Genomic DNA, 57,671 nt, shown 5'->3' with positions numbered 1-57,671 from the left:
ACTAAACACCGGCTAAACGCCGCGCTACCGCTAACAGCACTCAAAACTCAGCACTCAGCACTACTAAAAGACTTAATTAAAAAATATATGATGCAACCTCTTGCTGATAACTCCAATCCTACGCCCAATCTACAAAAATTTTTAGATTTAATTGATCGCGTCACCGCCACCGCAGGGAAAGATGTCCCAGCAATTGTCAATATAGAACAATTGCGATCGCTCCCTCCAGATACTTTTGGCAGAAGTTGGGCTGATTTTCTCGACACTCATCAAATCCCACCCTTCACCACTGGCCCCCGACGCAAACAACTTCATGACGGCGTTCATGTCCTTACAGGCTACGGTACAGACCCCATTAATGAAGCGGAAGTACAAGCATTTCTGTTGGGAGCTAAGTTACAACTAGCCAATATGTTGTTAGGACTAGGACTATTACGCGTCATTCACCGCAATCTCAACTATCGTCAACAATTTAGCTGGGATAGACTATGGCGAGCTTACCAACGTGGCTGTCAGTCCAAATTTGACCCCGATACCTGGCAACCCGAACTGCTTTGGCATTTACCTTTAGCTGAAGTCCAAAAAATATTTGTCATAACTCCCAATTAACACCAATTCTTCAAAATTAGGCAACAGATGCAAAGCCTGAAACTCAGATGGTATCTGACTTTCTGAATTGCGAATTGCGAATTGCGAATTGGTATAACAGACTTCTTGCAGAAGAACGGGAAAGGGGAAATGTTCCCTCCCCTTTCCCATTACCTAATTCCCAACATCACAAAATCTTCCGTCACACCTCTAGTAAAGTTGAAAGTAATGAGCTATGAGTGGATTAAAACTCCTAGCTCTTTTTGTATGTCTGAAGAATTTATCATTGGTAGTAAAGTCCGAGTCGTAGCATTACCCCCTTATGTCAAAACCGCCGACCCCATGCCCATGCTGCGTCCCCCTGATGTTGTTCATATAGGTGAAGAGGGTATAGTTCTTGACCGTCGCCCCGGCGGCTATTGGGGTATTCGCTTTGCTAAGGGAGCTTTTCTTTTAGACAGTCAATACATTGAAAGTATAGACAAGCCGCCAGCCAGCAATGACGCTGAAAGCTGAAACTGATTGAGGACGCGAACAATCGCGTCTCTAAAAAACTAAAAGTAAGAAGCATTTTATATACCTCTATTCTTGAGCAAGAATGTAAACTTATGTAAAGTTGTCATTCTTATCTGCATTTATGATTTCCCGACGCAATTTTTTGAATATATTTTTGGTTTGCTGTTTTACGGTGATCAGTTGGTTAAATTTCGCGCCTGTTACTTATGCACTGGGGGGGAAACTACCTGCAATTAATCAACCTGCACCGGAGTTTACTTTGCCAACTAATACAGGAGATGGCCAATTAGGGTTATCTGATTTGCGTGGTAAGTGGGTAGTTCTGTATTTTTATCCCAAAGATTTTACATCTGGTTGCACCATTGAAGCCCGTCGTTTCCAGCAGGATTTACCCAAATATGTGGCGAAAAATGTTGAGATTGTCGGTGTTAGTGCTGACGATATAGATTCCCACGCTGAGTTTTGTGATTCTGAGGGGTTAAAATTCCCGCTTTTGGCTGATACTACCGGTGCTGTGAGTAAGGCTTATGGTTCTTGGTTGGGTTATTTATCTATGCGTCACAGTTTTATCATCGACCCACAAGGCACTCTCCGCGCCACTTTTGTTAAGGTTAATCCATCTGTTCACAGTGCGGAAGTTTTGGCGACACTGGAAAAGCTGCAATCGGAAGCATCTTAGAATTTTGGATTTTGGATTTTAAATTAAAGACTTAACAGCCGTACCCCGATTTTTTCTAGAAATCGGGGTTTTTTATATAAGTAGATTTTATAGATAGTATCAAGTTTTATATGTCAAGCCCTCTTGATGTTTTGTAACAATATTGTTATATTTATTTACATAAGTTAACAAGCTAAGGAAAACGAGATGTACACCACCATTAACGAAAACGGTCAACTCAATAACTACCCCACCGAACCTGAAATGTACTATGCGGCTTACCCTAATCAGGAACAGCAAAGCCGCTATGCACTCCAAGGAGCGATCGCCACTTTATTTATGACTGCAATCATCTTGATCGCTTGCGGTGTCAGCTAATAACGACCGCACATATACCAAAGAATTTAAGAAAATCTAGTAGCTGTGAGGAATTAACAATGTTTGCACCTTTAGTAGTCTTAATTCGCAACTTGATGGGCAAGGTACAATTTAATCAATTGCGTGGTAAAGCGATCGCTTTACATTCGCAAGCGATCACTAATTTCTGTAATCGAATTGGTGTAGAGTCCAAAGAAAGACAAAAGTTGATTCGTCTTGCCAAGGATAATGGCAAGAAGTTGGGTTTATTAGCTTAATTAACGTAAACCGTCATTATCTATTGCGCTGTATGCGTCATTGGGAGCAAGTCCCAACCAAGGATCAGAACTGGGAGTGAGAAATAATTGTGCGTAGACTTTTTCATTAAGTAACGCCACATTATCAGTCTGATTACCTTCTACAAACCATTGATGTATTTGACTGTGCAGCATATATTCGTTTCTGACTGTATCTACAGCCATTGCTGCTTCAAAATTCTGTACCAATCTGGATAAATTATTCTGTTTAGTTTTAGCTTTGATTAAAGCAACACTATTATCATCTAATTGCGCCTCAACATTATAAAGTTGAGCAATTCTATTCCAAGCATCTTCGTTGGTAATTCTGACTAGATTATCGCGATCGCTGCTAGGTTGAATACTTCTAAGTAATGGACGTTCTACCGCCATTTTAGATACTGCTATTGGTGCAGCAATTTCTGCTGTAGCTGGCTGACTCGGATTAACTGAAGCTGTACGTCTAGGGGGAGATTGTATCCCTAACTTGGATAAATCAGCTCGCCATTGAGTTTCAATCGCTTGCAGGCGATCGCTATGGTATTTTTGTAAAAAACCATTACGGTTTGCACTCGCAAGTCTGCTATACTCCCTAGCTGCAATTTCAGCTTGTTGGAGTTGTTTGAAAAAAGCTTTCGGGCCATACAATCCAGGAATAGCATCAATTGGACGACCAGAACTATCTAAAATGTAGTGAATACTATTACCTGTAATTGTCCGTTCTAACTTGCGACCATCGCCAAAATCAATTGTGACTTTAGGCGCAGGACGCACTGATTCCCAGTGGAGAATAAAACGGTCTTGCAGAATTTTGGATATTTCTGCATTGGGGTAAAGTGCGACTCTAAAAAAGCGACTATTCGCACAGCTTAAATCTTGGTCGAGTTTACCCAACAACCGCAGAGATAAAATCGGTTTACCACTAGCTTGAGCTGCTGCTTTAGCCTGTGCTAAATCTGTATACCAATATAAGCGAGAGGCGTAACAGTCTCGTTGTTGACAAAGTGCATCTAACGCTGTCCTCACTTGAGGATCATTGAGTTGGTTAGCATGAGTCTTCAGAAATCTTTGTAAGCCTTTCGATCCCTGTTTTCGCAATGTAGCGACTTCTTGAGATAGTTGAGATGGGGAATTTACCGGAGTGATAGCATCAGCAGCTTGGATGCAACTCAAGCTGAAGAATGCTAATACAAATAAATTTTTATAGCTGCTGATTTTCATATTATTTTCTCAAGTGCAAGGAGCATTACATAAGTTAGGTGTAATATGCCAATTATATGCACACCGTCTAACTAATAATGAAGTAACAAGCATTACCAAAGTTTCCAGCTACCAATGAGAACAGGGTAAATAATTAAAGGTTTGTAGTAAGGACTTTAGTCCTCTCTTCGGAAACACCAAAAAATAAATCATCCCAAATAAACAGCTTAGTAGGGTGCGTCAGTGCGAGAAAACGTAACTATACCAAGAGATTATTCATACTGACGCACCCTACAGTTTGGATATTTTTTTATCTGGAAGTCCCTGCGAGACGATCCGCGAACAATAAAGGACTAAAGTCCTTACTACGAACGCTATCTGATTATTTTTTTAAATAGTATATTCTCATTTTCATTGGTAATGTTTTTTGCCATTCCCTAAACAAACTTGCTCATAACGTTGTCCGGCGATTTCCCAGGTAAATTGTGTTTCGACTAATTGTCTACCGTTATGAGATAGTTCTGCCCTGAGTGATGGATGATCAAATAATTCACTAATCGCGTCAACGTATTCTGCGGGGTGATTGGCTCTCAATGCTGCTAATGGTATACTTTCACCATCGACATCGAGTCCTTCTAAACCGCGATCGCTTGCTACTGTGGGTACACCTGCGGCCATAGCTTCCAAAGTTTTATTTTTAATGCCGAAACCTGTGCGTAATGGCACAACACATACAGTAGATTTATGTAGATAATCTGCCATCACAGGGACGCGTCCTAAGACCTTGACACCAGGAATTTTTTCTAGACTTAAAACCTCTGGTGTGGGTCTAGCACCTACAATACTAAAAGTTGCGTCAGGATAACGGTTTTGCAGTTCTGGGAAGACAGCGAACGCAAAAAATCTAGCTGCGTCGATGTTGTGGGAAGCATCCATCGCGCCGACAAAGATTAAACTGTGTCCCCCTGGATCTTGGTGACGGTAAGGAAATAAGTCTAAATCTACACCGTTGGGAATTACTTGAATATCGATGTCAGGACGCAGTTTGAGGAATTCTTGGCGGTCATCTTCCGTGGTGACGACAATATTAGAAAATTTGCTACAGTATCGCTGCTCGTAACGTTTCAAAACCAAGGTAAGATAGAGGCGATCGCGCAAAGCATTAGCAGCTGCGCCCATTTCTAAATGATCCCGAATCCAACCGTACACTGAACTATGCACATCAATCACTGTATTTACTTGATAGCGAAATTCAGGACGGATATAAATTTCATTGACACTGTGTTCACAGGTAATCACATCATATTTTTGTTCACGCACACAATTATCGACAAAAGCCTGAATTTCCGGTGAATAGCGATGGAGAACATTCGGTGGTGTCGCCTTAGTGACTGATTCTAGGAAGCGTCCCGTTTTCGCCAACAACCCAGCCACAGGATTTTTAGATTGGGGATCTGGCGGTAAGGGAAAAATCAGTAATTCACTCACATACTTGCGTAACTCTTCTACTTCCACATCAGACACACTCTTGTTGTACTGAGTTACCAGCGTTACATCATGGTTTTGTTGGAGGTATTTCAGTAAATTAAAAGTTCTAATTTCCGTACCACCACGACTTGGCGGATAAGGAAAAGTCGATGAAAGCATGAGAATACGCATAGACGAGCCTTAGTTGGGTTAGTATTTTTTATAACTTTTATACTTTACTTGTAAAATATAGCGGCAAATTATCCCAATATTCAAATGAGCTATTGACTCATCAGCAAACCTCACCACTCATCACCAGCTAACCGCCGCGCTACCGCTAACAGCACCGGCTAATCGCCGCGCTACCGCTAACACTACTCATCATTTTCACGTTAAGATTGCTGTAGGCAAAATCTAGATACTCTTGATATACTGACCGATTGACAAGTGTATAAATATTTTTATCTATGTAAAAAATAGCGGTAATCAAAATCAGCTACAAGCTACATATTATATAGTATTCCTACTTGATTTTTGAACAGATACGTAGATAAGTAGGGTGTGTTAGCGACAGCGTAACGCACCTACCACTGAGGTATTCGGTGCGTTACGGTTTACGCCTAACACACCCTACATATACTAAGATTTTTCTCTAAATCAAATCGGATTCCTATAAATAGATTTAAGCCAGGAATTTTTATTGAGTATTTTGCTAAAAAAACTATGAATAATCAACCTTTACTCTCGATAATTACACCAACATTGGGGAAATTTTCTGATTACTGGTTAGAAAATCTGCTGAAAATAGAAGGTTCTGTGCAGTTTGTTTTAGTTTATCCGCCAAACATAAAAATAAAAGCAATTGATGATCCTAGAGTCACAGCTATAGTTAGTCCCTATAAAGGAGAAATGCCACAGAGGTTTGTGGGTTTACTTAATGCTCAAGGCAAATATATTTTAGCCTTAGATGATGATGATTATGTACATCCGCAAGTTTGTACAGCAGTAGATAAATACTTTCAAAGATTTCCTGAAAGTTGGGTTTTGAGATTGCAAAAACTCAATATTGATATGAAAGATGAAGCGCGGATTAAACAAGCTTGGGAAGAAATTCCTGATGTTGACCAATTAGAAATTTGCAAAAAAACACCGGAAAACCCCTATCCTTATAATCAGGGTAACTTTCAAGGTTTATTAGAAGTTCCCATTGCACCTTTAGATAAAAACTTTGATTGGCGTTATTTATTCTGGCCTTTTATTAATAGGACTGATAATAATGGCTATCATTTTGAGAACTTTAATAATATTGTTTGGCGTAACGATATAATTCAGCAAGCATTACCGGAACTTTCCCAAGCCACCAAGGTTTTAGGTGCAGTGACTTGGATACCATCAAGCGGATTTGATAGATTATCTGGTTTATTTGTGCAAGCGAATTTATTTGAAAAAGATGCGATTATCGGTCACTGGATGCCAAAACCAGAACAAATTAGGTATATAGATAAAGACCCTGCTTTAAAACCACCGAGATTTCATGTAATTTCTGATGTATTGCTAGTGAAGCATTTCCCGAAATACGGCTATTTATGGAATTTGGTATTTAGTAAGCTTTATGGCGTTCCGAGAACAGTCGGAAAAGTAATGAAGTTGAAGTTAGGGAAGAAACCACAGAAGTAATTGTGTATTTCTCTGGGAATAAATTTGCGATCGCTCGATATTAACTCACCACTGGTAACAATTAGAGCTACTATATAAGAGAGTGTGTAAATTATTGCTTATTGGGCTAGAGTAGTTAGGTTGTAGATGCTCTAAATTACCAGTATGGACACAAATGAATTAAAGTTTCTCTTAAAGCTATTGGGATGTCCCAACTATCGTGCTGGACTGAGTACAAATACTTTTAATAGTTTCAAAACTGAGAAAAATAAAATTTGTCGAGCATTGGGCGATCGCGAACTGGTAGACTATTCCCGTGAGATTGCCACAGTTAAAATTTTATCTGCTGGTCAAGCCTTGCTGAAACTCCCAGCAGGACAGTTACCCATCACCGACAAAGAACGGAAGGTGCTGGAGAAAATCAGTAGTGCTGGTAAAATCGCACCCAGCAAAATTACCTCCGTCAAAGCTGCTGAACGAGACGCGATATTAAAAACCCTCAGTGAACGGGGATTGATTGAAACTGAATTACAACTCAAAAAGTCAAAAGCTGAGGTGTGGCTAACTGAAAGAGGAGTTGAATGTTTGCGGGATGACTACACACCCAACAAAAGTTCTAATCCCGTTATCAGTCAAGAACTGCTAGGAAACTATCTCCGATTTTTACGCAAGACTTTGCGTGTTAAGCCAGAAACAGAATCTATTTTGTCTACTCCCAGTGTTGAGTCATCAGTTGAAACGATTATCAATATCACTGATGAGGAAATTTTACAAACTATTGATAAATTAGACAAAGAATTGGGTACACAAAATTATTTACCAATCTTTCATCTGCGCCAAAAATTGCAACCACCTTTGTCACGAGATGAATTAGATCAGGCTCTATACCGATTACAAGCTCAAGACAAAATTGATTTTAGCACTTTACAAGAAGCTAGCATTTACACACCAGAACAAATAGATGCCGGAATACCTCAAAATATTGGTGGTTCATTGTTTTTCATTGCTGTCAATTAGAAACGAGCCTTCTGTATAACCGCAATCCCATTCATTGAGCAAGGTTAATTATGTCAAATATTGATGATGTTATCATTCGTGAAGTTAATCCTTTTAATAGAATCAACTCAAAACCGATGAACTTTTGGGAGGAACCACAAAAAGCATCTCTAAATGTTGATTCCATACACCAAGAAGTAATTAATGATGTTCAAGAATTTCTTGATTTAGTAGTGACAGATCATCGCAGTCGTTCAGTCATGATTGTTGGTGATCCAGGTTCTGGTAAAAGCCATTTGTTAGGTCGTCTTAAACGTACTCTCAATTCTCAAGCATTTTTTGTCTACATACTATGTGATTGGGCTGACAGCAATAATATCTGGCGGCATATTTTACGCTATACAGTTGATAGTCTGATTCAAATTCCAGATGAACAGAAAGAATCTCAATTAATATTGTGGCTCAAAAGTTTGTCCGCGTTTACTAAACGTAGTCTCAAACAAAGAATTTTTAATGATAATATTTGGGAATTTCTACTAAATGATAGACAAAAATTCATCAAACATCTCAAGGATACTTATAAAACAGCGCGCATATACAATCCTGATATCTTTTTCGGACTATTACACGATTTGACTAATCCTGAACTTTACACATTAGCGTGCGAGTGGTTGCGTGGTGATTCTTTAAGTGAAGAGTCTATGCAATCACTTAGGGTTAAACAATGTATTGAAACAGAGGACGAAGCTAAAAATATTTTAGCTAATTTTGGTAGAATTTCTAAGGAGACTAAGCCTATTGTATTATGTTTTGATAATTTAGATACTATGCCTAAATTGTCTGATACCTTTTTAGATATCCAACCATTCTTTGATGTAAATACCACAATTCATGGAGAGTCTTTAAAGAATTTTTTAGTGATTATTAGTATCATTACTAATACATTAAATATTCATCAAAGCCGTATTCAACAAGCAGATAAAGCAGGTATTCACAAAACTATCAAGCTGAAAGCTATAAATTTGGAGCAAGCAGAAGCCATTTGGGCTTATCTTCTTAGTGACCTACATCAACAAGCTTCTAAGTCACCTGAATCACCAATCTTTCCTTTGTCTAAACAGCTTCTAGAAAATAGTTTTCCAGGTAAAAGAACATACCCTAGAAATGTAATTAACTTAGGAATGATAGAGTATAAAAAATATAAGGACGATATTCGCAATAACAATCAATCGGATACTACGGCTAATAATGATGGTGCAGAACAACGTTATGGAGACTCAGGTTCAGAGGATAAAACTAAACAGAAAAAAGATAATTCCGAAGAACTAATTAAGGCAGAATTGCAAATTTTATGGGAAAGAGAGTACAAAAAAAATCAGGAAAAAATTAAAAAAATAAATTTAATAGGCTCATCAGATTTAATTCGGATGTTGCAAGAAGCTGTAGAGATGTTACAGGAACAGCAACTTAAATCAAGACTTTTAACTGGTAGATTTGCAAGTTACTCTTTAATATATCAGAAACTTCCTCAAAAGAACAAAATAGGAATAGTTTGGACAGAAGATGCAAACATGAACGGTTTTTTTCATGTCATGAGTGCTTGTCAAAGGGCTATTCAGCAGAATAATTGTCACACTTTATATCTGATTCGTTTAGGTAGTGTTGGTCAAGCAAGACTAGTAGGAAATCAAATATATCAACAAATATTTACTGGAACTAACCATATTCATATAAAACCGTCACTAACTTCTGTTCACTATCTAGCTACATATCATAGCTTAGTAAACTCTGCACTTTCTCAGGAATTAGTAATTCAAGGCAAAGTTGTGAATTTACAATATTTACAATCATTAATGCGGTCATTAAAGATTTTAAATAAATGTATTTTACTGCAAGATTTAGGCATTGTTGATAAACAACAAGATTATCAAAATAATGAAAAGAGAAAAACACAGGATTTACGACCAGTTAAGGATTTTCTATTAAATTTGGTGAAAACTCAAAACTTTATGGGTGTACCTACTTTAATTAAAAATGCAGTTGATCAGTTTCCTAGTGTCAAAGAAAATGATGTTCAGCTACTAATTGATATGTTATGCCAGGAGAAGAGAGTAGAAATTATTAATCCAAAAGCTAAGTTTCAAGATAAATTAATCTGTCTGATTGCAAAATAGTCTGTTTGTATTATGTGACCTTAATCAATGCACTACCTGAAAGAAGCAACGGAAATAATAGATGTTATATCCCAACTAGCGACGGCTAAAACACTGTGGCTAGACACAGAAATTGCTCATTGTTATACATCTAATCCTCAACTATCGCTGATTCAGGTATTAGCTGAACCTACAGACAGAACAGGTGCATCAGCTTACATTCTAGATGTACTGAATAAACATGATTTGGTGGAATATTTTATTAACCAAATCATGGTGCAACCCAACATCCAAAAAGTGTTTCACAATGCTGGTTTTGATTTAAAGTATTTAGGAAAAAAGCTGGCTAATAATATAACCTGTACTTACGAATTAGCTAGGAAAATAACACATAAACGCCTGCAAACAACAAATTTAAAATTAAAAACTTTAGCCGCAGAACTTTGTCATTTTTCTGATGTAGATGCAACAGAACAAGCGAGTGATTGGGGGAAACGTCCCCTCAGCCAAAAGCAGCTAAAATACGCAGCGATGGATACGGTTTATTTAGCGGCTGTTCATCGTCGCTTGTTGGAAATATCTAATCCTGGTGCTGTCAGTCAAATTTTTATAATTAATAACTTTTCAAAGCAGTTAACAGAAGATATGGAAAACCCATCTTTAAGCGTGACTAAAGTCCGCATTGCTTTTGAATGTCCTCGGCTATTTTATTTAAACCATAAGTTTGGTGATAAGGCTATATTTCTACCACCAGATACAGCAATTGGTATTGGCAACCCTTTTCATCAATTAGCAGATAAATTTATTAAATTAGCTTTGATTGAGCCGCAATTTACAGATTTATTCAAACCAGCCGCAGCACAGCTAAATATAGAATCAATTACTAGTGCAGTTCAACAACTGTTCTATCAGCTAGAGTTTTTTCCCTATCTACAACAAGCTATACAAAAAGATGGTGAACAGGGTAAGACACTTTTACAGGTATGGAATGGATTACAAGGATTGATTAAACGCTTTGTTGAGCTATTAGTCATCAATAGACGCTATTGTAGTGCAGATAAATTGATTAGTAATACTTTCTTATCTACAGAACGTAATATTGAAAATTACTTTACTTTACCTGATGGCACAAAGCAATTAGTTAGAGGTGAATTTGATTGTTTAGTTTTTAACTTTGAAATAAATCGTCTATGTGTAGTGGAATTTAAAACCTATCAACCTGTAGATCCTGCTGCACAATTAGCTCAGGTTTCACTTTATAGTTATATGCTGCATCATCACAAAAAAGTCCCTGTTGATTCAGCAGTTTACTGTGTATTACCTGAATTTAAAGAATATCGTTATTCTTGGGAACAGCTAGAAAATACGGTAAATCAGCTAATTCCCCACAAGTTGCTACAAATGCAGCAATGGTTAACTTGGGAATCACCCCATCCTAACCCACCACCACGCACAACTCAGCCTCATCTGTGTGAAATTTGTCCCCAAAAGCAAAAGTGCGGGACTTTTTTTGGTGATGCGATATTTGATCCCCCCCAACCCCCCTTAAAAAAGGGGGAGAAAGAATCTGTTGATACCAAAATTGCGGAACCAACAACCAATGCTGATGACATGGGACAGGCTTTGGTAAATACGCTGCAATCTTTTAATGTTGGTGTGGAATATTTAGGTGCGGCTGTGGGGCCTGCTTTTATTAGGGTAAAATTAAAACCCAATTTAGGGGTAAAAGTTAGCGCACTGCTGAGACTTTCAAATGATTTACAGGTGCAATTAGGATTAGCAGATAAACCATTAATTGCGCCACAGGCTGGGTATGTCAGTATTGATTTACCACGTTCAGATAGACAGGTTGCTAATTTTACAGATTATATTCAAAAACAAAATTTAAGTCCGACTGCACCAATGAAAATTGCTATTGGTGTAAGTCTAGAGGGAAAATTGCTAGAGGCTGATTTATCTGATCCTAATTCTTGTCACTTTTTAATTGGGGGGACGACTGGTAGCGGTAAAAGTGAGTTTTTGCGATCGCTCCTCCTCAGCTTACTATATCGTCATACCCCGCAAAATCTCAAAGTTGCCCTAGTTGACCCCAAGCGAGTCACCTTTCCAGAGTTTGAACGCATGGCTTGGTTACATTCGCCAGTTGTGAAAGATAGCGATCGCGCTACCGAACTTATGGAAGAATTAGTCTTAGAAATGGAATCTCGTTATCAGCAGTTTGAAAAAGCTGGCTGTGCTGATTTAACTACCTATAATCAGCGTTCTCATCAACCCTTACCGCGCATAGTTTGCATTTTTGATGAATACGCCGATTTCATGGCGGAAAAAGAAATCCGTAAAACCTTAGAACAAAGTATTAAACGTTTAGGCGCAATGGCAAGAGCGGCGGGAATTCATCTTATTATCGCCACCCAACGTCCCGAAGCAGGTATTGTCACCCCCATTATCCGTTCCAATTTACCTGGAAGAGTCGCCTTGAGAACTGCTAGTGAAGGCGACTCGAAAATTGTTCTGGGAGGTACAGAAACATCCGCCGCTTATCTATTAGGAAAAGGTGACTTACTCTACCAAATCGGCCCCCAATTACATCGCTTACAAAGTTTATTTGCTCAACAAATTCAGATATAGGAATCCTATTTGATTTTTGAATAAGTTCCGTACATCTGTAGAGTGTCAAAATCAAAGGTAGTGTGTCTAATAAACCACTCAAACATCCACTTTAAATGTGAAAATGAAGGAATTAAAGCACAAAAACGTCGAACCCATGTTTTGGCTTGTAACCAAATATCTTCTATCGGATTTTGTACTGGGCAATTAGGCGCAAAACGGACACAGCGTATTTTCCATTGCTCGCTCGGTAAGCTTTGATTAACAGAGTCTAAGAAACCTCTAATTTCCTTGGAACGATGATAGCTAGACCCATCCCAAAAAATTAGCAATCGCTGGTCAGGAGAGTCTGCTAGTAAGTATTCTAAGTAGTTGATAGTATTTTTTGAGTTTCCAGCATCATAAGCTTTGAGAACTAATTCTCCAAGGAGATAGTCAACTGCCCCATAGTATGTCTGCTTATCTCGCTCGTTGACAACTGGGACTGCGATTTCTTGGTCACTTTTTCCCCATACATAACCACTTAAATCTCCCCACATTAAATGACACTCATCAATTAACAATACTCTTAACTTTCCTGTTTCGATTTCTTCTCGGTTATTTGCCAGCAATGTTTCAATCTCTTTTTTTTTTCTGCAACAGCATTCTCATCGGCTTTCGGATTTACCTTTGTCGTTTTCTTCCAACTGATTCCTGCTTCGGAGAACAAGTCGTAGTAGCTTTGCTTTGACTCATAAACTACGTCATACTCAAAAGCTAGTTGATACTCTAGTTCCCCAAGCTCCCAACAATCTTTTGTTTGTAGCCAGCTCAACACCTCTTGGAGTTGTTTAGCATTCAGATAGCTCTTTCTCCCTTTGTAGTTTAGTCGCAGTCCGTCAATTCCAGTTTCTTCATAGGCTTGCTTCCAACCTGTGATTGACCCTCGCGATACGTCTAAAATTTTTTGGATTTCATCATACAAGTAACCTTGATAAACCAGCTTGACTGCCAATGCTTTCCTTACTTCACGCGCATCTGGACGCATATCTATAAAATCTTGTAATTCAGCAATCGCATTCAGTGCAGTTTCCTCTTTTAAATATTGCCGCGATACTTCCCCCGCAAGTGTAGTAGCTTGTAAATGCTGACTTTTCATTGTTTACTATTAGACTTTTATCCCTCTCCGTATTATCTCTTAGTCTTGTTCACAAATCAAATAGGAGTCCTATATAAGACTGATATCAAATTAAGAAAATACACTTAAGAGTTTTTACTGAATTGCCATCATTGACTATTTCAGATTACTGATAATTTGAAATATCCCTAACTTATCCGATAAATATTACTGTATTAACGAATAAATTCCCGAAAAATCGAAAAGAAGTAATTCATACATTTTAGAGACTTAAAACCAAGCAATACTTGTAAACCCAGGACGAACGGTGTATTTAGTACATATTTTCATCACCATAGATTCTGGAATAAACTGCACAAAATATAAGTATTTCTCATGGTTTTCTGGCAATTATCCAGGCTGAATAAAGATTGCGATCGCTGAAAAACCCTTTGCCTCACAGCAATCTAGCCCCTGAAAACTCACAAATAATTGAGGACAGATAAATATTTCTCCAAAACTTATCTAACTTCATCCTGTAGGACTAATAAGAAACTGAAAAATAAATATATATAAACCTCTCACACCCAAATGGGATGTACAACAATGACTACTAAATTGCTGTCCATGATTGCCGTTAATCAACTAACACTAGTTGTTTATATTGATCAATATGGCTATTATCATTATGAAATAATTCACGGTAAAGGTGTTTTACAAAACACTGAGATATTCTATAATCAAAACGCTGCTGAATTAACAGGAATGTTATGTATAAATTCTATATTAAATTACTATAGATAGGATTTATCTATATTCCAGATTAAGTAAAATTGCAGGATGATTAATATCACTTCAAGGCGACAAAGATTAAATTTTAGGGTTAACAACTACAGCAATTGAGTGCATTTGTGAATATTGTGAAATTTTAGAACCCCGGTTTCTTCAAGAAGGCGGGGTTCTCGCTTCACACAAACAGAGGCGACAGAGTACAGGGAAACCATCTTTGTGACTAATACTGTTTAAGAGGCAATTACGAATTACAAATTACGAATTATCATGATGACGTGTTGCTATATACTCTATCGAGGTCATATTGTTGGCACAACTCTTTTAATTTACCTGTAAATATTAAATTTACCGGAATGTTCAATTAACTGGGAACGCGTCATCAGAGGAATCAAGCAATGGGATATGTAATTGCAACTGCAAATATGAAAGGTGGTGTAGGGAAAACAACCCTCACCGTGAATTTAGCTACTTGTTTAGCAAAAAATTACGGTAAAAAGGTACTAGTTCTGGATTTAGATACCCAAATCAGTGCTACGCTCAGTCTGATGTCACCTTTAGATTTTGCCAAACGTCGCAAACAAAGATTGACATTTAGATATCTGATTGACGAAGTGATCAACCCAGATCCTAAGTCTGAGCTAAACATCAACGATATCATCCAAACTCAGGTCTGTAATCTCCCAGAACTACATTTATTACCAGGAGATATAGACTTATATGATGAGTTTGTGGTGTCAGAAATGCTGCACAGACAAACAGTAGCTTTGGGTGAACAAGACTTTGAAAATGTGTGGAATCGGTTTGAACGTGTCTTGATTAATAACATTTTAAAACCAGTGCGTGATCAGTATGATTTTATTCTTCTAGATTGCGCTCCTGGATACAATTTAATGACTCGCAGTGCTTTAGCTGCAAGTGATTTTTATTTACTTCCCGCCAAACCAGAACCTTTATCTGTGGTGGGAATTCAACTGTTAGAAAGACGCATTGGCCAGCTAAAAGATAGTCATGAACAGGAAGCCAAGATAAATATTAAAATGCTGGGAATTGTTTTCAGTATGTGCAACACCAATTTACTCACGGGTAGATATTACAAACAAGTCATGCACCGAGTTGTAGAAGATTTTGGTGTTGAACAAATTTGTAAAGCCCAAATTCCAGTAGATATGAATGTAGCAAAAGCGGTTGATAGTTTTATGCCGGTTGTATTAAATTCACCCCAGTCAGCAGGTTCTAAAGCGTTTATGCAGTTAACTCAAGAGTTGTTGCAGAAGTTGTAGGGGACTGGGGATTGGGGACTGGGGATTGGGGACTGGGAACTGGGAAGAAAATCTAATTTAGAATATTATTTGCCTACCAAATTTGACTTAAATCTAAAACAAATCCTGGTAATATATCTTCACCGCTTAATGTCGAAGGGTTATCTAATTCTTCTACGGCTTTTTCAGGACGATAAATAAATACTTTTTGTTGTTTTCTATCGATTAACCAACCTAATTCTGTACCATTAGCTATATATTCTGCCATTTTTTCTTGTAATGTCTTCAAATTATCTGTCTCTGAACGCAATTCCACTACAAATTCAGGACAAATAGGGGCAAACCTCTTTCTTTGCTCTACAGGTATTGTTTCCCATCTGGCTTTTTTTATCCAGGCTGCATCAGGAGAACGCACTGCACCGTTAGGTAAGGTAAAACCACCGCTAGAACCAAAACCTACACCTGTACCATCTTGCTTTGTCCATATCCATAATTGGCCAGTTAAATTAAAATTGCGTTCATCTGTTTCTGAGCCTGTGGGGGGCATAATCAATAATTCTCCCTGGTGATTACGTTCAATGCGAAAATCACGGTTTACTTGACAGAAATCAAAAAGTTGCTCGTCACTTACGATGATGTTTGGTTGCATTTTCAACACCATTCCTAAGAAATCTGTGGTTACAGGTGATTGGATGTTCATCATCTTGGAAAATATAAATTCCTAAATAAATGTAGAGACGTTTGATCAAACGTCTCTACATTTATGTTAAACCTGTTTTAAAACTCACCAACTAAGGCGGGAATACACCTTTCACATAACAGGGGATGCTCTTGTGATTCTCCCACATGGGTTGAGTAGTTCCAGCAGCGATCGCATTTTTCGCCGTCTGCATTCACTACGCCAATTCCCCAATTATCAGATTGCAAGTTATATTTCACAGTTGGCAATTTTTCCGGTGAATCTAATAACTCAACCTGGGAAGTGAGGAATAAATAGCGCAACTCATCCACATGATTTAAAGGTGAACAAGTAGATTCAGCTATCTCTTGAAGGTTTGAAATTGCATGATTAGCTTGTTTTTGGGCTTGCAAAATCCCTGTAGAAGCTTTCTCTTGAATTTCTAACTCAGTATTTTGAGCATCTTTTTGAGCTTTGAGAAGATCATCTCTAATTGCTTGTTGAGTAATAGCGTTAGTTGTGATTTCATGAACTTTCAATAAATGACAATAAACTGATGATTCTTCATCATTTTGAGTGTTCAACTGGTTAGCTGGTTGTGTTGACTGTATATTTGCTTGTATTGCTTGCAGAATTTTCAGATTTGCTTCACTTGATGATTGTTTCAGCTTCAAAAGAAACTCATCTGTTGTTTGAAGACTTTGAGAAATTGCTTCACAACTGTCTAAATCTGAAGGAGTATTAAGTACATGGCTTCCTGTATTCATTTGTTGCATCTGTTCGCGTAATTTTTCATCTGCGACATACAACAAAACTTTTGCTTCCAAGGAAGAACCAATCATTTTTTCTATCCGCGCCTGTTCCATCACCTTATTAACATCGGTGCGGAGTGAACGCAGAGTTTCCCAAGATTCTGCCAATTCTGGATTATGCCATTTATCTTCTAGTTTCACCCAACCAGCTTGAAACACTGATTTATAGGGTGTTTTGTAGGGGAGATATTGCCAGATATCTTCAGCAGTGTGACATAAAACAGGTGCGATCGCTCGTGCTAAATTTTCTAAAGCGATGTGTATCACTGTCTGACAACTGCGACGACGGAAAGAATTCGGCGCACTGATATACAGCCTATCTTTCGCTACATCTAAATAGAAGTTAGATAAATCCACCACACAGAAATTCTGCACAGTTTGGAAGAACCGGAAGAATTGGAAACTGTCAAAAGCTTCTGTTACTTCTTGAAACACCTCACGGATGCGGTGCAACATATATTTATCTAACTGCGGTAACTCCTCAAAGGGTACAGCATCTTTTTCGGGGTCAAAATCATGCAAACTACCCAACAAGAACCGCGCCGTATTGCGAATCTTACCGCGCACATCGTTCAGTTGCTTGATAATATTTTTCCCAATGCGGACATCACCGGAGTAGTCTACCGAAGATACCCACAATCTCAGTACATCTGCACCATAAGCTGGGTCTACTTTTTGATTTTTCCCGCCTTCAATGATGGCATTGGGATCAACCACATTTCCTTCTGATTTACTCATTTTCCGACCTTGCTCATCCAAAGCAAAGCCATGAGTTAACACAGTTTTGTAAGGTGCAATGCCATTTACCGCTACACTAGTCAGCAAACTCGACTGAAACCAACCGCGATGTTGATCAGAACCTTCTAAATATATATCAGCTGGGTAGCGTAACTCTGGACGCTGCTTGACTACAGCAGCCCAAGACGAACCAGAATCAAACCACACATCCATTGTGTCAGTCCCGCGACGGTAAGACCGACCATTATTTCTGTAGGACTCTGGTAATAATTCCTCTACCGACAGTTCCCACCAAGCATCAGAACCTTTTTCGGCAATGATAGCTTGCACATGGTTGATAGTTTCCTCATTGAGTAAAGGTTCGCCGGTTTCCTCATCGTAGAATACCGGAATTGGCACACCCCAAGAACGCTGACGAGAGATACACCAATCAGAACGTTCCGCCACCATTGGCGTGATGCGATTTTCACCTTGGGCTGGTATCCATTTTACAGAAGCGATCGCCTTTAATGCGTCTTCCCGAAATCCAGCCACCGAAGCAAACCACTGTTCAGTTGCGCGGAAAATCGTCGGCTTTTTCGTCCGCCAGTCATAAGGATACTTATGCGCGTAAGCCTCCTCCTTCAACAACGAACCCGCAGCCGTCAGCGCATCAATTACCGCCTGATTCCCATCACCCAAGACATTCAACCCAGCAAACTGTCCCGCTTCCTCAGTAAAATTGCCATTATCATCCACAGGCGCAAGAATCGGCAGACCATAACGCAAGCCCACAATGTAATCTTCTTGACCATGACCAGGCGCAGTATGCACCAACCCAGTACCCGATTCCGTAGTGATATAATCACCACCCACCACCACCGGACTTTCACGGTCAAATAAAGGATGCCGATAAGTAGTATGTTCTAAATCTTGCCCTTTGAATGTGGCTTTCACCGTCAACTCAGCCGAGATAGTAGCAGCCAACCGTTCCACCAACTCCGCCGCCACAATCAGATACTTAAATCCTCTCTGCGCCTCTGCGCCTTTGCGCGAAACTTCCACCAAAGCATAATTCAACTCACCATTAACCGCCACCGCCAAATTCCCCGGAATAGTCCAAGGAGTAGTAGTCCATACAGCCACACCCAAATCCGGCAAATACTCACCCAAAACCGGCTTAACCGCCTCAGCCAACCCCGTCACCGGAAAAGCCGCATAAATACTCCGCGAAGTATGACCTTCAGGATATTCCAACTCCGCCTCAGCCAAAGCCGTCTTAGAACTAGGACTCCAGTGAACCGGCTTCAAACCCCTGTAGATGTAACCTTTCAAGTACATCTCACCAAACACCCCAATTTGCGCCGCCTCATATTCCGGCTTCAGCGTCAAATAAGGATGATCCCAGTCACCCCAAACACCATAGCGTTTAAAACTCTTGCGCTGGTCATCAACGGTCGCCAAAGCAAATTCCTTCGCTTTTTGCCGCAATTGCAGAGGTGTTAAATTTTGCCGTTCTGCCGACTTGAGATTTTGTAAAACCTTCAACTCAATTGGTAAGCCGTGACAGTCCCAACCAGCCACATAACGCACCTTTCGCCCTTGTAGCAGTTGGTAGCGATTAATAATATCTTTGAGAATTTTATTTAAGGCATGACCAATATGAAGTGAGCCGTTTGCGTAGGGAGGCCCATCGTGCAGTATAAATAATTCGCCTGGGTTATTTTGCGACAGGCTCTCAAAAATTTGATTTTCTTCCCAGAACTTCTGTATCTCAGGCTCACGCTTGATAGCATTTGCCCGCATATCAAAACTAGTCTTGGGTAAATTTACGGTATCTTTGTAGCTTCCAGGTTCTGTCACAGCTTCATGCCTAAGTTTTATGTGTACAGGTTCTATCAATTATAGAAGATGGTAGGAAGTCACAGATTAGGGATTTCCATCCGATATGGCTTTCCTGAGTTCTTTCCTGGGAACAGGCTAGCGCAAGAGTAGTGACAATCTCTTCGATTAATGAAGTCATTACAGCCATCACAATAATGCCAATCAAACTATATTGTCGTATAACTGACATCATCTCCTTGCGCCGATACATCATAATTCTCATAGAGAACTTTCATATGTCGGCTAAATTGTTCTTCTACAAAATAGCTATTTGAGAATTCGCTGGAAAAAGAAACCTGATGGAAATGATAATCTAAATTCAGTAAATTATAGACAAGCCGCAAAAAATAATCGTCGATCCAAAAATCTACATCAAATAGTGAAATGCCGTATTTTCCTTCCAATCTCCGATTTAAAGTTTTGAGCAACCAAGACCACTGAGGTTTGAGTGTCGGATCAATACGATTACCAAATACAGGATTAAAAAACTGATTTACCTGGCTTGGCCTGACGTTAACTGCTTTACTTAATAAGTCTGTTGCCTGATGGGGAGAAGCATTAAACCAATAGTTAGTAACTAGTAAATCATGTAAATAAGCAATAACAAGTTTAGGATTTTCTTTAATAAACTGCGAACGACAAACAATTCCTCTGATAGATGGAATATTTAAACTCGCTGTTTGAGATAAAGAGAGCTTTTTAACAAAAGCATATCCTTCTAAAATTGAGGCAAACGTATAACAACATACGTAAGCATCTATGCTTTTGTCTGCTAGACTCTTGCTAGCTTCGCGAGGGTCTTCATCCACTAATCTACAATCTTTATTGACATCCATATTATAGAGGTCAAAAAGAGTAATGATAAATCTGTGAGCATGAGTTCCGAATAATGTAGCAATCCTTTTTCCTTTGAGGTCATAAATAATATTTATGGGCGAATCTTTATGGATAATAATATTGATATCCTGTCCCAAAAGATTATAAGAAGCAATTCCAATTAATTTCGAGCCAAAACTCAAGTCATCAAAGAATTGACTACCATTATTTAAGAGAGAAATATCGTCTAAAATACAAATATCTAGTTCTCTGCGTTTCATCTGTAAGTTCATTTCTTTACCAGATGTAAACGGGAGAATTTGTAAATCAAAATCACGATTAATTTCAATATTTTTGAGTAGAGGTTGTTCTAGCAATGATGATGACTTTTGTAAATCAAAAATATGCTTAGTCAGATATCCAGCGACAAACTGTCCGATTGAATCACTTTGAATACCCAGCCTCAGCACATTTTCCTCTTTAGCATCGCAGCTAGCTATGATTATATTTACATGAGGTAGACTTTCTAAGTTGTCTTGATCCAGTCTGAAACTTCTGACTAACCCTTCAGCAGATATTAACAACTCACTAAAACGAGGTACATGGATATAAATACCATAGTCATGAATATCTTCAATGGAAATCACTACTACTTGATATTTAGATATAAGATCAGTTCGACAGAAGTCAGGTAAAATTGTTAATTTTTGATTACTTACAGCATAGTTAAGCAATTCCTCATAATTTTTGACAATCTTGACACTACTTAATTTTTCCCTCAAAAAGCTATTTTTAGATAGCTCCTTATGAACTTCCTCTAAAAGTAAAATATCATCTAGCTCAATATCATCTATGTTAATCAATTGATGATTATCTAAGTATTTATGACCTCCAAATGAGAATAAAAGCATTTTATGAGTTGTTAATCTCGTGCAGTGGTGTTCCTCCTTATATCCAGAGCAACTGTTGAGCAAGACATCTATTTTTACAAGTTGAGAATTAGCAAAAAATCTGTTATTTTGCACTGCGATCGCTTTGATGTTTCGTCCTGGGAAACAAAGCTGAAATCGCTGTAAATGCTGTTTTAGCCATACCTCCAGAATTAAACTTGTAGCCCCTAAAATCAAGTCTTCACCTTCAGCACTAAATGTTGCTTGAAATTCCTCTCGTAGATTTTCTACAGTTTTGACAACATTAAGTGTTTGGGAAATCAATTTCTTACCTTTATTAGTCAAGCATACAGAGCCAGGAGAACGATTCAGGAGAGTCACCCCAAAATAATCCTCTGTTTGCTTTACCTTTTTGCTAATTAATCCTTGACTATACCCCAGTTTTTGGGCTGCTTTGGAAAAGCTACCACATTCATCTACTGCTTTTAAAATTTTGATGTGATTGAGGGTAATATCTTCAATTTTACTCTTATTCATAATTAGCTCAGGTTAGGTAAAGTAAGATTATGAATTATGATGAAATTAAGACTTTCTGCTGTAAATATTCGGCAATAACTAATTTGTGGAAGCGAATAGTATCTTCCAACATGGATTCAAATTTCAGGATGATTAAGTCAATACCAATGGCTTCGTATTCTTGCAGACGTTGAATAATAGTGGCGCGATCGCCAACAAGTTGAGCCGATAAACCGAGGTTAGCCTCAATGGTTTGACTGATATCGAGTTTGTTATGAGCAACTACGTTAGGATCAATTTGCTCTTGAAAGTATTGAATCTGCTGCTGATCCGCAGCACGATAAATAGACTCTAATCTAGCCTCAGCTTTAGCGGTGTCTTCACCAACAATCGCAAAAGCACTCATAGCTACTTTAATCTGACGTTGATAGCGATCGCTAGCCAATCGTTTCACTTTCTCCACCAATGCAGCTGTTTTTTCCGGCGCATCCGCATTGATAAACAAATAATCTCCCTTGCTAGCTGCTAAATTAATTGCACGTTCTGATTCCCCAGCAATGAAAATTGCTGGTGTTGGCGTTGGCTTATCTGTGAGAATACCACCATTGATAGTGTAATATTTGCCATCATAATTAAAATCTTCAACTGTCCATAGCCCCTTGATGACATCAATATATTCTTCTAATCTGGCATATCGCTCACTGTGAGGTAGCCAGATATCTCCATAGCTTTCTACTTCTAATTTCCACCAACCGGCAATCCCACTCAGTGCAAATCTGCCTTGACTCAGTTGATTTTGGATGTTTGCACTCAGTTTGGCAATCACTGCTGGCAGTTTAAAACCAGGTTGTACAGCTGCTACAATCTTTATCCTCTTAGTGTTTAAACTGGCTAAAGCTGATGTAATCCAAGCGTCAGCAACATCATAGCTAGGCCCGTGAACAGCATTTAAATAATGTTCTGGGATGTAATAAAAGTCATAACCTAACGCGTCTGCTTCAACTGCCAACTTGACCAAATCTGGGGTAGATAAATTCGCCTCATGGTCGATAACTCGCAACCATCCCCCACAGACAGGAGACCAAATTCCAAACTGAAGTGGCATAAATTCCTTTTCCAGTACCTTTTTTTAGGAAACCGCGATCACAATACGGTAATCACACGTACTTACCGTATTTTATTATTTCACACTACCACATTTATTTCGGTGATAGAGAGTAGTCGCTTATTACTAGGTGGAATAGTAGCGATAATATTTAAATTTCTTAATTTTTGCTGCCTCTGACTACATGAAACCAATTGGGGATTTTAGATAAAAAACCTGGAAAATCAGGCTATTTCAAGATTACTCATACTACCCATCCCCATTTTGTCTCAGGATGATTCATCACATCCAGGAACATTCAGAAGTATTCCAAAATGGAATATGGAAATGAAATTTAAGTATATCGAGTCACAGCATCTGAGAAGGTGTCGTGATAAAGTCGGACTTATTCATAAATACGGTAATTTGGTCGGATTATAGTATAATCTCAGCATAAACTCTGAGAATCTCTATTTGAGGCATTCAGACTAGTTTCTAGGCACTACCAAGCCTTAATTCTGATTAGGATTTTGCCGTATGCAGTTTTGGCTGCGTTGTGAGTGATGAAAATCACAAGCAACAATCAAAACCCATAGCCAAAAAGTTTCCCTTACAAATACACAATTATGGCTGATATTAAGTTCGCATACTGGATTCCCAACGTTAGTGGTGGATTAGTGGTAAGTAAAATCCCCCAACGCACAAACTGGACTTACGATTACAACGCTCAACTAGCGCAAACAGCCGAAGAAGTTGGGTTTGAATATGCTCTAGCCCAAGCTCGATTTATTGCTAGTTATGGTGCTGAGTACCAACTAGAGGCATTGACAACTGTATCAGCCCTAGCTCCAGTTACCGAGAAAATAAAGTTAATAGCAGCAGTTCACCCTGGATTATGGCATCCAGGAGTAGTGGCAAAAATCGGTTCAAGTATTGATTATCTTTCCAACGGTCGGTTTGCGCTGAATATAGTTAGCGGCTGGTTCAAAGATGAATTCACTATTTATGGTGAACCTTGGTTAGACCACGACGAACGCTATCGGCGTTCAGAAGAATTTATCCGTGTTCTCAAAGGTTTGTGGACAGAAGACGAGTTCCATTTTAAAGGTGACTTTTATCGCATTAACGGTGGTTGGGTGAAGCCTAGACCAATTAGTCAACCACATCCAGAAATCTTCCAAGGTGGTAATTCTAAAGCCGCCCGACGCATGGCTGGGCGTGTATCTGATTGGTATTTTATGAATGGTAATACTATAGAGGGTGTGCGCGAGCAGATTGCAGAAGTATCTGCATTAGCGCGTGAAGCAGGACGCACCATCAAGTTTGGTTTAAATGCCTTCATCATCGTCAGAGATACAGAAGCCGAAGCCCATGAAGTCTTGCGCGAAATCATTGCTCAAGCAGATGTAGAAGCAGTCAAAGGATTTGGCGAAGCGGTGAAACAAGCCGGAGCCGCAACCCGTGAACGTCAGGGAATGTGGGCGAATTCCAATTTTGAAGACTTAGTACAGTATAACGACGGCTTCCGTTCCGCCTTGATTGGTACACCAGAGCAGGTAGCTGAAAAGATTCGCCAATTTTATGAAGCGGGAGTTGATTTAATTCTTGGCGGTTTCTTACACTATTCAGATGATTTACCTGCATTTGGTCGGACAGTAATTCCGATTGTGCGCGAACTCAAAGGTCATCGTCGGACGGCTGATGAGTTAGTTCAAGTCTAGATTGACCTGCTAAAACACATCTAACTTGTAGATCAAATGTCATCTAACTCTTGTAGAGTGGGCTAGACAGCCCACTTTGATGATGCAGATTAAGTATTAAACTTTCAAGAAGCGGTTTTTGTGGATGAGGGCTGTTAATTCATCGCTAATGCAGAGGTATTTCCCACAGAGAAATTCAGATATGATAACTTTTCCGGCTAGAGTTCCAGTAAGCTTTCTCTGCATATTCAAGCTACAAAAATCGCTTCGCTGCACTTAATTTACTACCTAAGACACTTTAAGCATCTGTGCGTTAATCTTCTGAATCAGAGCTAGATTTCACATTCTACCATCAGCGATCGCTCAATTCACTCAATAGTAGCGATGGAATTTGATCTCAAACGCTACAAAAAAATTCTGGAATCTCAAGCTATCCAACGGCAATTTCAAATCAAACAAGTCCGGTTTTGAATCTATGTTGAGAAAGGAGTTTGACTATGACTTCAATCATAAATACTGAACAAAAAGCGCACATTATTCAGAATGACCAAGAAGCGATCGCGATCGCCCATGAATTAGCTACTGAGTTTGCTAAAGGTGATTCAGAGCGCGATAAAACTCGGCGTTTACCTGCCGAAGAGGTGCAGAAGTTCTCTCAAAGTGGATTGTGGGGAATTACAGTACCGAAAGAATACGGTGGTGCTTTTGTCTCTACCGCCACCTTAGCAGAGGTAATCAAAATTATCTCGGAAGCTGACTCTAGCCTGGGGCAAATTCCCCAAAATCACCTCTATATGGTGGAAGCCATTCGTTTGGATGGTACACATCAACAAAAACAATTCTTCTTTGATTTAGTCCTCCAAGGTAAACGATTCGGTAACGCCTTCTCGGAAATTGGTACAAAGTCAGTAACTGATATCCAAACCAAATTGCAGCCAGATGGCTCTGACTACTTACTCAACGGCCGTAAATACTATTCGGCGGGTGCATTGTTAGCCCATTGGGTTCCTGTCATTGCCAGTAATCCAGAGGGTAAGACAGTCGTAGCATTTGTGGAACGAGATGCAGAAGGACTCACTTTGCTTGATGATTGGACTAGCTTTGGGCAGCGTACCACTGCTAGCGGTACAACCATCATTGAAAACGTCAAAGTCAAAGCAGAACACATCATTCCCCATTATTTAGCATTTGAGCGGGCTACACCAATGGGTGCGATCGCCCAAATCATTCAAGCTGCCGTCGATGTGGGTATTGCGAAAGCCGCAGTTCGTGACACCATTTACTTTGTTCGCAATCATACCCGTCCTTGGGTTGATAGCAATTTAGAAAAAGGCTATGAAGACCCCCTCACCCTCTATAACTTAGGTAACGTCCAAATTCAGGTTCATGCTGCGGAAGCATTGCTGCGACGCGCGGGTGAATTTATCGACATCGCCAACGAATCAGGTTTAGAAGAACCCAAAGTCGTAGAAGCATCAATTGCGGTTGCGGAAGCCAAAGCCCTAGCCACCGAAGCCTCATTACTAGCTACCAACAAGTTATTTGAATTAGCCGGTACTAAATCCACATTGGAGGAATTCAACTACAATCGCCACTGGCGTAATGCTAGAGCGCACACACTCCACGACCCGGTGCGTTGGAAGTATTACGCCGTTGGTAACTACTTCCTCAATGGTGTTTATCCCCCCCGCCATCCTTGGCTGTAGCTAATTCCCATGTTTTAACAGCAACGCCACAATTGGTCACGTTGCTGAAACTATCTAGAAAGTAAAGGTGGTTCTGACAGTGCCAATTACGGCATCCTGATTATCATTGTTTTGACCAGGGGCTGTTATCCAAATTACGCCAGGAGTGATAGCAATATTATCTGTCAGCCGATATTTATAAAAACCTTCAATATGCAAGGATAAATCATCAGCAGGTGCAGGATTTCCACCCCGATAAGGTTCTGCACCTATAACAATGCCACCAAGATTACCTTGTTTACCTAAATCTGGGAAAGCCAAGCCTAAAGCGTAGTACCAAATATCTGCACTACCGCTACCTGTAAGATTTTTGGCATTAGTGTAGCCAAAGAAGCCATTCACGGCAAATCGAGGACTAAATCTATAAAAAGCTTGTACTCCATAGGAATTAGTAATCATTCTTTCAAATGGAGTGTTGGCTTGTTGAGTTCCGACCAGTGTAAAACTACTACCCAAGTCAAATATCGCTCCCCGATTTTGGTAAGCATTGACATAGGTAAAAGCAATACCAGAGTTATTGTTGGGGTTCCAAGCTAATTGTCCAAATGCACTATATTGACCATTCAAAAAACCACTGTCTGCTTGCGGACTGGCATGATCTCCGGCTAAATAACCCAAACTCAAAGTTAATTTGTCACTGAACCGATAATTGAAGCCTCCGCCTGAACCGCCACCAATCCGATAAATCGGACTAGAGGAAGCAAATTCTGTTAATGCACGACTGCCTCCAGTCGCACTATCAAGATCAGGACTCATCGTTGGCACAAAATCAAAGAAGACTCCGTTAACTGCTCCTATATAAGCATCTATCTTGTTGCCAATGGGAAAGTAATAAGCCAGCCAATCAAGAGCCACATTATTATTACCTGGAGAGAGATTAAAAGTTTGCAGTCCTTCGGCTGTACCATCTGGCAGCCTTAAGGTATTAGCATTTCCAGCCGTTAAACGGACGTTGAGAGTGTCTTTACCTGTAAAACTACTTTTGAAAACCAGGCGGACTCGATTTTGAAAAACTGTATTGCTACCATCAACCGAACCAGTAAAGGCATCTGTAACGGCAAATATGGCTTCTCCAAATAATTTGGTGGTTGTAGAAAATTGATTGGCTTCTAGTTCAGCAGTTCTAGCTTCTAAAGTATCAACGCGACCGCGTAGAGTTGCTAACTCAGAGGCGAATTCTTGCTGTAGTCGTTGGATAGTCGCTAAGTCTTCTCTCGTAACTAACTCAGATGTGGCTGTGGCGATTAGCTCGTTAATTCTAGATAGACAAGCATTTAAACCAGCAGCAAACTCATAGCGAGTAATGGCGCGGTTTCCTCGATAGGTGCTATTTGGATAGCCTGCAATGCACCCATAACGTTCAACTAAAGACTGTAAGGCACTAAATGCCCAGTCATTTGGTTGCACGTCTGAAAATTGTGATACAGATGTTACCTGAGACATCTGATCAGTGTCTGAGGCGATCGCATTTGCTGCATTGCTTGGCATTCAAGCCACAGTCTCTAAATCTAGGTTCTGAGCATATGCTGATGTACTGGCTAACAAAGTAGCACTCAAAATTATTGACTCTATGGCTAAATGATGAAATGAACCCTTGAACATTCCAATTACTCCTCATATTTTCGGGGGCAAAAATTTATCGCCAGTCATTAAACATTTGAGCAACTCGTCAAGCTAAACACTGATGATTTACATTGCTCAATGTTGAATAACTCTAAAGCACAAAGATTTTCACTAATATTGCTCACCTTTTGACTACATCAGTAAATTTCTAGGTTCTAAGCTGCATATTGCCAGCAAAAATTGCCTTTTTCACACAAATAAAATCCTGGCAATAGCTGTTCTATCTGCCTAGATCATATCTATGTCTCTGTAAACAAAAATGACAACATTACAGAATAATCTGAATTTATGCTTTTAAAATACTAAATATCTATTAACTTTAAGTAGATTGTCGTATTTAACCTAAAAATATCACATATATAATTGGTCAACACAAGTGCATAAGATATTTTATGACAAATTTTTTGCTACTTATTGGAATGTGTTAAAAATCTATAACTTTTAGGAGAAATAATTTGATTTGAACTTGCTTTATTATTGATAATATGCCATGATATGCAAATATTACAGTAAATTAATCTAGATACTGTAGATTAAAACTTTTCTAGCCAGAATTTATAGTTGCTCATTGCAACATGGTCAATGGGAGAAGTGGCAAGTTATGCAATTAATTGACACTAAAGAGTCTCAAAATTATCTTGATATAGCTAAATCTTTAGCAGAGGAATTTGCCCAAACTGCTGTAGCGCGGGATGCTAAAGGTGGAACGCCAAAATATGAGCGCGATCGCTTACGTGAGAGCAACTTACTGAAATTGATCATTCCCAAAGAATATGGCGGCTTAGGAGAAAGCTGGATTACCGTTTTGCAAATTACCCGCGAGTTTGCCAAAGTTGATAGTTCCATTGCTCACGTTTTTTCGTACCATCATCTAGGTGTAGTAATTCCCCATATTTTTGGCTCAGACGAGCAGAAACAACGATACTACTCAGAGACTATTCGCAACAATTGGTTTTGGTGCAATGCCCTGAATCCTTTAGATAAAAGAAATATCCTTACCCCAGAAAATAATTATTTTCGACTCAACGGAGTCAAAAGTTTTTGTTCAGGCTCTCAGGATTCTGATATATTACCCATCACCGCTATTCATCAAGAAACTGGTGAATTGATAATTCTAGTAATTCCGACTCCAAGGTCAGGCGTTACTGTTAATCATGATTGGGATAACATGGGACAACGGCAAACAGATAGCGGTAGCGTTACATTTGAAAATGTCTTGGTTTACCCAGAGGAAATTCTAGGTGTGAGAAATAAACCCAGTAAACCTTTTACTACTATTCGTGCCTGCTTAACTCAATTGAATCTTGCTAATATTTATTTGGGAATTGCACAGGGAGCATTTGAGGCTGCTAAAACATATACCCTGACAAATACCAAACCTTGGCTGACATCAGGTGTGGAGAGTGCAACTAAAGACCCTTACATCCTCGAACACTACGGAAAAATGTGGACTGATCTGCAAACAGCCAAATGTTTAGTTGAGCAAGCAGGAGAATTATTACAAGCGGCTTGGGAGGAGGAATGGTCACTTACCGCAGCACAACGGGGAGAATGCGCGCTTTTAATCGCCACAGCTAAAGTCGTCGCCAGTAGAGTCGGTTTAGATATTACCAATCAAATTTTTGAAGTTATGGGCGCACGCGCCACTAACACAAAATATGGCTTTGACCGTTATTGGCGTAATCTTCGCACATTCACACTCCATGATCCAGTTGATTATAAAATTCGAGATATAGGAAACTGGGCATTAAATAATGAACTGCCAGAACCCAATTTTTATTCCTAATTATAAAAATAAAACCCAACATCTAGGTTCATGTTGGGTTTCACTATATCAACTAGTCTGATTATCTGGCGGTACTGCTCCTGGTGGGGCTTCGGCTGGGGGTGCTAACACCGCATCTGGGGCAATTTCTTCTACAGGGATTGGTGTTTTCTCCTCAGCCTCATTATGTGGTTGAGCAGCTTCCACCAGTTCTGGGGATGGGGGATGGGGTGGAATTACTTCTGGTACAGTTTCAGTTTGCGGTTCTGTTTCAGTTGTCGCTGCTACTTCTGTGGGTTGTTCTGCGGCAACAGTTGGGGATTCAGGTTCAGTAGTAGTAACAGGCTCTTGGGTTGGTGTTTCTGTATTGTCGATAATCTCCACAGCAGGTTTTGTTGTGGTTTCTGGCTCTGGAGTTGTGGTTTTTGGGGTAGCCGGTTGTTGACTGCGGTTTTTCAAACCACCGAAAAAACCACTGACAGCTTGCTGCAATTGCGCCAAAGGTTGGGGTAAAGACAACTTATTAGTCTGTTCCTGTAGTGTGGTTTTCACAGTTTCTGAACTAGGAACCGGAGTTTGTTGTAGTAAAGGAGTCACCTGACGACGTAAAGAGAGAGTTTGCCAGCCAAACCACACCAAAAGAGCCACGCTAGCCACATGACCCAATAGCAAACCTCCAGAAATGCGAGGAGCAAACACCCATAAAACTAGGGCGTAGAATAATCCCACACCACTCCAAATAAAATCATTCTTGCGGTGGATTTCTGGGAAAAAGAAAGCTGATATGTAGAGGGCTAAACTACCAAGGCCAACCACCAAAGCTAGGACATTTGCCAGCATTTTTGCTTACTCCTTTTACTAGGGAATAGGGATTGGGGACTGGGGACTGGGGATCGGGGATCGGGAATGGGGCATTGGGCATTGGGCATTGGGCATTGGATATTGGGCGGGTGTTTCCCTATTCCCTATTACCTATTCCCTATTCCCTATTACCCAGTCCCCAGTCCCCAGTCCCCAGTCCCCAATCCCCAACCACCAGTCCCCAGTCCCTAATAAAAGCAAATTTTACAAATTAATTGTTGACTTAGATACAAATTAAAACTATTGAACGGTGTTCCTAGTGAGCTTTTATTGTTTAAATTAACTCTTAATGTCTTCTTTAGGGGAGAAGAGAAGAACTCAGACTACCCTTAAAGATGAAAGAACCTGCAAGAGTTAGCCAAACATAGTTTATGACACTACAAAGCTTTGGTGTGATTGGTTTAGCCGTTATGGGCGAGAACATCGCTCTAAACGTTGAGCGTAATGGCTTCCCAATTGCAGTTTATAATCGCTCCAGAGAAAAAACCGATGCTTTCATGGCACAGCGTGCCGGAGGCCGCAATGTTAAAGCTGCTTTTACCTTAGAAGAATTTGTTGCCGCTCTAGAACGTCCCCGCAAGATTCTAGTGATGGTGCAAGCTGGTAAACCAGTTGATGCGGTCATTCAGCAACTAAAACCCCTGCTCGATGAAGGCGATATCATTATTGACGGTGGTAACTCTTGGTTTGAAGATACCCAAAGACGTACTCAAGAATTAGAACCCGTTGGTTTACGCTTTTTGGGTATGGGTGTCAGTGGTGGTGAAGAAGGTGCGCTCAATGGCCCTTCACTGATGCCTGGTGGTACACAAAGTTCTTATGAGTATCTGTCCCCAATTTTCAACAAAATTGCGGCTCAAGTTGATGACGGCCCTTGTGTAACCTACGTTGGCCCTGGTGGCTCTGGTCACTATGTCAAAATGGTACACAACGGTATTGAGTACGGCGATATGCAGTTAATTGCAGAAGCCTACGATTTGCTGAAAAATGCTGGTGGACTCAACGCACAACAGCTACATGAAGTATTTGCTGAGTGGAACACCACAGACGAACTCAATTCTTTCTTGATTGAGATTACAGCTAATATCTTCCCCTACGTTGACCCCGACACCAAACTACCCCTAGTAGATTTGATTGTTGACGCAGCCGGTCAAAAGGGTACTGGACGCTGGACAGTACAAACTGCTTTGGAATTGGGCGTTTCTATCCCCACCATTACAGCAGCCGTAAATGCGCGGATTATCTCTTCTATTCGCGATGAACGGATTGCTGCATCTAAGCAGTTGACAGGCCCCAGTGGCAAATATGACGGTGCTACCAAAGACTTTATCAATAAAGTCCGCGATGCGCTGTACTGCTCCAAGATTTGCTCCTACGCTCAAGGGATGGCGTTGCTATCTACAGCTTCCGCAACATTCAACTGGAATTTGAATCTGAGCGAAATGGCGCGGATTTGGAAAGGTGGTTGTATTATTCGCGCTGGCTTCTTGAATAAGATTAAGAAGGCATTTAACGAAAATCCTGCATTACCTAACTTGCTACTTGCTCCTGAATTTAAACAAACAATTCTCGACAGACAAGCAGCTTGGCGGGAAGTAATTATCACAGCTGCCAAACTCGGTATCCCTGTACCTGCGTTTAGCGCGTCCTTGGATTATTTTGACAGCTATCGTCGCGATCGCCTACCCCAAAACCTCACCCAAGCACAACGCGACTACTTCGGCGCACACACCTACCTGCGTACCGATAAAGCTGGTGCATTCCACACCGAATGGGTTCCTATTACTGAAGCTAAAAAGTAAGTTTGTCACCCTTTCAATCCTGAACTGATTTAAGAGTGGCTCTAAAATATTAGAGCCACTTTTTTATGAGTGATTTAGCAAATAATCATTGGTTAAATATTGAGCATCTATTTGATGTTCTCTAGGAAGATATATTGCCACAGGAATTCCTATATCATTTAAATAACGACACATGATTGGCCCGACTTCAGCCCAACTCAAGTTACCTAAACCACAACCTAAAGCTGGCATGGCTAAAGATTGAATACCACATTCTTGATAGTTTTTGCTTACCCAATCTAAACCACCTGCAATATCATCTAAGCGTGAATTTTCTCGCCATTGTCTTTTAGTAGCAAATAACAAAAACCACTTGACAGAATTAGCTGTTACAAGTGGCAAGCTCAAATCAGCTAGTTCTTGATCTAATGATGCTTCCCGTTTATAAAGATATGGCTTTGTCGCAGTCAGTTGTTTGTTTCTACAAGCATCTTGATAAACTACATATACATCAGGAAACTGATATTTTGCTCGTGATGCTAATCCCTTGCCCATGATGCCCTGAAGATTCACACTAATGGTCAAAGTTTGCATATTGGAAAAAAACATATCTCCATCAATTAAGGAAATATTCTTACCAATTCTAGTAGCAAATATGGGTTGAAAGAACATATTAGGTTCAGGAATCACAGGAATTTTAGCTGTACCTATCAGTTGTTCTACTCGCTCTTTAGCTTTATAATCAGCAACAAAAACTGAATGTACAAGTTCTGGACTAATTTGATCAAGAACTAAACACTCAGCCATAATTTTACGTTTTGAACCATCTAGCTCATTCCACCACTCATTTTGAATGATTTTCCACTGTTTTTGTAAAGTGGCTAAACCGTCTTGAATAGAGAAAAATTGTGTTGGTTCATTGGCAGCATTGCCATCAGTAATCAATGCTCCTGTTGCTCCTAATACATCTGGTTTAACTCCAACAACAGCAATATCTCGCTTGTCTTTTTCATGAACTACCCGATACATCATGGGGTTACGTGGCTGAAAATATAAGTTGGCATACTCCCATGAACTACTATTTGTCGGTGTAGACTTATCTTTTCGTTTGCTCACAATCCCAACATCGTAAATAGGTATAGATGAAACTGCTAATTCCTCAACTTTTTTGTGAGATAAAATACCTCTTTGCAGGATTGATGGCAGATTTTCAATATGGGTGATGTAATATAAACTTTTGATGTCAGGTTTTCTCATAAATTTTTATGGATTGTTATTCCCCATATATTTAGCTTTTAATTCTTCTAATTCTCTATCAATTTCACTTTGGTTAGTCGATGTATTAGTTGTGGGTTGTGGCTGATTGTTTTGAGGCTTGGATTTACCACCAGGGAGAAATTGCGTTTTCAATTGCTCTAGTTCTAAGTCAACTTGACTGGGTGTTGGACTAATATAAGTAGGCGGTAAAGTCGGTGATGTTTGATTAGTCGGTTGAACTGCGATTGCAGCATTGGCAACGGGTTGATTTAAATCTTGCAAAACTGCGTCTACTGTTTGATAGCGTCTGGCGGGAATGCTTGCTAACATTTTGTTGAGAATGTTAGTTAAACTATTGCTGATGGGAGCTTTTAAGTATCGCTGCCACATCCAAGTGTCATTATTTGTATCGTAGGAATCAAACGGCGATCGCCCAGTTAATAAATGAATACAAGTCGCCCCTAAACTATAAATATCACTGGCAAAAGTCGCCCGTCCTCTAATTTGTTCTGGTGCAACATATTCAGGGCTACCAATACTAGTTCCAGTTCTATTTAAAGCCGTGCCAGTTGCAGATTTAGAAGCCCCAAAATCAACTAAGACTAATTTCTGATCACTACCACGTAAAATGATATTTTCGGGTTTAATATCGCGGTGAATTACTTGTCTAGCATGGCAAAATTGCAATACATTCAATAAGTCGCTAAGTAATTGCCGAATTTGGGTTTCATTGAATGCACCTTTATTTGCCAATTCTTGGGCTAAGTTTGCTCCATTGATAAATTCTTGTACTAAATACTGGCGATCGTCTTGGGTAAAGTACGCTAAAAGTTCAGGGATTTGAGGATGTTTACCCAGTTCATCTAACTGTACCGCCTCTTGGGTAAATAACTCCACCGCTTTTTGGACTGTGTTTGTCCCTTGGGCTTGGGGGTAAAATTGCTTAATTACACAATGTGGTTTCGAGGGTTTATCTTCATCTACAGCCAAGAAAGTTCTGCCAAAACCACCTTGTCCGATGGGTTTAATTGCGCGGTAGCGTTCTTTGAGCAGTAATTTAGAACCACAACTCAAGCAAAATTTGACATCATCAGAATTTTCCGGCTTGGGACAACGGGGATTAAGACAGTAATTCATTGGCGGGATGGCGTTCACATCGCTCTTACTGTCTTTATTTTGCCTTGTGCTAGCCAAGAGTGGTTAAGTTCTTTATCCCAACAAACGCTTTAATAGTTTGTAAACCTCATCATCGTTGCGCTTGCCAACTAAAATGACTTCTACTAAATCTTCTTCAGGAAAAAACCGATACACAATCCGATATTCGCCACTATCGACTCTGTAATAACTTGGATACCCTGACAACTGCTTACTATCAGCAGGTAACGGATCAATATTCAAAGCCAAAACTTTTTTTGCAATCTGTGCTGCTATTTTTGGTTGCAAGCCGTTCAAGAAATCGAGAACAGTTGCTAAACCATCAAGCCTCGCCATTAGCTAAACGCTCCAGTGCAGATGTAAAATTCTCCGTTCCAACCATCGCTGATTGGCTCAAAGCCGTTTCAGCTGCTTGTCCTAAAAGCATATCTTCCAATTTTTTCAGTCGGTTAACTAGTTTTTGGTAATTTTTCGGTGAGATATTTAACCTGTCTGCTGCTTCTAGTATCTCATCTACTGATTCAGGAGCATCAGCAAATAATCCCAGTAAATGATCTGGGTTTGGTTCTGTCACTGTTAATTGATCAATTGCGTATGCAAACAATTGCGACAAGTCAAAATGATGCGAGTTTGCTAAAGCGATCGCTTTTTCCAGGGTTTTTTGGTCGAGTTGCAATTCGATTTTTTCCATGCTGCTTAATTTCAAAACCTCTGTACTAGGCTGATTCTAGCATTTGGGATAGACGGCGAATGGCAGGGCGATAACTTTCAACAAACGCTACTTGAACCGAAAAAACAATCCAAAATCCAAAATCCAAAATCCAAAATTCCGATGTCCCCAGTTTGTGTAATAATAAGCCGATCGCTAGAGTAATAAGTTACCAACTGTGCAATCAACGGATAATATCAATGACCTCGCTGCTGCACTGCAACAGCCTGCGGATCTTACCTTTGAACTGCCCGATCCCGAAGACGAACAGATTCCAGAGTCAGATTTCCAACAGCAGTTGGATATAGCTTGGCAGGTGTGCGATCGCTTTGATTTGCAAACGGAAATTTGGCGGGGGCGCATCTTAAGGGCAATTCGGGATCGAGAAAAAAAAGGTGGTGATGGCCGTGGTACTGGTTTTCTCAACTGGCTTAAGCAACGGGAAATCAGTAAAAGTCAAGCCTACGCCTGGATTCAATTAGCTAATAGTGCTGATACTCTCTTGGAAGAGGGCAAGCTAGAACCCAGTGCTGTGAATAACTTCAGCAAACGCGCCTTTGTGGAAACCTCGAAAGCTTCCCCAGAGGTGCAACAGATGGTGAGTGAAGCGGCGAGTAAGGGCGATCGCATCACGCGGCGCGAAGTCCGTCAACTCACAGATGAATGGACAGCAATGTCGTCGGAATTATTACCAGAACCCGTCAAGGTAAAAGCTGCCGAAAATTCCCTTCCTCCACGCTACATTGCCCCTCTAGTGAAGGAAATGGAAAAACTGCCCGAACAGCATCAAAAGTTTATTCAAAAGGAAATTGCAGCTAATCCTGATGTCGATACTCTCAAGCAGGTAACGACAGAAGCGCGTCAGCTAGCCAAATATCTGAAATCTGCTGCCCAAGTGCAAGCTTTAACAGATAATGATGTCGATATTGAAACAGCTTTAGAAGAAGCCCAAAGGGTCGGTTGTTTGAGTGTGGCTGCTGATTTAGTTAATCAAGCATCCCAAATAGAACAAACCATTGCCAAGTTATACATGACTTGGAAACGGATTACTAATCTCGCAGATAGATTATATGTAGATACTGGAGCAAGTACACCCAATTTGCGATCGCTACTCAGTAGCATCGAACCTCTAGGTAGCGAAGTCATGGAAGTGCAATTAAGCGGTGCAACAGAACATACAGTGAGGTTGCAGATTCAGGAAACGAATTAGGGCATTGGGCAATTCAATTTTGGATTTTGGATTTTGGATTTTAAATTTTAAATTTTGAATTGATTTGCCCCCTAGCTTCCTTCACTCACCTATTAATTTATGAATATTAAAGCCTGTGAGGATAGCAACAATTAGCCAAGTGATAGCTAAACCAACAATTTCCGCTAGAAACAGGCGGGTTAATTGGTGTAATATGATGCCCACAGCCGAACCAATCGGTAAGGCTACAGCCCAACACAAGGAATTCACTATCATCCATTGCCAAGCCCACGGTTTTGGTTTGCGTATGGTTAACCATTGAGATAACCCAATAGCGAAGCCGCCAAATGCTCCATGTAATGCCCCAAAATAGAGCCGAACAGATAATATTTCCGACGCTGGCACACTCCAACCGAATGCACCCATACCGATGACTGTGAGTATTACCCAGGCTGTAATAGTTAAGATAATCCATCTAATAGTGTAGATATTTTCTCTGAGGATGAGACTTTGGGGTATAGCGATCGCAATTCCTCCCATCGCCGCTTGTAATACACCAATCTCAGCCCGTTCACCAATTTCAATCCAACATAAACTCACCAAAAAACCGCCAAAAGTCGCAATAGTCCACAGCAAGACAAATTTTAACGGCGTTTTGGCAGAAGTCATTATTAGTCAATAGTTATTAGTCAATAGTCCATAGTGAACAGTCAATAGTCATTAGTCAATAGTCAATAGTCATTAGTCATTAGTAATTAACCGTTAACACTTCTTTCTTCTACCTTATCTACCTTGTCTCCCTTGTCTACCTACCCTCACCTCTCCTACTTCCTCCCTATCGTCAAAGGTCTATTCGCCTTAGCTGCAAATAATTCACGAAAAACTTTGCGGCGTGTTTGGGGTGATTCTGGACTAATGTAACCCCAGAGACTTTCCCAATAGAAAAAAGACATACCAAAAAATCGGCGATCGCGCACTGCTTCTACCTGTCCTTGCACCTGTGTAATCTTGACTGGATTCCTTAAAGTACCTGTAGAAATCCCAATCGCCACGGGAATTTTAGTTTGAGCAAATTTTACAGATGGTGTTTCTAGTTCAGCCAAAAAACCAGTTTGATCACCACGGTAAACTTGTAAAATTAACTCATCTATCAACCCTTTTTTGACCCAAGTTTCCCAATCTTGTAAATAGTTTTTATAAGAAAAATCCTGCCCATTAGGAGACAAAGAAATTTTAATATTGGGTCTTATCTCCTTCACAGCTTTATTAATCTCTGCCATAAACCCAGTAATTTTATTAGCACGCCAACTCATCCATTCTGGGTTTAAAGGGTCACTTGGTGGACTTTTGCCTTGATTTTCTTTTTGGTATAACTCAACAGTAAAAGGGTCATAGCCAAACTGCACAGGCATTCCAAAATGATCATCAAATTGAATACCATCTACATCATAATTACTGACAACTTCTGTAACTAATGACAAAATAAACTCTCGCACTTCAGGATGTAGTGGATTTAGCCAAGCCAATTTATTCGTCGGCTCATTATTTATTTCTTCCGGTAGCATTTCACTCATAGTTTTCTCCCCCTGTTTTCCAGTTGTTAACCAATCAGGATAACGTTTTACGAGTTCTGAATCAGCAGGAGTCATCAAACCATATTCAAACCAGGGAATAACAGTCAAGTTTTTAGATTTAGCTAACTTCAACAACTTGGCTAAAACATCTTGACCGCCATGTACAGTATTCAGTAAAGGTTCAACATCACTACCAGTAAACAATTTTGCTGCATTACTTTTATAAAAAGTATAGCCCCGATTCCAAACTACAGGATAAATCGTATTAAAATTGAGTGCCGATAATTGATTAATAGCACGGTCAATGCCCCAAGGGACAAATAGCACACCGCTAGCGACGTTAGTTAGCCAGACTCCGCGAATTTCTGTGGTGGTGGGTAAGCTATTTTTTTCTTGATAGTCAGATAATGAAGGATCTGAAAATATTGTTAAACACAATATGAGTTGTACACAAAGCAAATAAAATAAACAAAGTTTAGCCAACCGGTTCATGTGTGGTTTTGACTTCGTTGGGTAGAGATATTTATCAATACGGAATCCATCATAATTTTTCTGGATAATGTAGAAATATCATAATAATCTGCCAAGATATAAAGTGCCAAATAAACATCTATCACTTTACATCTTGGCTGGAATTTAACTATTGAGTAGTTAACAGTGAACAATTAGATAGCGCGAAGTAAGAACTTTAGCCCTTCATCTTGAATCCCAAAGGACTAAAGTAGTTTGCTAGGGTGCGTCAGTATGAATAATTTCTGAGTATAGTTTAGGTTATCTGGCACTGACGCACCCTACATTTTGCATCTTTTCAAAACCTGTCTACACCTGCAAACTGCTGATTATTCATTTGATTTGCAGCCTCTCCACAAGTGCGCGGTGTCGGAAATATCTTCCCAGGATTTGCTAAACCTTGGGGATTAAATACTTGTCTTATCCACTGCATGGTTTCCAAATCAGTATCACTAAACATATCTGGCATATAGCATTTTTTATCAGCACCTATACCATGTTCCCCAGAAATACTACCGCCAACTTTGACACAAAGTTTTAAAATTTCTCCGCCTAATTCCTCAACTTTTTCTAACGCGCCAGGAACAGCATTATCAAACAAAATCAATGGATGTAAATTACCATCACCAGCATGAAAGACATTCGCAATTTGATACCCAAATTTTTGGCTTAATGCTTCAATCTCTTGTAAAACATAAGGTAACTGCGTCCGAGGAATTACCCCATCCTGCACATAATAATCTGGGCTTAAATGACCCGCCGCCGCAAACGCCGCTTTTCGTCCTTTCCACAACTTCAATCGTGTTTCTGGGTCACTAGCCGCAGTCACATTCCGCGCCCCATTCTTTTGACAAATTTCCGCAACCCGCTTTTTATTTTCAGCAACTTCGATTTCTAACCCATCAATTTCAACTAATAAAATAGCTGTCGCATCACGGGGATAACAATTAGTAGCAACCACATCTTCTACAGCGTTAATACTAATATTATCCATCATCTCCATGCCGCCAGGAATTATCCCCGCGCTGATAATATCAGAAACAGTTTCCCCCGCAGCTTCTACACTAGTAAAATCTGCCAACAGTACACAAATTGATTCTGCACTTTTCAGAATTCTCAGCGTAATTTCAGTAGCAATTCCCAAAGTCCCTTCCGAACCAACAAACACACCCGTTAAATCATATCCAGGAGTTTCAGGAATTTCTCCCCCTAAATCAACAATTTCCCCTGTCGGTGTGACGATTTTTAAACCCAAAACATGGTTAGTAGTTACACCATACTTTAAGCAATGTACCCCGCCAGAATTCTCCGCCACATTCCCCCCAATGGAACAGATAATTTGGCTGGAGGGGTCAGGAGCGTAGTAAAATCCAGCACCACTGACAGTCTGAGTTACCCAACTGTTAATTACTCCTGGCTGAACTATGATGCGTTGGTTATCTAAATCAACATTCAGAATTTGCCGCATCAGAGAAGTAACAATTAAAACCGAGTCATCAGAAGGTAACGCGCCGCCAGATAAACCAGTTCCCGAACCCCGTGCGATGAAAGGTACAGCATACTGGTTGCATATCTTTACTACCGCCGCCACCTGTTCCGTAGTGCGTGGTAACACCGCGACAGCAGGACGTTGACGATAGCTCGTTAAACCATCACACTCATAGGTGATAAGTTCTTCACGACGTTGCACTACGCCATTTGTACCTAAAACAGCCTCGAATGCTTTAATGATGGGTTTCCAGTTACGTTGTTGTTTATCTTGGGTAAGCATAGATTTTTATTTAACTGCCAAGTGGGTGAGTTTAATTTACTATTGTGGCCAGAATAGCAGTTTAGGGGTATGAAGAGGCGATCGCTCTCATCTTCATCATTCAATTTAATAATTCAAAGGAATAGACTGATTTATTTTTATTGTATTAACTGTGTTTATGGCAAGCCTTGAAATTAAGTGTAGATAAATAAGCAGTATTTCATGCAATTATGAAACCTAGTTATTCTTCAATAAACTTTCCTGTTTTATCTATAAGATAATACTGATCACCAATACATACTTCTGCTAGCCCTGATGAAAATAAGTTAGCCATATCAAACTGAGGTTGAATCACTACTTTTCCAGTTACATTGATATATCCGCTTTTTCCATTAATCAGAACTTCTGCTAACCCTTCTGAAAAATAGTAAGCCCATTCAAATTGAGGATGGATAATAAAATTTCCGTTCGTATCTATATAACCATACTTTTCACCAATCCGAACAGATGCTAGACCTTCAGTAAACTCATAAGCATCTTCAAATTGAGGCTGAATTATTACTTGTCCTGTTCTATCATCCATATAACCCCACTTGCGACCAATTCTTACTGGTGATAACCACTCATAATTAGAGGGTTGTAAGCGTAATATATTGAAATTTAAATCATTGAGTACCTCTGCCGCCTTAGAATAGCGTTTGCGAAAATCATATAACACCATTTTGTCTAAAATTTGTGCAAGTGATTCACTTACTTGAGCTAGATCACGCCAAGCTATCTCATCTGTTGCATCTATAGATAACTGCATAGGATAATCTATACCTGTTAGTGCCTGAATAGCAGTTATTCCCAAAGCGTAAATATCACTGCTGAATTTAGGTCTACCTTGGAATTGTTCCACAGGTACATAACCTGGACTACCAACAGGAATAGTACACTTAAGTATTCCTGAAGTAGTGATTGGTTTAACAAGTCCAAAATCAATTAACACTAACTTACCATCAAATTTACGTCGCATTATATTTGAAGGTTTGATATCTCGGTGAATAACATTATGTTCATGAATGAAAACTAAAATCTTGAGCATTTCTTCTAGAAATCTAATTACATCAGACTCCTTCCAACGAGTTCCTGAAGTAATTTCCTGACTCAAATCATTTCCATCAATAAATTCTTGAACAATATACATATTTTTTCTTTGTTCAAAATAAGCATATAATTTAGGAATTTGAGTATATGTTTGACCTAGTTTGTAGAGGATTTCTGCTTCTTTTTTAAACAGCCTCTCAATATCTGCATATGGAATATTTTTAGCAATAGCTCTAGGTTTAAGATGCTTAATAACACATTTAGGCTTGGTTTCAGTAGGAATGTCTAAATCTTCAGCTAGATAAGTCTCTCCAAACCCACCATAACCCAACTGACCGATAATTTTGTAGCGTTTTCGTAGTATCCTTCCAATCATTATATTTTTACTAAAGAATTAATATATATATTCCGATATTATTCTCTCATTTATTGTAAATACACTGCTACATAACTTCAAGTTTTCATCTGAAATCAATTAACATAGAAATAACGCTCTTAAATAAAATGGATAAAATCATGGTTGAGCAACTTCTCATCAACAATGATGATTTCTACATACCAGATGCCAACCTGCTAATTACCGAAGATGATACACCTGTGGACAATTTTGCATCTGCCAAACAACAACGCTTATTAGTCAGTTCTCTTTACAGTTCTTTACAAAATCAGACCTTTTTAGCCGAAGCTAACGTTGGTATTTATCACGCAGATAAACAGCCTGCAATTGTACCTGATGTTTTTCTCAGTTTGGATGTTCAAACTCCTGAAAACTGGTGGGAGAAACAAAATCGCTGTTATATGGTTTGGCGGTTTGGTAAACCTCCAGAGGTTGTGATTGAAATTGTTTCTAATCAAGAAGGTGACGAACTCGGTAAAAAACTGCAAATTTATGAACAAATGCGCGCCAGTTACTACATTGTTTATGATTCCACTCAACAATTAGGAGAAAACATCCTGCGGGTTTATGAATTGAGGGGAAGACGCTATTTTGAAACTTCCGAAACTTGGTTAGAACAAGTAGGTTTAGGTGTCACTCTCTGGAAAGGGGAATTTGAAGGTAGACAGGATACTTGGTTACGTTGGTGCTATCAAGACGGTAGTATTTTACTAACTGGTGATGAACTGGCTGAACAGGAAAAACAGCGTGCTGAACAAGCAGAAGCACGAGTTCAATTACTAGCAGAAAGACTCAGAGCAATGGGAATTGACCCTGATGCTTTATAAATAATAATTACATCATAAAATCCCTGACTTGTAGTTTAAACTTTACTCAAGTCAGGGATTTTTTCATAGCGATCGCCTGATAATATCCGATTTAATGATGGTGGTGGTGATGGTGATGATGAGATATCTGTGGATTCACTGCCACTGACTGTTCATTTTGTAACTCTGATATGTGAATATTCGCCCATTGTGCCGCCATTGCCAAAAACTCTGGATGGTCGTTCACACAAGCCATCTGCACATAATCTACTTGGGGATACTTTTTCTCTAAAGCATGAATAATGTGGTGTACATCCAATAAAGTTTCGTGATTTTCTGTAGCAAAGCCAATAGGCATAAAAATCACTGCTTTTGCGCCTAATTGAATCAAGTTAGTAGCAGCTTGTGTGGCGTTTGGTTGTGTCCATTCAATTAAGGGTGTGTCGTGATTGAGCCAACCGACAGAAATTAAAGGATAGCGATTGATTAATTGATCACGCACCAAATCATATAATGCTTGACTTTCGGTAATACCAGAGGTGAATCCTTTGGCTTTGTGCGGACAACCATGATTCATCAACACAATCCCGATTTGGGAAGGTAAATAAGCTGCGGCTAAATCAGCATTAATTTTTTCCTCAACCAGATGAGCCATCAAATGGATATATTCCGGCTCATTATAAAATGATGGAATATAACGCAGTCCTTTGACCCAATGGCGATCGCCTTCAGCCATTCCTGTAAGAGCCTTATTAACTTGCTCAATCGCAATCCCACTAGTAAAGATAGAATCAACTACCAGTAGTGGGTAAATTAAAATTTTCTCAAAACCTTGGGCTTTAATTTCTGCCAAAACCTGGTGAGGTAAAAAAGGAGCGCAGAAGTTAAACGCTTTAAAAACTTGGATACTATTACCCCACTTAGCTTGTAATAGCTGTTCAATACCAGCACGTTGCTTTTCAAAGATGGCATTGTGAGGAGAGATAAAATCGTGATGTTGGTGTCCCCACTCGTGACGGTCAAATAACGCCAATAGTTTTGCTAAAGGTGGATAAATCCAGGTTGGTACAGGTGCAAATTTAGCAGTCAGTAGATTTAGAGCCTGTTCGTTATAGTTGGCAAAGTCTTCATAACTTTCGACCTCGCCATATCCCATGAGCAGAACTGCTACTCTGTCAGGGGTTGATAAATGTTCCTGGATACTTTGTAATTTTTCCGGCGTAGCAACCACAATGAGTTCCTCAATATAGACCAGAATGTAGATTCAAACCAGCAACTAATGTGATGAATGTGGAAGTTACTGGATTTATTTCTAATTAGTAAACCATTATCCCTTCCCCCTGGAGGGGATAACCAGAAAATTGACAATAATATATCAAAAGTCATATGAGTGTTATTACTTGATACTTAGTGTTAACAGGGATTGGGGACTGGGGATTGGGGATTGGGGATTGGGGATTGGGGACTGGGGACTGGGGATTGGGGATTGGGGGAGACAAAGTAAAAACTAATGACTGATGACTAATGACTGATGACTAATGACTATTGACTAATGACTAATGACCATAATCATTTGCCCTGGTATTCATGAACCAAAGTTAACTGAAAGCTTTATTGCAGGATGGTTATATGCGGACTCAGAAAAAAAACCAGATACATCCTTACTCTTACACCCTCACATTTTAGTGATCCCCGCCGAGGGAATTTTTACTTTATCAGGATTTCATATTTGGCAGTTTATGCAAGATTGCTTACACAATAGGCTAAAATCGCCAGTTATATTCATTAGTTTTAGTGCTGGTGTCGTAGGAGCGATCGCTGCTGCTACTCAATGGCAAATGATGGGGGGTAATGTTCAAGCATTTATTGCTATTGATGGATGGGGTGTGCCACTATGGGGGGATTTTCCCATTCATCGTCTCAGTCATGATTATTTCACTCACTGGAGTTCATTATTACTTGGTAGTGGGCAAGATAATTTTTATGCTGAACCATCAGTAGATCATTTAACCATGTGGCGATCGCCCCAAACTGTTAGAGGCTGGCGGGTGAATTCCTCTGGAGACGAAATCAATACCCGCAAAAACCCCCTCACCGCAGCTGAATTTTTACATCTATTATTAGAACGCTATGAACCAAAACAATCCGGAAAACAGTCTCAATAAACGGGAGTGAGAAATAAAGGATATTGGGCAAAGGAGTAAAAATCTATTGATAAAGATGTGGAAAGGAGACTCAGAAACCGAGGAGTGAAGGAAAATACCCACAACTTCACACTTTCTACTCAGCTTTCCCAGTCCCCAGTCAAGAGTCCCCAATCCCTAGTTCCCCATCTACCCTAGTAAAAATACTAAAGTGATCCATGTTTCCAACTGAACCGGCTGCCGTCAATCACGGGTTTGGCGCACTGCTGAAAAATCGTAATTTTATGCTTCTATGGCTGGGACAGCTATTATCCCAACTAGGAGATAAAGTATTTTTTGTCTTAGTGGTGGCGTTACTCAAAAATTACCCCCCACTTCCAGGTTTAAAAGAAAGCTCCATGTACTCAATTTTGATGGTAGCTTTTACTTTACCTGCTATTTTATTAGGTTCTGCTGGTGGTATTTTTGTTGACCGCTTTTCAAAAAAACTTATTCTTGTGGGTTCTAATGTCTTGCAGGCCATATTTGCCCTGTTAATAGCATTTTCACCCAAAGACTTCCTACTATTTTTAATCCTAACTTTTATAATTTCTGCTTTGGCACAGTTTTTTGCCCCAGCTGAACAGGCTGCTATTCCTGTGGTGGTGCGGAAAGAAAACTTTATGGCCGCCAATGCTCTTTACAGTAGCACCATGATGGGAGCTTTAATTATTGGTTTTGCTATTGGTGAACCAATATTGAGTTTTGCAAAAACTTTTTTGGGTGCAGTTTATGGTCAAGAAGTTGTAGTCAGTGCATTATACGTACTATCAGCCGTTGCTTTTCAGTTAGTTGATTTTAAATCAGATCAGAAATTTGTTAGCGATCGCAGTACACTCATCGACCCTTGGGCTGATTTTAAGGAAGGCTTGCGTTATCTCAAGAAAAATCGCCTAGTCTTGAATGCCATGCTGCAACTAACAACATTATATTGTGTCTTAGCAGCTCTGATGGCTTTGGCAATTAGGTTAGCACCAGATTTTGGTTTAAAACGAGAACAATTTAGCTTTTTCCTGGCAGCAGCAGGTGTGGGGATAGTATTAGGAGCCGCTATTTTAGGTCACTGGGGCAATAAATTTCATCACAAGCCCTTACCATTAATCGGATTCTTAATCATGGCACTAGTATTAGGAGTATTCACTTTTGCTCAAAATCTCTGGCTAGCTTTAGGACTGTGTGGATTTTTAGGTGTTGGTGCTTCCTTAATTGGTGTACCCATGCAAACACTCATTCAACATGAAACACCCCCGACAATGTACGGCAAAGTGTTTGGGTTTCAAAATCATGCCGTAAATATTGCATTGTCAGCACCTTTAGCAATTACTGGGCCATTAATTGATCAACTGGGTTCAAGAACTGTATTACTAGGAATGAGTTTTATCGTTGCAGTTGTAGGTGTTTGGACTTGGAAAAGTACCCGCCGAGTCTTACAAGATGTGATTTAGTTAATCTTAGGAATCGCGTAGTAAGGGAACAGGGAACAGGAAGTAAGAATGAATCAAAGTGTACCTAGCTTTGCAGAAATCAAAGATGATTCCTATAGTCAATAGCTATTTAATTGACGGAAACACCGTTTTGATTGAATTTTTTTAAAAAAGCAAATTCTACATCTGGTAATTCTTTAAACAGTACGCTGCTCAGATAACGTTCGCCAAAGCTAGGTTGTACCATCACTATTAAGCGTCCGGCATTTTCTGGACGTTTGCCTACTTGAATAGCCGCATATAAAGCCGCACCGGTAGAAATTCCCGATAATAATCCTTCTTCTCTAGCTAGACGACGACTAAAAGCGATCGCATCTTCATCAGCTACTTGCATCACTTCATCAATTAATTCCAACCTTAGCACCGACGGAATAAACCCCGCCCCAATTCCCTGAATTTTATGGGGTTTAGGATTACCACCAGATAACACAGGACTATTACTGGGTTCTACTGCTACTACTTGAAACTCCGGTTTGCGTTGCTTGAGAGCTTCTGCGACTCCTGTAATTGTTCCCCCAGTACCGACTCCAGAAATTAAAATATCGATTTTACCTTCTGTATCTTGCCAAAGTTCTTCGGCTGTAGTTTCTCTGTGAATCTTAGGATTAGCCGGATTAGCAAATTGTTGCAACATAAAAGCATCGGGTAAAGATGCTGCAATTTCCTCGGCTCGTCGGATAGCTCCTTTCATCCCCTCACTACCTGGAGTTAGTTCCAGTTGCGCGCCATAAGCTTTGAGCATCGCACGCCGTTCTAAGCTCATGGTATCAGGCATCGTCAAAATTAACTGATAACCCTTAGCAGCTGATACCATTGCCAAAGCTATACCCGTATTCCCTGAAGTCGGCTCGACTAAAGTCGTCTTCCCTGGTGTAATCAATCCCTCTGCTTCCGCCGCTTCAATCATACTCATCCCAATTCTGTCTTTGACGGAAGCTGCTGGATTCATTCCCTCCAACTTGACGACAATTTCAGCCACACATCCCTCCGCTTGAGGAATGCGATTCAACCTGACAAGAGGTGTTTTCCCGATTAATTCTGTGATGTTATTAGCAATTCGCATGATCTTTAGACTCCTGGGATCTACTCACAAGTTTTGATCCTCAGCTTGAGCCTATTATACTACGGTAAGCCAATTGATTTTTAGCCTTTTAATGTTGATTCATTTTCAAATATTCGTACAAATCACTATTTTTATTCACGAAAAAAGGCAGAAGAGATGCCATAAGCATCGAAAAATCTGTGCTTAACGTCGCGGCATCTGCTCATACTGCCATCAGTTAACCATCCCCGTTAGGATGTTATATCCCAACGCTTTGCCGAGGAAGTTGCAACCCCCAAACGTTGCACTACCTTGAATACCTGTTAACAACCATAACTAGGCTGTTGACTTAAAATACTTTAAATCGATTGGCTTAACGTATTTATTACCTAACAAAGTTTTTCACACACACCACAAAAAATAAAGTATTCTTCACGACAAATTAGCAAGTAAAGTTCTGTAAACTGCCCTGAAATAACTTTTCCAGGGTACTTGTATTTTATGGCGATTTATGCAAACATCACAAAATAAGTAAAATACTTAATCTCGATAGATTTAGTGTATTTTGCGATTTGAGTATGAATAAAATAGGAAAATCACCTCATGGAAATTGCGATCGCTAATGCTAAGTTTAGCAACATTTTTATTTTTTGTATGGGAAGCAAATCTGATTACTGAATATACTGCTTAAAATCAAGATTTCTTGATAATGAATAGCAAAATGTATGCGATTTTATTGAATTTACATACATTCCACAAGAGTCATATAGCCTTAATACAACTGACTGGCATAAGAAAATTTATTTCTAATTTATGCCTCATTTGCCATAAAAATATTTATCTTTTTTAACGATGGATGTGATGTCTTACAAATAAAATTTTCCACAAAAAATCTAATTAAACCAGTGAAAACCATCTAGTTTTGTGTCAAGGGAAAATATCAATGTTACGATTACTATGGAATTATTTTTTAGTTGTTCCAACTATTTTTGGTACTGTTTTAGTAATTTCTTCAGCCAGTAAAGCGATAGAATTACCTGAGAAAAAAATCATTGCTGAAAATGCAGATATACCTGCACAAGAAATTGCTCAGAATTTACCGGAATCATCAAATTCATCTAGCCAAAATCCAGAAACAGATAATTCAACCACACAATTGACTGGTCAAGTGACATCTGTCTCACAGTTATCTGATGTCAGACCGACAGATTGGGCATTTCAAGCATTACAGTCTCTTGTAGAAAGATACGGTGTGATTGCGGGTTATCCAGATGGCACATTTAAAGGGAATCGTGCGCTGACTCGTTATGAATTCGCCGCAGGTTTGAATGCAGCTTTAGACCGTCTCAATGAATTAATTGCTAGTAATACCGGAGAATTGGTACGGAAAGAAGATTTAGCCACATTGCAAAAACTGCAAGAACAATTTGCCACAGAACTTGCACAATTGAGAGGAAGACTAGACGCATTAGAAGCGCGGACTGCGGAAGTCGAAGCCAATCAGTTTTCCACTACGACTAAATTAGTCGGCGATGCAATTTTCGTGGCTGCGGATACATTTGGCGATCGCGCTAATAATACACCAGCAGACGACACCGAAGATAGGACTAACACCTTTTTTAGCTACCGCGTCCGACTGAATTTGCAAACTAGTTTTACCGGTAGAGACCAACTGACCACAATCCTCACCGCAGGGAGTGCAGTTCCCAACTTAACCAGCACCACAGGAACAGCAATGACCCGCTTTACCTTCGATACTGATGGTAGAGAAGGAACATACCTCAGTCAACTAGTCTATCGTTTTCCTGTAGGAAAAAATGCCACCGTTTGGGTAGGGACAAGAGCTTTACAACCAGCTGTATTTACTCCTACTATCAATGCTTCCGTTGGTGGTTTGAATGGCGCACTGTCTCGTTTTGCTACATTTAATCCCACTATTTATCGACCAGGATTTGATGGTGCTGGTGCGGCCTTTGCTTATAAATTCAACAGTCAGCTACAACTCAACTTGGGTTACATCGTCAACGATAGTCAAGCTAACAGACCCGAAGATGGTAATGGCTTTTTCAACGGTAATAGTTTGGCATTAGGTCAACTCACTTATTCACCTAGTCGTCAGTTAGATGTGGCTCTTGCCTATGGTCGTAAATACTTTGGGACTGGGACTGGTTTTAACTTAACCGGTGGGACAGGTAGTGCTTTTTCGAGAAATCCTTTTGAACAAAACGCGACAACTAGCGATAACTTTGGTCTGCAATTTAATTGGAGAACTAGTAGCCGCCTTCATGTAGGTGGTTGGTTTGGTTATACCCTCGCACATCAGCAAAATGGTTCAGATAACGATGCGACTATTATCAATGGCGCGTTAACCTTGGCTTTTCCAGACCTGGGTAAACAAGGTAATGTTGGTGGTTTCATCATTGGTGTACCACCAAAAGTCACAAGCAATGATTATCGACCCAGAGCTAACGCAGCCCGTCGGGAAGACCCAGATACATCTTTACATTTAGAGGCTTTTTATACTTGGCGCGTCAGTGACAACATCAGAGTCACTCCCTCTTGCTTTGTGATTACCAAGCCAGAACATAACGGAGCGAATGATCCCATTTGGGTGGGTGCTGTTCGGACTACCTTTAGCTTTTAAGAGGGGTGTAAGGGTGTGGGGGTGTAGGGGTGTAAGGGAAAACCTATGCCCTATGCGCCATGCCCAATCTTTAGTTCGTTATTCTTAATATTTGAATATCTAATAATTAGATTTTCGATTATTGTGATGAGCAGTACATATTTTTGATGGACTCATCGTGTAATCTTTATTCACTGAGTAAGATTGCTACGTAAATTTAACTACACGCCAAATAGCGATCGCATTGCATTATTGAAGAACAAGAATATGAGTAAGAAACGGAAGTTTCGTTTAGGTGCATTTATTCAAGCTACCGGACATCATGTTTCTGCCTGGCGACATCCAGATGCCCAAATAGATGCAGGTTTGAATTTCCAGCATTATAAAGAAATTGCCCACACTGCCGAACGGGGTCTATTTGATGCGGTATTTCTGGCAGATAGTCCGGGTGTTTGGGGAGGCGCACCAGCAACTCAAAAACGCAATGGTAAACTTGTTCATTTTGAGCCTGTGACGCTCTTTTCCGCTTTATCCGCCGTGACAACAAACATCGGCTTTATTGCTACCGCCTCCACCACCTACGAAGAACCCTATACCCTAGCTCGTAAATTTGCTTCTTTAGATCACTTAAGCCAAGGTCGTGCAGGTTGGAATGTCGTTACCACAGGTAATGAAAACGCCGCCGCCAATTTTGGTCTTGAGCATCACCCAGAACACAGCGAACGTTATGAACGGGCGCAAGAGTTTGTGCAAGTGGTGAAGGGTTTATGGGATAGCTGGGAAGATGATGCTTTTCTGCGTGACCGAGAATCAGGGATTTATTTTGACCCCGATAAACTGCACATCCTTAACCATAAAGGTAAGCATTTTTCCGTCAAAGGCCCGTTAAACGTCGGTCGCCCACCCCAAGGCTACCCAGTGATTGTACAGGCTGGAGCTTCGGAAGCTGGAAGAGACTTGGCAGCACAAACGGCGGAAGTGATTTTCACCGCCAATCAAACCTTAGCTGATGCCCAGGAATTTTATGCTGACGTAAAAGGTCGGTTGGCAAAATATGGACGTTCTCCAGACGACCTAAAAATTATGCCTGGGGCTTTTCCAGTCATTGGACGGACTGAGGAAGAAGCTCAAGAAAAATACGAATTCATCCAATCTTTGATTCATCCCGATGTGGCTTGGGGAATCTTAAAGAACTACTACAAAGGTGTGGATTTATCCAAATATTCCTTTGATGATTTAGCTCCTGAACTCCCCAACGAGACCAACAATAATAAAAGTCGTCTGAAACTAGTCAAGGATTTAGCTAATCGTGGAACTTTGACTCTGCGCCAATTGTATCTTGCCCTAGCTACTGCGCGGGGTCATCGTACCATCATCGGTACTCCCGAAAGCATTGCTGACCAGTTAGAAGAGTGGTTCAACAACGGTGCAGCCGATGGGTTTAATATTATGCCCCCCATACTGCCCACAGGATTGGATGACTTTGTGAATTTAGTGGTTCCCATACTCCAAAAGCGCGGATTATTCCGTACTGAGTATGAAGGTAGCACCCTGCGGGAAAACTTGGGATTACGTCGTCCGGTGAATCAGTTTGTTACTCAAAAAGAGTCTCAGCGATTGGTTTTGGCGTAAAGACAAGACGGTTCTCGGTTCGTAGTGAGGACTTCAGTCCTCATTAAAAACTTACTCAGTAATCACTCTGTAATTCTTTGAAGGATAAAAATCATGACAGAATATAGCAGATTAAAAACCTCCCGTTCCGCCGCCATCAAAGCAAAACTCGATTATCCGGTCATCGACACCGATGTTCATACCAATGATTTCACCCCAGCTTTAGAAGATTACATTGCTAATTACGGTGGTGCAGAACTTGTAGACGCATTACGCAAAGCCGAATCTTCTCGTCTCAACTCCAAAGTCAATGGTAAAGACTGGTATCAACAAACCCCAGAAGAACGTCAATATTACCGCACAATTCGTTCTCCTTGGTGGGCAAGAGTTACCCGCAATACTTTAGACTTAGCTACTTACACTTTGCCAGAACTCTTTTATGAGCGTCAGGCAGAACAAGGTTCAGACTATTCTGTACTATTTCCTAACAATGTATTGGCACCAGCTGGAGCTAAACCAGAACATCGCCAAGCATTGCAACGGGCGGTAAATCATTATCATGCTGACTTGTATCGCAAATATAGCGATCGCCTCACGGTAGTTGCTGGCATCCCTATGACTACCCCTCAAGAAGCGATTGAAGAGTTAGAATTTGCTGTAAAAACACTAGGGCTAAAAGTAGCAAATATTCCTGGTGGTGTAAAACGTCCCATTAAGGCGATCGCTGATAAATACCCAGCCGACCAATACCCAGAAGTCGCCAAATACGCCTCCTATATTGACTTTTACGGATTGGATAGTGAATACGATTATGATCCATTCTGGGCGAAAGCAGTGGAATTAGGTGTACCCATTACTACCCACTATGGTAGTCAAGGTTGGACTGGACGCTCCTCCATTAGCAACTACATGAATAACCACATCGGTCACTTTGCTGATGGTTCACAAGCGTTTGCGAAAGCGTTGTTTTTTGGTGGTGTAACCAAGCGTTTCCCACAATTGCGCGTCGCTATGCTCGAAGGTGGCGCAGATTGGGGCGCACACGTTTACATTCACCTAGTAGACCGCTTCTCCAAACGCAATCTCCAAGGACTGCAAAACTACAACCCAGAACTCACCAATGCTAACGAGTTGTACGCATTATTTGAGCGTTTCGGTAGCGAATTCTTAGAAGCTCATCCCCTCACCAAAGAAGAATTAACAAAGAGCGTCTTAGGTTCTTCTTTTAACCGTCATAGCCGTTCACCCATTGGTAGCGAACTAGAAGACTTTGCGGCGGCTGGAATTGAAACTATTGAAGATATTCGCGATCGCTGGGTAAATAGCTTCTTCTTTGGTTCTGAATCTGATGATCGTACCATTGGCGCAGCCTTCAACGACAAAGCTAATCCCTTAAAGGTGAAAATTAACGCCATCTACTCCTCAGACGTTGGTCACTGGGATGTACCCGACCTCACAGATCCTCTAGCAGAAAGCTGGGATCTAGTCCAAGAAGGTGTGATTTCTGAAGCAGACTTTAAAGCCTATGTCTTTGGTAATCCCTACAAGTTCTACACCCAAGCTAACCCTGACTTCTTCAAGGGTACGGCGATTGAATCTAAAGTCAGCACTACATCCCCACAGGCGGATAAAAACTTGGTAGTGGCTTAAATCACTGCATAGAGGCTTTGAGATATTTGGGTCAAAATTGCAGAACTTTTAGGATTTATGGGGATTAGATAATTTCGGCGTTGCTGATTAATGGGATGATTTATGTTTCGCGCAAAGGCGCAAAGCCGCAAAAAATCGGTAGTTGACTTTGCTAGAAAAGCTTAATTCATCCCGCATTTATGCAACGCCATAATTTCTAGTCCCCAATTTCTAAAATCATACACATTTGAGGAACTACAACTATGGCTATTGAACACCGTTCTAGTTTATTTCCCTATCTTTTCTCCCCTATCTCGGAAGATACCAACAAACCCGCGCCTCTGGTGTTGTTTTTACATGGGGCGCGCGATCACGGTCAGGATTTAAATGTACTGTTGAAATGGGGTTTACCTCGTTTTGTCGATGAATCTAGTCCTTTACCTTACTTTTTTGCAGCTCCCCAACTTCCTGAAGGACAAACTTGGGTAGACAGAGAAGCAGATGTGATTGCTTTGTTAGACAATCTCATCGCCTCTGAAGCGATCGATCCCTCTCGTGTAATTTTATCTGGATTTAGCCTGGGTACTGCCGGAGCATGGCACATCGCCGCATCTCATCCTGGCCGCTTCGCCGGATTAGTAGCAGTATCTGGTCGTGTTCCTCAAACATTAGAAGCAAAACAGCTAGCTGCACTCAAAGAAATTCCTATTCAAATATTCCAAGGCGGTAAGGACGAGAAACTGTCGCTAGAAGACACACAAAAAATTGTTGACACCTTGCGCGAACTGGGGGGAAAAGTAGACTTTACCATCTTCCCTGAAGGGGATCATTTTATTGCTGATGAAGTTTATACTGACTCGAAACTGCAACAGTGGTTCGTTTCCCAGAGTTTGCGCCAAGCTTCTGTCGTGTCTTGATGAGGAATTGGGGATTGGTGAATTTTGAATTAGGAACGCAGCAACATGACATTACCCACAACTAAACTTGGTCAAACCGGACTGACTGTTTCTCGTCTTTGTCTCGGTACAATGACCTTTGGATTGCAAACAGATGAAGAAACTTCTAGACGCATCCTCGATACAGCCGCCGATGCTGGTATTAACTTTCTCGATACAGCCGATGTTTATCCTCTTGGGGGCAGACTAGCGACGGCTGGTAGTACCGAAGAAATCATTGGACGTTGGCTCAAAGGGAAACGGGAACACTTTATTGTAGCTACTAAGTGTGTGGGCAAAGTTGGGACTGCACCTTGGGATCAGGGTGCTTCTCGTAAGCATATTTTAGATGCAATAGATGCTTCCCTAAAACGACTGGGAACTGATTATGTTGACTTGTATCAGTTGCATTCTGACGATGCTTCCACTCCCCTAGATGAGACATTAGAAGCCTTAGACACAATAGTGCGTGCGGGGAAAGTGCGTTATATCGGAGTTTCTAACTTCTTGGCTTACCGACTTGCTCGCGCCTTGGGTCGTGCTGATGTGCGAAATCTGACTCGTTTTGTCTCCATTCAACCCCGCTACAATTTGCTGTTTCGGGAAATTGAGCGAGAACTTCTACCCTTAGCTAAAGAGGAAGGCTTAGGTGTAATTCCCTACAATCCCTTAGCCGGAGGTTTACTGACAGGGAAACATAACTTGAGTAACGGCCCAACCCAAGGTACACGCTTCACTCTGGGGACTGCGGCCGAACGTTATCAAGAACGCTATTGGCGCGATCGCGAATTCAATACTGTGGAAGAATTACTCACAGTGGCAGAATTTGCGGGATTGTCTCTCACTACTCTTGCAGTGGCTTGGGTGTTGGCTAATCCTATTATTACTGCTCCTATTATCGGGGCTAGTCGTCCAGAACAACTCACTGAAACCCTCAAGGCTGTAGAAATTACACTCGACGACAATTTAAAGCAAAAGTTAGACAATATCACCAGCGAATACCGCAAGGGTGATTCTCTACGGTAGTACAGAAAAATAGTTCAGGAGTGATGAGTGCTGAGTGCTGAGTAGATAAAGAATGCGACAAATAGATTTCTGTAAAGCGCACCAGTAAACTATTCCGCAATCCACAATAATGGTATGACTTCTAAAAAACTCATTTTACACGCAGAGATTGCTGCCGAAATTGAGCCGCATTTACCATCTGACACACAGATTGCACTTGTGGATAGTGATGGTAATCTTGACCGAGATGCGAAGGATGCAGAAATCTATTTTAGTTGGTTTTTCTTAAAGCCAGCTACTTTACATCGAGTTTTAGCCGCCGCACCCCAACTGCGTTGGCATCATGCACCAAACGCAGGTGTAAACCACATTTTAACCCCAACTTACTTAGAACGTAACCTCATCCTCACTAATGGCGCAGGATCTCATGCAATCCCGATCGCAGAGTTTGTGATCACATATATACTGGCTCATGCTAAGTATTTGCCAGAACTCTATAATTTACAAGCTCAACGCCATTGGCAAAGAGGCTTTGCTATTCAAGAACTGACTGATGCGACTTTACTAATTATCGGTGCAGGCGGTATCGGTCAAGCCATCGCCCAACGTGCTAAAGCCTTTGGAATGCGAGTTTTTGGTAGTCGTCGTCATCCCCAAGCACTACCAAATTTTGACAAAGTCGTAGGTGCAGATGAGTGGCGCGTGCTGTTACCAGAAGTAGACTATTTAGTCATTGCGACACCACTCACACCACAAACCAAAGGTCTAATTGATAAAACTGTACTGCGATCGCTCCCTCATCATGCGTATTTAATTAATATCGCCCGTGGTGCAGTTGTAGATGAGCCAGCTTTAATTCAAGCCCTCGCAGAAGGTTGGATTGCTGGCGCAGCTTTAGATACAGTTATCGATGAACCTTTAACATCGGAAAGCCCTTTGTGGACTGTTCCCAACTTATTCATTACCCCTCATTGTTCTGGTCATTCCCCCAACGTCAAACAACGTTCCATAGAACTATTTCTCGATAATTTCAGACGTTATCAAAATGGTCAACCCTTAAAGAACGTTGTCGATCAACACGCAGGCTACTAAACACACCAAAAAAATGACAAATACAGAAATTCGCACTGCTTACGTGCAGATTCCCAATGCAGATTTACAAATAGATGCGTATTTAGCCCAACCAGCCAGAGAAGGGGTTTTTCCGGCTGTGATTGTGGTGCAAGAAATCTTTGGCGTGAATATTCACATTCGGGAAGTAGCCGAAAAATTTGCTCAAGAGGGATATGTAGCGATCGCACCGTCACTTTTTCAACGTGTTGCACCTGGATTTGAAGCTGGATATAACCCCGAAGATATCCAAAAAGGTCGAGGATATAAAGACAAGACCACAACTACAGAAATCTTGAGCGATATTCAGGCGGCGATCGCTTATTTAAAAAGCTTACCTCATGTCCAAGCAGATGCCATTGGCTCGATTGGTTTTTGCTTTGGTGGTCATGTGGTTTACCTAGCAGCCACTTTACCAGATATCAAAGTTACAGCCTCTTTTTACGGTGGTGGTATCACCACTTCTACCCCCGGCGGTGGAGAACCTACTATTACTCGCACTCCTGAAATTAAACGACCAATTTACCTCTTCTTTGGCTTAGAAGACCAAGGTATTCCTTTAGAGCATACACAACAAATTGAGGCTGAATTACAGAAATATCAAATTCCTCACGCTGTTTATCGTTATCCCGATGCAGGACATGGTTTTTTCTGCAATCACCGCGCCAGCTACAATCCCGAAGCTGCTACTGATGCTTGGAAAAAAGTTCAAGAACTGTTTGCAAATTATCTACAATTCCAGACAGTTTAGAGGACTTTTACGAGTAATTAGTGGCACTTGAATATTCAGAGATTCACTAAAAATTGTTTGGTGTCTGTTAGTAATTTTTTCTCACCAAGCGTCCATGAAATACCCAGATTTTGCGAAAAAATCTGGGTAAATTTGCTTGTGAAATTTAAGAAAGAGTAGTTTGTAATTAGTTTTTCCCCTATATCCTCACAGCCTTACACCCTACTCTTTGTAGTCTTCTAATGTTTTCAACTGGCGAATTTCTGGCCAAATCATAGCTGTGGCAATCACTACCAAAATCGTACCAATTCCACCCCCCACAACAGAAGCCACTGTACCGAATAAGGTGGCTACTAAACCTGATTCAAA

At 40.3% G+C, this 57,671-nt stretch carries 44 protein-coding genes and 1 pseudogene (1 of these 45 running past the window's edge); 25 read left to right on the top strand and 20 right to left on the bottom strand.

What is annotated here, in order from left to right; genetic code table 11:
- From CV014_RS08480 to pgr5, 5 genes are all read left to right on the top strand, one after another.
- Nucleotides 1-609: the 3' portion of a Coq4 family protein gene (locus tag CV014_RS08480; RefSeq protein ID WP_236141640.1), read on the top strand. It extends 6 nt beyond the left edge of the window; only the last 609 of its 615 coding nucleotides appear in the window; its start codon lies beyond the left edge, outside the window; the stop codon is at nucleotides 607-609.
- A 246-nt stretch (nucleotides 610-855) separates the two neighbouring features.
- Nucleotides 856-1,104 carry a regulatory protein SipA gene (sipA, locus tag CV014_RS08475; protein ID WP_236141660.1) on the top strand — a complete coding sequence of 83 codons (249 nt, stop codon included), beginning with the start codon at nucleotides 856-858 and terminating at the stop codon, nucleotides 1,102-1,104.
- A gap of 121 nt (nucleotides 1,105-1,225) precedes the next feature.
- Nucleotides 1,226-1,783, top strand: coding sequence for a peroxiredoxin (locus CV014_RS08470; RefSeq protein ID WP_236141639.1), 558 nt, complete (start codon nucleotides 1,226-1,228; stop codon nucleotides 1,781-1,783).
- A 186-nt stretch (nucleotides 1,784-1,969) separates the two neighbouring features.
- Nucleotides 1,970-2,140 (top strand): photosystem II assembly protein Psb34, encoded by a 171-nt coding sequence (gene psb34, locus CV014_RS08465; protein WP_236141638.1) that lies wholly within the window; start codon nucleotides 1,970-1,972, stop codon nucleotides 2,138-2,140.
- 59 nt (nucleotides 2,141-2,199) lie between these two features.
- Nucleotides 2,200-2,397, top strand: a complete 198-nt coding sequence (gene pgr5 / locus CV014_RS08460; RefSeq protein ID WP_103138790.1) for a cyclic electron transport protein PGR5 — start codon at nucleotides 2,200-2,202, stop codon at nucleotides 2,395-2,397.
- Here pgr5 and CV014_RS08455 read toward each other — a convergent pair whose 3' ends face one another.
- Nucleotides 2,398-3,636: a hypothetical protein gene (locus CV014_RS08455; RefSeq protein WP_236141637.1), complete on the bottom strand. Its 1,239-nt coding sequence runs from the start codon at nucleotides 3,634-3,636 to the stop codon at nucleotides 2,398-2,400.
- Between the two features lie 390 nt (nucleotides 3,637-4,026).
- The gene (locus CV014_RS08450) at nucleotides 4,027-5,274 is read right to left on the bottom strand and encodes a glycosyltransferase family 4 protein (RefSeq protein ID WP_236141636.1); all 1,248 of its coding nucleotides are present in this window, start codon (nucleotides 5,272-5,274) and stop codon (nucleotides 4,027-4,029) included.
- Between the two features lie 531 nt (nucleotides 5,275-5,805).
- Here CV014_RS08450 and CV014_RS08445 point away from each other — a divergent pair.
- The 4 genes from CV014_RS08445 (at nucleotide 5,806) to CV014_RS08430 (ending at nucleotide 12,515) form a co-directional block, all read left to right on the top strand.
- Nucleotides 5,806-6,759 carry a glycosyltransferase family A protein gene (locus tag CV014_RS08445; RefSeq protein ID WP_236141635.1) on the top strand — a complete coding sequence of 318 codons (954 nt, stop codon included), beginning with the start codon at nucleotides 5,806-5,808 and terminating at the stop codon, nucleotides 6,757-6,759.
- Between the two features lie 144 nt (nucleotides 6,760-6,903).
- Entirely contained in the window at nucleotides 6,904-7,755 is an 852-nt protein-coding gene (locus tag CV014_RS08440) for a transcription factor RcaD (protein ID WP_236141634.1), read from the top strand.
- Nucleotides 7,756-7,805: 50 nt separating this feature from the next.
- On the top strand, nucleotides 7,806-9,908 hold the full coding sequence (locus tag CV014_RS08435) for an ATP-binding protein (RefSeq protein ID WP_236141633.1): 2,103 nt from the start codon (nucleotides 7,806-7,808) through the stop codon (nucleotides 9,906-9,908).
- Nucleotides 9,909-9,935: 27 nt separating this feature from the next.
- Nucleotides 9,936-12,515 (top strand): DNA translocase FtsK, encoded by a 2,580-nt coding sequence (locus tag CV014_RS08430; protein ID WP_236141632.1) that lies wholly within the window; start codon nucleotides 9,936-9,938, stop codon nucleotides 12,513-12,515.
- A gap of 5 nt (nucleotides 12,516-12,520) precedes the next feature.
- On the opposite strand, the gene CV014_RS08425 is transcribed toward CV014_RS08430, so the two are convergent.
- A protein-coding gene (locus CV014_RS08425; RefSeq protein WP_236141631.1) for an IS630 family transposase occupies nucleotides 12,521-13,632 on the bottom strand; the annotation gives its coding sequence in 2 pieces (ribosomal slippage) (nucleotides 12,521-13,128 and nucleotides 13,128-13,632; 1,113 coding nt in all).
- Nucleotides 13,633-14,777: 1,145 nt separating this feature from the next.
- Here CV014_RS08425 and CV014_RS08420 point away from each other — a divergent pair.
- A complete protein-coding gene (locus CV014_RS08420; RefSeq protein WP_236141630.1) occupies nucleotides 14,778-15,662 on the top strand; it encodes a ParA family protein in 885 nt (294 codons plus the stop codon).
- A 73-nt stretch (nucleotides 15,663-15,735) separates the two neighbouring features.
- Here the strand turns inward: CV014_RS08420 and CV014_RS08415 are convergent, their stop codons facing one another.
- From CV014_RS08415 to CV014_RS08400, 4 genes are all read right to left on the bottom strand, one after another.
- Nucleotides 15,736-16,341 carry a Uma2 family endonuclease gene (locus CV014_RS08415; RefSeq protein WP_236141659.1) on the bottom strand — a complete coding sequence of 202 codons (606 nt, stop codon included), beginning with the start codon at nucleotides 16,339-16,341 and terminating at the stop codon, nucleotides 15,736-15,738.
- Nucleotides 16,342-16,418: 77 nt separating this feature from the next.
- Nucleotides 16,419-19,712, bottom strand: coding sequence for an isoleucine--tRNA ligase (ileS, locus tag CV014_RS08410; protein ID WP_236141629.1), 3,294 nt, complete (start codon nucleotides 19,710-19,712; stop codon nucleotides 16,419-16,421).
- Between the two features lie 188 nt (nucleotides 19,713-19,900).
- Complete coding sequence (locus tag CV014_RS08405) at nucleotides 19,901-21,976, bottom strand: LysR family transcriptional regulator (protein ID WP_236141628.1); 2,076 nt, start codon at nucleotides 21,974-21,976, stop codon at nucleotides 19,901-19,903.
- 34 nt (nucleotides 21,977-22,010) lie between these two features.
- Nucleotides 22,011-23,060, bottom strand: a complete 1,050-nt coding sequence (locus tag CV014_RS08400; RefSeq protein ID WP_236141627.1) for an LLM class flavin-dependent oxidoreductase — start codon at nucleotides 23,058-23,060, stop codon at nucleotides 22,011-22,013.
- Between the two features lie 605 nt (nucleotides 23,061-23,665).
- On the opposite strand from CV014_RS08400, the gene sfnG reads away from it, so the two are divergent.
- Entirely contained in the window at nucleotides 23,666-24,760 is a 1,095-nt protein-coding gene (sfnG, locus tag CV014_RS08395; RefSeq protein ID WP_236141626.1) for a dimethylsulfone monooxygenase SfnG, read from the top strand.
- Nucleotides 24,761-25,236: 476 nt separating this feature from the next.
- Complete coding sequence (locus CV014_RS08390) at nucleotides 25,237-26,445, top strand: SfnB family sulfur acquisition oxidoreductase (RefSeq protein ID WP_236141625.1); 1,209 nt, start codon at nucleotides 25,237-25,239, stop codon at nucleotides 26,443-26,445.
- Nucleotides 26,446-26,499: 54 nt separating this feature from the next.
- Here CV014_RS08390 and CV014_RS08385 read toward each other — a convergent pair whose 3' ends face one another.
- Complete coding sequence (locus CV014_RS08385) at nucleotides 26,500-27,972, bottom strand: iron uptake porin (RefSeq protein ID WP_236141624.1); 1,473 nt, start codon at nucleotides 27,970-27,972, stop codon at nucleotides 26,500-26,502.
- A gap of 736 nt (nucleotides 27,973-28,708) precedes the next feature.
- On the opposite strand from CV014_RS08385, the gene CV014_RS08380 reads away from it, so the two are divergent.
- Nucleotides 28,709-29,893, top strand: coding sequence for an acyl-CoA dehydrogenase family protein (locus CV014_RS08380; RefSeq protein ID WP_236141623.1), 1,185 nt, complete (start codon nucleotides 28,709-28,711; stop codon nucleotides 29,891-29,893).
- Between the two features lie 48 nt (nucleotides 29,894-29,941).
- Here the strand turns inward: CV014_RS08380 and CV014_RS08375 are convergent, their stop codons facing one another.
- Nucleotides 29,942-30,712 (bottom strand): Ycf66 family protein, encoded by a 771-nt coding sequence (locus tag CV014_RS08375; RefSeq protein WP_236141622.1) that lies wholly within the window; start codon nucleotides 30,710-30,712, stop codon nucleotides 29,942-29,944.
- Nucleotides 30,713-31,104: 392 nt separating this feature from the next.
- Here CV014_RS08375 and gndA point away from each other — a divergent pair, with 392 nt between their 5' ends.
- Nucleotides 31,105-32,535, top strand: a complete 1,431-nt coding sequence (gene gndA / locus CV014_RS08370) for an NADP-dependent phosphogluconate dehydrogenase (RefSeq protein ID WP_236141621.1) — start codon at nucleotides 31,105-31,107, stop codon at nucleotides 32,533-32,535.
- 63 nt (nucleotides 32,536-32,598) lie between these two features.
- Here gndA and CV014_RS08365 read toward each other — a convergent pair whose 3' ends face one another.
- The 4 genes from CV014_RS08365 to CV014_RS08350 form a co-directional block, all read right to left on the bottom strand.
- A complete protein-coding gene (locus CV014_RS08365) occupies nucleotides 32,599-33,771 on the bottom strand; it encodes a DarT ssDNA thymidine ADP-ribosyltransferase family protein (RefSeq protein ID WP_236141620.1) in 1,173 nt (390 codons plus the stop codon).
- Between the two features lie 6 nt (nucleotides 33,772-33,777).
- Complete coding sequence (locus tag CV014_RS08360; RefSeq protein ID WP_236141619.1) at nucleotides 33,778-34,908, bottom strand: serine/threonine-protein kinase; 1,131 nt, start codon at nucleotides 34,906-34,908, stop codon at nucleotides 33,778-33,780.
- A 72-nt stretch (nucleotides 34,909-34,980) separates the two neighbouring features.
- Nucleotides 34,981-35,262 (bottom strand): type II toxin-antitoxin system RelE family toxin, encoded by a 282-nt coding sequence (locus CV014_RS08355; protein ID WP_236141618.1) that lies wholly within the window; start codon nucleotides 35,260-35,262, stop codon nucleotides 34,981-34,983.
- Nucleotides 35,249-35,617, bottom strand: coding sequence for a prevent-host-death protein (locus tag CV014_RS08350; RefSeq protein ID WP_236141617.1), 369 nt, complete (start codon nucleotides 35,615-35,617; stop codon nucleotides 35,249-35,251). Before CV014_RS08350 ends, CV014_RS08355 begins: the two co-directional genes overlap by 14 nt.
- Before the next feature lie 196 nt (nucleotides 35,618-35,813).
- Between CV014_RS08350 and CV014_RS08345 the strand changes: the two genes are divergently transcribed.
- The gene (locus tag CV014_RS08345; protein WP_103138811.1) at nucleotides 35,814-36,845 is read left to right on the top strand and encodes a hypothetical protein; all 1,032 of its coding nucleotides are present in this window, start codon (nucleotides 35,814-35,816) and stop codon (nucleotides 36,843-36,845) included.
- 81 nt (nucleotides 36,846-36,926) lie between these two features.
- Here CV014_RS08345 and CV014_RS08340 read toward each other — a convergent pair whose 3' ends face one another.
- The 4 genes from CV014_RS08340 to CV014_RS08325 all read right to left on the bottom strand — a co-directional run bounded on the left by CV014_RS08340 (nucleotide 36,927) and on the right by CV014_RS08325 (nucleotide 42,123).
- A complete protein-coding gene (locus tag CV014_RS08340) occupies nucleotides 36,927-37,493 on the bottom strand; it encodes a hypothetical protein (RefSeq protein WP_236141616.1) in 567 nt (188 codons plus the stop codon).
- Nucleotides 37,494-37,648: 155 nt separating this feature from the next.
- Nucleotides 37,649-38,890 (bottom strand): glycoside hydrolase family 10 protein, encoded by a 1,242-nt coding sequence (locus CV014_RS08335; protein WP_236141615.1) that lies wholly within the window; start codon nucleotides 38,888-38,890, stop codon nucleotides 37,649-37,651.
- A gap of 316 nt (nucleotides 38,891-39,206) precedes the next feature.
- Nucleotides 39,207-40,679 carry a glycolate oxidase subunit GlcD gene (gene glcD, locus CV014_RS08330; RefSeq protein WP_236141614.1) on the bottom strand — a complete coding sequence of 491 codons (1,473 nt, stop codon included), beginning with the start codon at nucleotides 40,677-40,679 and terminating at the stop codon, nucleotides 39,207-39,209.
- Nucleotides 40,680-40,899: 220 nt separating this feature from the next.
- Complete coding sequence (locus CV014_RS08325; RefSeq protein ID WP_236141613.1) at nucleotides 40,900-42,123, bottom strand: WG repeat-containing protein; 1,224 nt, start codon at nucleotides 42,121-42,123, stop codon at nucleotides 40,900-40,902.
- Nucleotides 42,124-42,263: 140 nt separating this feature from the next.
- Here CV014_RS08325 and CV014_RS08320 point away from each other — a divergent pair, with 140 nt between their 5' ends.
- A complete protein-coding gene (locus CV014_RS08320; protein ID WP_236141612.1) occupies nucleotides 42,264-42,971 on the top strand; it encodes a Uma2 family endonuclease in 708 nt (235 codons plus the stop codon).
- Nucleotides 42,972-43,062: 91 nt separating this feature from the next.
- Here CV014_RS08320 and CV014_RS08315 read toward each other — a convergent pair whose 3' ends face one another.
- On the bottom strand, nucleotides 43,063-44,181 hold the full coding sequence (locus tag CV014_RS08315) for a ferrochelatase (protein WP_236141611.1): 1,119 nt from the start codon (nucleotides 44,179-44,181) through the stop codon (nucleotides 43,063-43,065).
- Nucleotides 44,182-44,509: 328 nt separating this feature from the next.
- Here CV014_RS08315 and CV014_RS08310 point away from each other — a divergent pair, with 328 nt between their 5' ends.
- Together CV014_RS08310 and CV014_RS08305 are read left to right on the top strand one after the other, a co-directional pair.
- Nucleotides 44,510-45,115 (top strand): hypothetical protein, encoded by a 606-nt coding sequence (locus CV014_RS08310; RefSeq protein ID WP_236141610.1) that lies wholly within the window; start codon nucleotides 44,510-44,512, stop codon nucleotides 45,113-45,115.
- Between the two features lie 197 nt (nucleotides 45,116-45,312).
- On the top strand, nucleotides 45,313-46,578 hold the full coding sequence (locus tag CV014_RS08305) for an MFS transporter (protein ID WP_236141609.1): 1,266 nt from the start codon (nucleotides 45,313-45,315) through the stop codon (nucleotides 46,576-46,578).
- 109 nt (nucleotides 46,579-46,687) lie between these two features.
- On the opposite strand, the gene cysK is transcribed toward CV014_RS08305, so the two are convergent.
- Nucleotides 46,688-47,680 carry a cysteine synthase A gene (gene cysK / locus CV014_RS08300; protein ID WP_236141608.1) on the bottom strand — a complete coding sequence of 331 codons (993 nt, stop codon included), beginning with the start codon at nucleotides 47,678-47,680 and terminating at the stop codon, nucleotides 46,688-46,690.
- Nucleotides 47,681-48,602: 922 nt separating this feature from the next.
- Between cysK and CV014_RS08295 the strand changes: the two genes are divergently transcribed.
- From CV014_RS08295 to CV014_RS08265, 7 genes are all read left to right on the top strand, one after another.
- Nucleotides 48,603-50,303: an iron uptake porin gene (locus CV014_RS08295; protein WP_236141607.1), complete on the top strand. Its 1,701-nt coding sequence runs from the start codon at nucleotides 48,603-48,605 to the stop codon at nucleotides 50,301-50,303.
- A gap of 246 nt (nucleotides 50,304-50,549) precedes the next feature.
- Nucleotides 50,550-51,914, top strand: coding sequence for an LLM class flavin-dependent oxidoreductase (locus CV014_RS08290; protein ID WP_236141606.1), 1,365 nt, complete (start codon nucleotides 50,550-50,552; stop codon nucleotides 51,912-51,914).
- 93 nt (nucleotides 51,915-52,007) lie between these two features.
- Nucleotides 52,008-53,543 (top strand): amidohydrolase family protein, encoded by a 1,536-nt coding sequence (locus CV014_RS08285; RefSeq protein ID WP_236141605.1) that lies wholly within the window; start codon nucleotides 52,008-52,010, stop codon nucleotides 53,541-53,543.
- Between the two features lie 242 nt (nucleotides 53,544-53,785).
- Nucleotides 53,786-54,439, top strand: coding sequence for a dienelactone hydrolase family protein (locus CV014_RS08280; RefSeq protein ID WP_236141604.1), 654 nt, complete (start codon nucleotides 53,786-53,788; stop codon nucleotides 54,437-54,439).
- Nucleotides 54,440-54,484: 45 nt separating this feature from the next.
- Nucleotides 54,485-55,483 carry an aldo/keto reductase gene (locus tag CV014_RS08275; protein WP_236141603.1) on the top strand — a complete coding sequence of 333 codons (999 nt, stop codon included), beginning with the start codon at nucleotides 54,485-54,487 and terminating at the stop codon, nucleotides 55,481-55,483.
- Nucleotides 55,484-55,597: 114 nt separating this feature from the next.
- The gene (locus CV014_RS08270) at nucleotides 55,598-56,554 is read left to right on the top strand and encodes a D-2-hydroxyacid dehydrogenase (RefSeq protein WP_236141602.1); all 957 of its coding nucleotides are present in this window, start codon (nucleotides 55,598-55,600) and stop codon (nucleotides 56,552-56,554) included.
- A 13-nt stretch (nucleotides 56,555-56,567) separates the two neighbouring features.
- Nucleotides 56,568-57,323 carry a dienelactone hydrolase family protein gene (locus CV014_RS08265; RefSeq protein WP_236141601.1) on the top strand — a complete coding sequence of 252 codons (756 nt, stop codon included), beginning with the start codon at nucleotides 56,568-56,570 and terminating at the stop codon, nucleotides 57,321-57,323.
- A gap of 201 nt (nucleotides 57,324-57,524) precedes the next feature.
- On the opposite strand, the pseudogene CV014_RS08260 reads toward CV014_RS08265, so the two are convergent.
- A pseudogene (locus CV014_RS08260) lies at nucleotides 57,525-57,671 on the bottom strand (MFS transporter); the annotation flags it as partial.

Source organism: Nostoc sp. CMAA1605, assembly GCF_021596505.1.
GTDB lineage: Bacteria > Cyanobacteriota > Cyanobacteriia > Cyanobacteriales > Nostocaceae > Trichormus.
The sequence above is the reverse complement of the archived record's forward strand: the minus strand, read 5'-3'. Positions and strand labels throughout refer to the sequence as shown.

Bases quoted from the DNA above. Each gene is read 5' to 3' on its own strand.
- CV014_RS08340 (WP_236141616.1), bottom strand. From the start codon at position 37,493: ATGACTTCTGCCAAAACGCCGTTAAAATTTGTCTTGCTGTGGACTATT.
- CV014_RS08355 (WP_236141618.1), bottom strand. From the start codon at position 35,262: ATGGCGAGGCTTGATGGTTTAGCAACTGTTCTCGATTTCTTGAACGGC.
- cysK (WP_236141608.1), bottom strand. From the start codon at position 47,680: ATGCGAATTGCTAATAACATCACAGAATTAATCGGGAAAACACCTCTT.
- CV014_RS08385 (WP_236141624.1), bottom strand. From the start codon at position 27,972: ATGCCAAGCAATGCAGCAAATGCGATCGCCTCAGACACTGATCAGATG.
- CV014_RS08450 (WP_236141636.1), bottom strand. From the start codon at position 5,274: ATGCGTATTCTCATGCTTTCATCGACTTTTCCTTATCCGCCAAGTCGT.
- CV014_RS08440 (WP_236141634.1), top strand. From the start codon at position 6,904: ATGGACACAAATGAATTAAAGTTTCTCTTAAAGCTATTGGGATGTCCC.
- CV014_RS08360 (WP_236141619.1), bottom strand. From the start codon at position 34,908: ATGAATTACTGTCTTAATCCCCGTTGTCCCAAGCCGGAAAATTCTGAT.
- CV014_RS08285 (WP_236141605.1), top strand. From the start codon at position 52,008: ATGACAGAATATAGCAGATTAAAAACCTCCCGTTCCGCCGCCATCAAA.
- CV014_RS08265 (WP_236141601.1), top strand. From the start codon at position 56,568: ATGACAAATACAGAAATTCGCACTGCTTACGTGCAGATTCCCAATGCA.
- gndA (WP_236141621.1), top strand. From the start codon at position 31,105: ATGACACTACAAAGCTTTGGTGTGATTGGTTTAGCCGTTATGGGCGAG.
- CV014_RS08320 (WP_236141612.1), top strand. From the start codon at position 42,264: ATGGTTGAGCAACTTCTCATCAACAATGATGATTTCTACATACCAGAT.
- CV014_RS08310 (WP_236141610.1), top strand. From the start codon at position 44,510: ATGACCATAATCATTTGCCCTGGTATTCATGAACCAAAGTTAACTGAA.
- CV014_RS08335 (WP_236141615.1), bottom strand. From the start codon at position 38,890: ATGAACCGGTTGGCTAAACTTTGTTTATTTTATTTGCTTTGTGTACAA.
- CV014_RS08430 (WP_236141632.1), top strand. From the start codon at position 9,936: ATGCACTACCTGAAAGAAGCAACGGAAATAATAGATGTTATATCCCAA.
- CV014_RS08365 (WP_236141620.1), bottom strand. From the start codon at position 33,771: ATGAGAAAACCTGACATCAAAAGTTTATATTACATCACCCATATTGAA.
- CV014_RS08350 (WP_236141617.1), bottom strand. From the start codon at position 35,617: ATGGAAAAAATCGAATTGCAACTCGACCAAAAAACCCTGGAAAAAGCG.
- CV014_RS08270 (WP_236141602.1), top strand. From the start codon at position 55,598: ATGACTTCTAAAAAACTCATTTTACACGCAGAGATTGCTGCCGAAATT.
- CV014_RS08445 (WP_236141635.1), top strand. From the start codon at position 5,806: ATGAATAATCAACCTTTACTCTCGATAATTACACCAACATTGGGGAAA.
- CV014_RS08295 (WP_236141607.1), top strand. From the start codon at position 48,603: ATGTTACGATTACTATGGAATTATTTTTTAGTTGTTCCAACTATTTTT.
- CV014_RS08455 (WP_236141637.1), bottom strand. From the start codon at position 3,636: ATGAAAATCAGCAGCTATAAAAATTTATTTGTATTAGCATTCTTCAGC.
- CV014_RS08290 (WP_236141606.1), top strand. From the start codon at position 50,550: ATGAGTAAGAAACGGAAGTTTCGTTTAGGTGCATTTATTCAAGCTACC.
- CV014_RS08415 (WP_236141659.1), bottom strand. From the start codon at position 16,341: ATGAACATCCAATCACCTGTAACCACAGATTTCTTAGGAATGGTGTTG.
- CV014_RS08470 (WP_236141639.1), top strand. From the start codon at position 1,226: ATGATTTCCCGACGCAATTTTTTGAATATATTTTTGGTTTGCTGTTTT.
- CV014_RS08400 (WP_236141627.1), bottom strand. From the start codon at position 23,060: ATGCCACTTCAGTTTGGAATTTGGTCTCCTGTCTGTGGGGGATGGTTG.
- CV014_RS08420 (WP_236141630.1), top strand. From the start codon at position 14,778: ATGGGATATGTAATTGCAACTGCAAATATGAAAGGTGGTGTAGGGAAA.
- CV014_RS08375 (WP_236141622.1), bottom strand. From the start codon at position 30,712: ATGCTGGCAAATGTCCTAGCTTTGGTGGTTGGCCTTGGTAGTTTAGCC.
- glcD (WP_236141614.1), bottom strand. From the start codon at position 40,679: ATGCTTACCCAAGATAAACAACAACGTAACTGGAAACCCATCATTAAA.
- CV014_RS08280 (WP_236141604.1), top strand. From the start codon at position 53,786: ATGGCTATTGAACACCGTTCTAGTTTATTTCCCTATCTTTTCTCCCCT.
- psb34 (WP_236141638.1), top strand. From the start codon at position 1,970: ATGTACACCACCATTAACGAAAACGGTCAACTCAATAACTACCCCACC.
- sipA (WP_236141660.1), top strand. From the start codon at position 856: ATGTCTGAAGAATTTATCATTGGTAGTAAAGTCCGAGTCGTAGCATTA.
- CV014_RS08380 (WP_236141623.1), top strand. From the start codon at position 28,709: ATGCAATTAATTGACACTAAAGAGTCTCAAAATTATCTTGATATAGCT.
- CV014_RS08435 (WP_236141633.1), top strand. From the start codon at position 7,806: ATGTCAAATATTGATGATGTTATCATTCGTGAAGTTAATCCTTTTAAT.
- sfnG (WP_236141626.1), top strand. From the start codon at position 23,666: ATGGCTGATATTAAGTTCGCATACTGGATTCCCAACGTTAGTGGTGGA.
- CV014_RS08390 (WP_236141625.1), top strand. From the start codon at position 25,237: ATGACTTCAATCATAAATACTGAACAAAAAGCGCACATTATTCAGAAT.
- CV014_RS08325 (WP_236141613.1), bottom strand. From the start codon at position 42,123: ATGATTGGAAGGATACTACGAAAACGCTACAAAATTATCGGTCAGTTG.
- CV014_RS08275 (WP_236141603.1), top strand. From the start codon at position 54,485: ATGACATTACCCACAACTAAACTTGGTCAAACCGGACTGACTGTTTCT.
- CV014_RS08305 (WP_236141609.1), top strand. From the start codon at position 45,313: ATGTTTCCAACTGAACCGGCTGCCGTCAATCACGGGTTTGGCGCACTG.
- pgr5 (WP_103138790.1), top strand. From the start codon at position 2,200: ATGTTTGCACCTTTAGTAGTCTTAATTCGCAACTTGATGGGCAAGGTA.
- CV014_RS08405 (WP_236141628.1), bottom strand. From the start codon at position 21,976: ATGAATAAGAGTAAAATTGAAGATATTACCCTCAATCACATCAAAATT.